Consider the following 46777-nt stretch of genomic DNA (forward strand, 5'->3'; position numbering starts at 1 on the left):
ATCATGCAGCTTCTGTCCGACCTGCAGGCCGAGTTCGGCATGGCGACCATGCTCATCACCCACGACCTCGGGGTCGTCGCTGGCTTCTGCGAGAAGGTCACCGTGATGTATGGCGGCCGGATCATGGAGCGTAGCGCCGCGGGCCCCCTGTTCGCCCGCCCGACCCATCCCTATACGAGCGGGCTGCTGGCCGCCGTGCCGCGCGTCGACCGCGGCACCTCGGCCATGCGCGCGATCCCCGGCAACCCGCCCAACATGGCCCGCCTGCCGGAGGGCTGCCCGTTCCGCCCGCGCTGCCCGCATGCGGGCGAGGATTGCGCCGTCATGCCACCGCTCGTGCCGGCGGCGGACGGGCGCGACCGCGCCTGCCACCGCCCCGCAGAGGAGATCGCCGCATGACCACGCCCCTCCTCTCCGCCCGCGACATCCATGTCCGCTTCGAGCTGTCGCGGCCGGGCGACATGCCGTGGACGCGCAAGCCCGTCCTGCATGCGGTCAACGGCGTCAGCTTCGACCTGATGCCGGGCCAGACGCTGGGCATCGTGGGGGAATCGGGCTGCGGCAAGTCCACGCTCGCCCGTGCGCTGATCCGCATGGTGCCGGCGACGGGCCAGGCGATCTGGCAGGGCGGCGACGACCTGATGGCGCTGTCGAACGCGCGGATGAAACGCTACCGCTCCGAGATCCAGATGATCTTCCAGGACCCGCTGGCATCGCTCAACCCGCGCATGACGCTCGGCCGGATCATCGCCGAGCCGCTTCTCACCCACCGGCCCGACCTGTCGCGGGCGGAGGTGCAGGCTCGGGTCCGCGCGATGATGGACCGGGTCGGGCTTCTGCCGCAGATGATCAACCGCTACCCGCACGAGTTCTCGGGCGGCCAGTGCCAGCGCATCGGCATCGCCCGCGCGCTGATCGTGGAACCGAAACTGCTGATCTGCGACGAACCCGTCTCGGCGCTCGACGTCTCGATCCAGGCGCAGGTGGTGAACCTGCTCGAGGAACTGCAGCGCGATCTCGGCCTCGCCATCCTCTTCATCGCCCACGACCTGAGCGTGGTGAAGCACATCTCGGACGAGGTGATGGTGCTCTATCTCGGTCGGATGATGGAAAAGGCGCCGGCCGACCGGCTCTATGCCGAACCGCAGCATCCCTACACGCAGGCGCTCCTGTCGGCGGTGCCGGTGCCCGACCCGGTGGTGGAGCGCGGCAAGAAGATCGTCGCGCTCAAGGGCGACCTGCCGAGCCCGCTCGCCCCGCCCTCGGGCTGCGTGTTCCGCACCCGCTGCCCCCGCGCGGTCGAGGCCTGCGCGGCCGAGGTGCCGCATCCGGGCACCGGCGCGCACCGCTGCGCCTGCCTCTTCCCGGGCCCGCCGCGGCACTCCGAGGTCGCCTGACCGGGCGGCCTCACTCGCCGAGGCGCGCGCCCTCGAACCAGTCGAGCGTCATCTCCGCCCAGCCGGGCGGGATGCCGTGCCCGCCGTAGAACAGCGCGAAATCGAGGCTGCCGCCCTCGCAGGCGTCCCAGGCCCGCCGCCAGTAGGGTCCGGTCTCGGCGAAGTGGCGCGGCTGCAGCCGGCAGCCATTCGTGCGGCGCCAGATCTCCATCGCCTGCCACACGTCGCCCTGCGCCACCGCGCCCATGTCCTCGAGGCTGTCGCCGCGCAAAAGCCGCCCCTCGAGCGGCACGGTGCCGTCCGTCCAGCCATGGGTGTGCAGGAGCCGCACAGGCCCCGCGCAGCGCGCCGGATGCGGACGCCAGAAGCTGCCCGACACCGGCGCGTAGGCGGCGAAGGCTTCGGGCGTGGCGCACGCGAGGTAGGTGGCCATCGATCCGCCGATGGAGAAGCCCGCAAGCAGCATGCGCCCGGTGTCGAGGCCGAAGCGCCGGCCGGCATCGTCGCGCACCGCCGCAAGGAAGGCGACCTCGTCCCGCGGCCCGCGCCGTTCCGGCTGGAAGCCCCAAGTGCGTCCGGGCCGGCCCTGCCGAGGCACGCCGTCGGGCGCGATCACCGCGTAGCCGCGGCCGAGCGCCGCCTCGACCATGCCGCGCATGCTGAGCGTGCCTTCACCCGACGCGCCCCAGCCGTGCACGAAGACGAGCGCGGGCGCGTCCTCGCCGCCGCCCGCGGGCAGCTCCACGTGGTAGGTACCGGTCTCGATCTCGCAGGGCGCCGGATCGTCGCCGCAGCCCGCCTGTGCCGTCCCGCCCAGCGCCCCCGCCAGCAGCAACGCCGCCGCCCCGGCCCATCGCGTCATGCCCATGCCTGTCCTCCTCAGCCCGGAACCGTCGTGACCGGCAGCCCCCGGGCGATCCATCCCGGCCCCGCGCCCGACCCCAGCATGCCCTCGGACACGTCCGCGACCGCGGGGATTCCCGCCGCGTGCAGCCGTCCCGCCATGCGCCGAGACCGCACGCCCCGCGCGCAGATCAGCGCGACCGGCCTCTCGGGAGCCGTGCGCGTCGCCTCTTCCAGCGCCGCGAGGAAATCGTCCCGCCGCATGTCGAGCGGGATCGCGTCCTCGGCCACGCCCGTCACCGCCCATTCGTCGGGCCTGCGGATGTCCACGAGCCAGATCGACCCGTTCCGGACCCGTTCCAGCGCCGCGTCCGCAGACAGCGCGACCACGCCATCGGGCAGGCCCGGTTCCGGCCAGAGCAGCGCGCCCGCGACGGCCAGCGCCGCGACGCCGCCCGCCAGAACGGTGCGCCGCCCCAGACCCATCCGCTATTCCGCCGCGATGGCCGCGGCCTCGGGCGTCTCGAGGGCCTTGGCGATCCGCGCGCGTTCGACCCGCGCGCAGCGCTCGACCCGCGGCGCGCGCAGCGACAGCGGCGTGTCGAGCCGGAACGGCCCCGGTGCTCCGGACACCTTGACCCCGGATAGCCGCGACAGGACCACGGCGCCCGCAAGGCTCGCCGCGACCGGCGTCAGCCATGCCGACAGGAGCCCCGCGAACATGCCGGCCAGCAGCACCGCGCCCAGCGCGGTCTCGAGCCAGTGGAAACGGACCAGGGTCATCCAGCCGTATTGCGCGGCGCCGCGCTGCTGCGGGGCCCAGGGGTTCGGCGCGCCCGCGAGCGCGCGGACCACCGCCACGGTCTGCTGCACCATCATGATCGGCGCGTAGAGGATGGCGAGCGCGATCTCGACCGCCGTTGTCGCGGCGAACCGCCCGGCCCCGCCATAGAGCGCCACCACGCCGCGCGACTGCGCCAGCAGCGCCGCCGCGACGATCTTGGGCAGCAGAAGCATGACGTAGATGAAGACGAGGAACCACACGCCGTCGATCCGGCTCATCTGCGGCCAGACCGGGTAGAGCGGGTTGGCCGGGTTGAAGTAGCTGACCGGCCCCTGCGCCATGGGCAGGAAGGCCGACCACACCACGAGAAGCGCGAACCACGCCGGCGACAAGAGGTACGCGACCGCGCCCTGCAGCAGGTGGAACCGCGTGATCGGGTGAAAGCCGCGCGCGGCGAGGATCCGCAGGTGCTGCAGGTTCCCCTGGCACCAGCGGCGGTCGCGCAGCACGTAGTCGACGAGCGTCGCCGGCGTCTCCTCGAACGACCCGCCCGGGCGCGCGAGGAACCGCACCGCCCAGCCCGCGCGCCGCAGCATCCCCGCCTCGACGAAATCGTGGCTCAGGATCAGCTCCGGCCGTCCGCCGCGGCCGCGCAGGTAGGGCAGCCGCGCGCTGTCGGCGAAGGCACGGGTGCGGATGATGGCGTTGTGGCCCCAATAATTGCCCTCGTTGCGCGACCAGAGCGCCAGCCCCTCGGCCAGAAGCCAACCGTAGACCGAGGTCGCGAACTGTTGCATCCGCCCGAACAGCGTCTCGGCCGAGATCAGCGCCGGGAAGGACTGGATGAGGCCCGCATCGGGGTCGCGGGCAAGCGCGTCCGCGAGCTGGCGGATCGCCGCGCCGGTCATCAGGCTGTCCGCGTCGAGGACGATCATCGCCTCCCAGTCGGCGCCCCAGCCCATGATCCAGTCGTTGATGTTGCCGATCTTCTTGTCGGTGTTGCGCGCGCGGCGGCGATAGTGCACCGGCACGTCGCCGTCGTCCTGCAGCAGCCGCACCGCGCGCAGCTCCGCCGCCGCGATGCTCGGATCCTGGGTGTCGCTCAGCACGAAGAAGGCGAAGCTGTCCTTGCGCGGCCCGCGCGCGAGTTCCGCGCGCATGGCGGCCACGTTGCCCAGCACCGCGGTCGGGTCCTCGTTGTAGATCGGCACCAGCAGCGCCACCCGCTGCGGCCCGCCCCGCGCGCGCGTCTCGCGCCCGCGGCCGAGCCAGAGCCGCACGATCGCCAGCACCACCGCCGAGACCGACAGCGACACCCAGATGAAGGTCATGCCGATCAGCAGCACGACGATGCCTTCCTGCAGGGTGAACCCGCCGGCATCGAACCAGCGGATCACGCCCGCGATCAGCGACAGCGTGATGAGAAGCGCGGGCCCGAAGGCGCCCACGCGCCACAGGAGGTCGCTCACCCGCCAGCGCGGCAGGGCGCCGCGCGCGGGTGCGCAGGCGTCGAAGCGCTGCTCGCGCATGTCGAGCGGCGCGCGCGGCGGCATCAGGTCGTCCGGTGCGGGACGGGCGGTCGGCATCATGCGGTCCATCTGTAGACCCAGGCCTCGCTCAGGGGCTTGTCCTCGAGCCGCAGTTGCGCGCGGAGCTCGACGAGGCCCGCATCGCGCGGGTGCAGGGTGAAGGCCAGCCGGGCGCCGCCGGTGGCCGGGTTGCGCTGGAGGATCGCGGGGCTGAGGTCGCCCGCGTTGGCGCGCACCAGCGTCTCGACGCGGCTGAGGTCCTCGGGCAGGTCCTCGCCCGCCTCGAAGTCGATGGCGAAGCGCAGCCCGCCGTCGCGCGCCGCCCCGGCCCGGGTGTTCAGCACGCGCAGGACGCCCGCGGGCGGCGGCTCCACCCCCCAGGTCATGTCGTAGGAAAAGGCCAGCGATCCGCCCGCCGGCACCGGCTCCTCCGGACGCCAGTAGGCCACGATGTTGTCGTAGACCTCGTCGTCGGTCGGGATCTCGACGAGCGTCACTGCCCCCTGCCCCCAGCCGTCTCGCGGCGCGATCCAGAGACCCGGCCGGCGGTGGTAGAGCGCCTGCAGGTCGCCGAAATCCTCGAACTCGCGCGCCCGCTGCAAGAGCCCGAACCCCTGCGGGTCGCGGTCCTGGAAGGCGCTGATCTGCAGCGCCTTGGGATTCGCGAGCGGCCGCCACAGCGTCTCGCCCCAGCCCGTGCGCATCAAGAGCCCGTCGCTGTCGTGGATGGCCGAGCGGAAATCCGAGAACCGGTCGCGGTTCGTCTCGTCGAACTGGAACATCGAGGTCAGCGCGCCGAGCCCCACGTGGTCGAGCTCCTCCCGGGCGAAAATCTCGGCCTCGACACCCATCTGCAGCGTCTCGCCCGGTGTCAGCACGAAGCGGTAGGCGCCGGTGCAGCGCGGCGAATCGAGCAGCGCGTGCAGGATGAGGTCGGAGGTGCCCGGCGCCGGCCGCTCGATCCAGAAATGCCGGAACTCGGGGAATTCCTCACCCTCGGGTTCGGCCACGTCGACGGCGAGCCCCCGCGCCGACAGCCCGTAGATCTGCCCGGCACCGATGCCGCGGAAATAGCTCGCGCCCTGGAAGACCGCGAACTCGGTGAAGATGCCGCGCTGTTCCAGCTCCGCCCGGAGCCGGATGCCGGAATAGCCGAGCGTGTCGTCCACCGGCACGTCGGGAAACTTGTCGGTCGTGTCGAATACGCCGAGATCGAACAGCAGCGGCCGCGTCTGCCCGGCCTCGACCACCTCGATGCGCACCGGGCGCGGGTAGTAGAGGCCCGGCGCGAACACGTCGACGCGGAAGGGCTCGACCCCGCTGTCGTTCCAGAGCGCGTTGCGCGGGTCGAACCAGATCTTGCGGTATTGGTCGTAGCTGAGCTCGGTCCATTCCGTCGGGATGGTCGGCAGGGGCGTGTAGGCCTCGCCCGCCATCCGCTCGGCCATGGCGCGCACGTCCGACGGGTGGAACGGGCGCGCCTCGCCCAGCTGCAGACCGGGCTCGCCGGCCACGCCTTCGGCCCGCGCCGCGCGCGGTGCCGCAACTGCCGCAGCAAGGGCCGCAAGGCCCCCCAGAACGTCTCGTCTCAACATGGAAATCACCCCTTGGTCCGGCGCCATGGCTGTGACTTGAACCAGCCCGCGCCGTAGGCCACCGCGGCGAGCACACAGAACCCCGCGAGGTTAACGACGAGCATCGTCAGATGGTTCCGCCCCGCGATGTCGAGCGCGAGCCCGAGGATCCGCGCGAGGTACATCGACGCGATGAACACCGCGAGCGATTGCTGCCCCACCTTCATGATGACCGCGAGAAGCGCCTCCCAGGCGCGGGCGATCGCGCCGTCCCCCTCGGGCGGGCGCAGCCGGTGCCCGCCCTCGCCCGCCGCCATCCACGCGAGATAGGCGAGCGCCAGGAAGTGCACGTAGCGCAGGATGCCGAAATCGGTCTTCTCGCGAAATTCGCGGATGTCGGCGTAGAACGCCATCGACCACTCCGCCGAGGCCGGCCAGACGACCTTCATGACCTCGAGCACGCGGGGCGAGGACACGGGCGTCGTCAGCACGACGAAGGCCAGCGCCACCCAGACGAGCCAGCGCGCCCGCGGCGGCGCCGGCAGCCAGCGCGCCATGAAGGCGAAGCCGGTGAAGAAGACGAGCTGCCAGCCGAACGGGTTGAAGAACCATTCGCGGTCCGACCAGGGCTCTGCCGACAGCGCCAGGAGGTCGACCTGCGCCGCCACCCAGATCCCCACCACCGCCGCCAGCGCGGCCCAGGGGCTCAGCCGGTAGAGCGCCACCATCACCGGCATCATCGCGAGGATGACGAGGTACATGGGCAGGATGTCGAAGTAGTTCGGCACGTAGGTCAGCGTCATCAGGCCGACGAGGTTCGCCGCGGTGTCCTCGAAGAACGGCACGAGGTTCAGCTCGCCCACGTAGATGCGCTCGAACGCCCCGGTCGCGTCCAGCGCCGCGACGGTGGCGGCAACGGCGAAGAACAGCCCGATATGCGCCCAGTAGACCTGCCAGCAGCGGAAGGCGACGCGCGCCGTGCCCATCCACAGGCCGCGGCGGGCGAAGACCGCGCCGAACGCGATCGCCGACGCCATGCCCGAGCAGAACACGAAGATCTCGGTCGCGTCGGAAAATCCGAACCGCGCCGGAATCCACGCGGTCAGCCAGTTGCCCGGCGTGTGCGAGACAAGGATGATGAACATGGCGATGCCGCGGAAGAAATCCAGGCGCGGATCGCGCATACGGGCTTCTGTCGCGGCACGCGCCGCAAGCTGTGACGGGCTCTCGGCCCGGAGTGGCGCAGTCAAGGCAGTCTCGGCCAGGCTCATGTGATTCGAGATTGTCTCATGATGCCTTTACTGTGCCGCGTAAAGGGCAGCGTCGCGTCGCGCCTCCGCAATGCGCGCCATTCGGCTCTCGGCGAAGGAATCCGCCCGCCCCGCACGCAATTGCGTGCGCTCCGCGAGGATCGCGGCGACCGCGTCGAGCTGCCCCGCGCGCAGGCCCGCATCGACCGTGATGCGCTCGAACACGTCGCGCTGCGCGTGGCTGCCGCCCATGGTGGGCATGTGCGCCCGCGCCGCCGACAGCCGCGCGAAGGCCCGCGCATAGAGCCCCTCGCCGAAATCGCAAAGCCCCTCGGCCGCGGCGCGTCCGGGATGCGCGGCGATGCGGCCGAGCTCGGTCGCGCCGCTGCCCGAGGCCGCGATGCGGCGGGCGAGCCGCGCGGCCGCCCCGGGGCGGCGGTCGCCCGCCAGCGCCAGCATGTAGTGCAGGTCGGCGAAGACGAGGCAGCCGTCCGACAGCCGCGCCTCGGCCAAGTCCGCAAGCTCCGCCCAGCGGTCGCCCACGTCCACCTCCTCGAGCTCGAGCCGCACGAGCAGAGAGGTCGCGTTCGAGATGTCGCGGTAATCGTCCGTCTTTTCGGCGCGGATCTTGGCGTCGTAGAGCGCCAGCACGACCTCGTGCTCGCCGCGGTCGAGATGCAGCAGCGCCTTGTGCCACCAGACGTGGAAGCGGAAGTTGTTGCAATGGTCCCAGGCCGCGCGGTTCTCCTCGATCAGCGCGATGCCGGCCTCCGGCCGGTGGGTCATGTCGTGCACGTGGGCGACCGCGTGCAGCCCCCACGCGTCGTCGCCCGCGCGCAGAAGACCCTCGCGACCCGCCCGCTCCGCCGCCTCGTAGGCGCCGGTCTCCTCGAGCGCGAAGGCATGGCAGCCCAGCGCGTAGCCCGACAGCGGGTGGTCGGCGCCGTGCGCCGGCAGCGCGCGTTCGACCGACCGCCGCATGCCGCCCGCGTCCCCGATCATGAAGCGCACGCCGTGGCTCGCCTTCATGGTCAGCGTGTCGCCCGGATCGCGCGCGAGGATGCCCTCGAGATGGAAGATCGCGCCGCCGGGGCTGCCCGAAAGCCACGCGCCCAGCGCATCGGCCCACGCCCGCGCGCGCAGGCCCGCCGCGCCGCCGGGCAGGCGCCCCAGTGCCGCCGCGTGGGCCGTCCGCGCCGTCTCGGTCATCTCGCGCCGGCCGAGCATCATGCAGAACATGCCGCGCGCCGCATGCGCCATCGCGCAATCGGGCGCGCGGTCCAGCACCCGCCCGAGATGCTCGGGGGTCGTCGCGCCGTGCGCGAGGAAGGCCCGCACCATGGCGTTCCACGCCGCGAGCGCCTCGGGGTCGTCAAGATCGACGGGCGAACGGCAGATGTCGAAAGTCGTCAAGGGCGTCGTCCCGCTGGTCCTGTTCGAGCGCGCGGCGTCGGAGGAGCGCCGCCCCGCACGGTCACAGGATAGCGTGCGACCGTAACGCGCAGGTCTCACATGCGTGGCAACCTGCGCATTTGTGATCGCCGCGGGCGCCTGTCAGGACCGCCCGGATGGCGTGGTCCTGAGCGCCCTCAGCCGGTCGAGGATGCCCGAACCGTCCTGTCCCACCCGTGGCGGCGGGCGTCGCACGGTCACCGGCGTTGCCGAGAATTTCAGAGGATTTCCAAGCAGCTGCACCTCTCCTCGCAAGGTGTCCGGATGCGGGACGGAGATCACCGCGCCCCGCGCGCGGGCCTGCTCAGACCCGAGCGCCTCGGCCACGGTGTGGATCGGGCCCGCCGGCACCTTCACCTCCGCGAGCCGCCCAAGGATGTCGCAGCGCGGCATCGCCGCCATCAGCTCTGTAACAATTTCCGTCAAAGCCACCCGGTTCTCGAGCCGCAGGGGATTGGTCATGAACCGCGGATCCTGTCCGAGCTCGGGCCGTCCCATGGCCGCGGCGAAGCGGCGGAACTGCCCGTCATTGCCCACGGCGAGGATCACGTGCCCGTCCGCGCAAGGGTAGACGTCGTAGGGTGCGATGTTGGGGTGCGCGTTGCCGCGCCGCTCGGGATCGCGGCCCGAGGCGAGGTAGTTGGTCCCCTCGTTGATGAGCCAGGCCATCTGCGCGTCCACGAGCGAGAGGTCGATGTGCTGGCCCTCGCCGGTCGAGTCGCGGTGCCGGAGCGCGGCGAGGATGCCCACGCAGGCATACATCCCGCACATCACGTCGGCGATGCCCACGCCCACCTTGTGCGGCGCACCGTTCGCGGGGCCCGTCAGCGACATGATCCCGCCATAGCCCTGCGCCATCAGGTCGTAACCCGGCAACTCCCGGTTGGGCCCGGTCTGGCCGAAGCCCGAGATCGAGCAGTAGACGAGCCGCGGATGTGCCGCCCGCAGCGTCTCGTGGTCGAGCCCGTATTTCACGAGCCCTCCCGGCTTGAAGTTCTCGATCACCACGTCTGCCTCGGCGGCGATCGCGCGCACCAGCGCCGCGCCCTCCTCCGTGGCGAGGTCGGCCGCGACCGACAGCTTGTTGCGATTGGCCGCCATGAAATAGGCCGAGAGGTCGCTCTGCCCGTCATGGGTCTCGGCATAGGGCGGCCCCCAGGCGCGGGTGTCGTCCCCGCCGGATCCCGGGTTCTCGATCTTCACCACCGTGGCGCCCAAGTCGCCCAGGAGCTGCGTCGCCGTCGGCCCCGCGAGGATGCGCGACAGGTCGCACACCACCAGTCCGTCGAGCGCGCCCCGCGCGCCGCCCGTCTCAGATCCGTCCGTCATAGGCCCTCCGGTCAATTTCCGCGGCGATCACGGTGAACGTCTCGGCCTCGAGCGCCGCCTCGAGCGCCGCGCGCAGCGCCTCGCGGGAGGTCACGACGTGCCCCGCGCCGCCCATGGCGCGGCCGAGCGCGGCAAAGTCCGTGCGCCCGAAATCGACGCCCGCATTGCGCATCTGCCGCTGCCGCTGCTTCAGCTCGATGAGCGCGAGCGAGCGGTCGACGAACACGACGAAGATGGTGCGCAGGCCCAGATCCGCCGCCGTCGCCAGCTCTCCCGCGACCATCAGGAAGCCCGCATCGCCCGAGAACGACACGCAGGGCCGGTCGGGTTCGGCCAGCTGCGCCCCCATGGCGAGCGGCACCGCGCATCCCATGGTGCAGAGGCCCGATGACTGGACCAGCGCCCGCGGGTAGGAACAGCGCCACATCTGCGACAGCAGGATCCGGTGCGCGCCGCTGTCGGCGCTGGCGCGCGTCTCGGGCGGCAGCACCTGCCGGCACGTCTCGATGACGGCGGCCGGGCCCCACGCCTCCTCCGGCGCGAAGGCCGCGTCGAGCGCCGCGCGCGTCTCGGCCACGCGCCCGCCCCAGCCGGCCGCGGGCGTCGCCCCCTCGGTCAGCGCGGCGAGGCTCGGGCCGATGGCGCCGACGACGTTCACGCTGCCCTGGTGCATGTAGTGCAGGTTCGGCTCGGCCGTGACGTCGACCACGGGGACCGCGTCCGGGTCCCACGGGTCCTGCCAGCCGGTGCGCATCTCGATCGGATCGTAGCCCGCCAGGAGGATCGCGTCCGCCGCGCGCACCAGCGGCAGCAGGATCGCGTCGGCCCGTGGCGACAGCCCCGCACCCCCGAGCGCCAGCGGATGGTCCTCGGGCAGGAGCCCCTTGGCCTTGTAGGTGGTCACGACCGGCGCCCCCAGCGCCTCGGCCGCGGCGCGCAAGGCCTCGGCCGCTCCGCCGTTCACAGCGTCGACGCCCGCCACGATCAGCGGCCGCTCGGCCCCCGCAAGCGCCGCCCGCGCCGCATCGAGCCCGGGCCCCCGCGCCGGCGCCACGGGCAGGGCCGGACGGCGCCGCAGGTCGGGCCGCGCCTCGGCCGGGGCATCGGCGACCGAGATCGGCACGTCGATATGCACCGGGCCCGGCCGGCCGTCCGTGGCGATCGCCAGCGCCTTGTCGATGGTGACCTCGGCCGCGCCCGCCGCCAGCGTGAAGCTCGCCTTCGCCACCGCGGCAAAGACCCGCCCCTGGTCCAGCACCTGGTGGGTGTAGCGCGCCGCGGTTTCGGGATCGACGCAGCCCGTGAGCACGATCATCGGCACCCGGTCCTGCCGCGCGTTTTCCACCGCGTTGATCGCGTTGAGCGCGCCCGGCCCCACCGTCGCCACCAGCACGGCAGGCGCGCCGGTCGCGTGGTGCATGCCCTCGGCCATGAACCCGCCGGAGTTCTCGTGCCGCACGAGCACGAAGCCGATGCCCGCCGCCTCGAGCGCGTCGACGAGCGTCAGCACCTCGCCCCCGGGCATCCCGAAGGCGCGGCGCACCCCCGCATCGTAGAGACGGCGCGCCAGCACGTCGGCGCTGCGCAGGACAGGTTCGGTCATCGCGGGATCTCGCTCTCCGGCAGGGGTCGGCCGCGAGCCAAGCGCGCGCCGCGCAAATTTGCAAGCCGGCTGCCCCCATTTCCCCCGCGCCCGCCAGCGTATAGGACGCGGGGGACACGGGGACTGCCGCCGCGAGAGGACGATCACGATGGACAACCTGCGCGGCATCGCCCTCATGGTCCTCGCCATGGCCGGCTTCGCCATCGAGGACGCCTTCATCAAGGGCGCGGCCGCAACCCTGCCCACCGGGCAGATCCTCCTGACCATCGGCGTCGTGGGCGGCGGCATCTTCGCGCTCGTGGCCAAGAGCCGCGGCGTGCGCCTGATCTCGCCCGTCCTGCTGACGCCCGCCCTGCTCTGCCGGACGGCGGCCGAGATGGTGGCAACGATCAGCTTCGTGACCGCGATCACGCTCATCCCGCTCGCCATGGCCTCGGCCATCATCCAGGCGGTGCCGCTGGCACTCGCCGCCGGCGCCTCGCTCATCTTCGGCGAGGTGGTGGGCTGGCGGCGCTGGTCGGCGATCCTGTCGGGCCTCGTCGGCGTGATCGTGATCCTGCGGCCGGGCCTCGAAGGCTTCGACGTGAACGCGCTCTGGGCAGTGCTGGCGGTGTTCGGCCTCGCCGCGCGCGACCTCGCGGTGCGGGCGGTGCCTGCGACCGTGGGCCATCTCCAGCTCGCGACCTACGGCCTTCTGACCTGCGTGCTCTCGGGCCTCGTGCTCATCCCCTTCACCGGCCTGCCGGTCCGGCCCGACCCCTACGCGGCGGCGATGCTCGCCGGAGCGAGCATCATGGGCGTCTTCGCCTACTACGCCATCACGGCGGCGGCCCGCACCGGCGCCGTCGCGGTGGTCACGCCCTTCCGCTACACGCGCATCCTCTTCGCCATCGTCGTGGGCCTCGTCGCCTTTTCCGAGGTTCCGGACGCGGCGACCCTCGCCGGCGCCGGGCTGGTGGTCGCCTCGGGCGTCTACACGCTCCTGCGCGAACGCAGCCTGGCCCGCGCCGCCGCGCGCCGCGACGCCGGCGCCGCATGACCCGTTCGCCGTTAACGCTAACAGCTGCGTTTACGAACCCCGTCCCCTGCGCTAGTCAGGGTGCGGAGCCACCGATCCGAGGGACCAGACCCAAATGAGCATGATCATCGACATCCACGCGCGCGAGATCCTCGATTCCCGCGGCAACCCGACCGTCGAGGTCGACGTGACGCTGGAGGACGGCACGATGGGCCGCGCGGCGGTGCCTTCGGGCGCCTCGACCGGCGCTTACGAGGCGGTCGAGCGCCGCGACGGCGACGCCGCCCGCTACAAGGGCAAGGGCGTGCTCGAGGCGGTCGCGGCCGTGAACGGCGAGATCGCCGAGGCGGTCGTCGGCATGGAGGCCACCGAACAGGTCGCCATCGACATGTCGATGATCGAGCTCGACGGCACCGACAACAAGGGCCGGCTCGGTGCCAACGCCATCCTCGGCGTGTCGCTCGCGGTCGCCAAGGCCGCCGCCAACTTCACCGCGCAGCCGCTCTTCCGCTACGTGGGCGGCACCTCGGCGCGCGTGCTGCCGGTGCCGATGATGAACATCATCAACGGCGGCGAACATGCCGACAACCCGATCGACATCCAGGAATTCATGATCATGCCGGTCTCGGCGCCGTCGATCCGCGACGCCGTCCGCATTGGCTCCGAGGTGTTCCACACCCTCAAGAAGGAGTTGTCCACTGCGGGCATGACCACCGGTCTCGGCGACGAGGGCGGCTTCGCGCCGGAACTGGGCTCTACCCGCGAGGCGCTCGATTTCATCCTGAAATCCATCGAGAAGGCCGGCTACACGCCCGGCGAGCACATCTGCCTCGCCCTCGACTGCGCCGCCACCGAGTACTTCAAGGACGGCAAGTACGAGATGACCGGCGAGGGCCGCTCCCTCACCCGCGAGGAGAACGTCACCTTCCTGTCGAAGCTCGTCGCGGACTACCCGATCATCTCGATCGAGGACGGCATGTCCGAGGACGACTGGGAGGGCTGGAAGGCGCTGACCGACGAGCTTGGCGGCCGCTGCCAGCTCGTGGGCGACGACCTCTTCGTGACCAACCCCACCCGCCTCGCCATGGGGATCGAGAAGGGCTGCGCCAATTCCATGCTCGTGAAGGTCAACCAGATCGGCACGCTGACCGAGACGCTGCGCGCCGTCGAGATGGCCCACCGCGCGCGCATGACCAACGTCATGTCCCACCGCTCGGGCGAGACCGAGGACGCCACCATCGCCGATCTCGCCGTCGCCACCAATTGCGGGCAGATCAAGACCGGCAGCCTCGCGCGCTCGGACCGGCTCGCCAAGTACAACCAGCTCATCCGCATCGAGGAAATGCTGGGCGAGACGGCGGAATACGCCGGCATCTCGATCCTGCGCGGCTGACGCGCGCACGGGTCCCGCAACTTCCCGGCGCGTTCGCGCGTTGGGGCCGAACACCTCACGGGACCCGACCGCCGCATGCCAAACTGGATCCTCGACTTCATGCAGCAGGGCGGCGCCGTCGCGGTGGCCGCCCTGATGTTCCTCGAGAACCTCTTCCCCCCGATCCCGTCCGAGGTGGTGATGCCGCTCGCCGGCTACATCGCCGAGCGCGACGGCACGAGCCTCGTGCTGATGATCGCGGGCGGCAGCATCGGGTCGCTCGCCGGCGCGTTCTTCTGGTACTGGGTCGGCCGCAGGATCGGCGTCGACCGGCTCAAGGACTTCTCGCGCGCCTATGGCCGCTGGCTGACGCTCACGCCGGGCGACATCGACGCCGCGGACCGCTGGTTCGACCGCTACGGCGGGCTCGCGGTGTTCTTCGGCCGCCTGATCCCGGGCGTGCGCACCTTCATCTCGGTGCCCGCCGGCATCTCGGGGATGGGTCTCGGCAAGTTCCTGGTCTTTTCCGCCGCGGGAACGGTCCTCTGGACCGCGTTCCTCGCGCTCGCGGGCTGGTATCTCGGCCAGAACTACGCCGCGGTCGAGGGCTGGCTCGGCCCGGTCTCGAACGTCATCATCGTGGGGCTCGTCGCGGGCTACCTCTACCGCGTCGCGACCTTCCGGCGGACCGTGCGCAAGCAGGACCGCAAGCGCGAGCGGCGCGAGCGCGGCTAGGCCGTCCGCGCCGTCAGCTGCCCGGCTCGGCCTCCTTGTAGACGCCCTGCTCCTTCAGCGCGTCCACGACCTCCTTCGGCATGTAGGTCTCGTCGTGCTTGGCGAGGATCTCCGTCGCCTCGAACGTGCCGTCCACGAAGCGGCCGGTCCCGACCATGCCCTGGTTCTCCTCGAAAAGGTCGGGCAGCACGCCGCGGTAGACCACCGGCACGCTTGCGCCGCCATCGGTCACGCGGAACGAGATCGCCTCGCCCTGCCCGCGCACCACGCTGCCCTCCTCGACCAATCCGCCGATGCGGAAGACCTCTGTCGCCATGGGCGGCTCCGCCATGACCTGGCTCGGGGAGCGGAAGAAGTTGATGCCGTCGCGCATGGCGTAGCCGATGAGCGCGGTCGACAGCACCAGCGCCACGGCGGCGAGCGCCACGACCTGGACGCGCCGCTTCTTCTTCAATGTGCCAAGCGCCATCCGCGATCCCCTCCGTCCGTTCAGTCGGGAATATACGGGATCGCGGGCAGTCGCAAAAGGACCCGGCGCCGCGGCGCCGGGTCACAGCATCGTCAGGCGGTCACTCCGCGGCCAGCGCGTGGTCGCGCACCGGGTCGGCGATCGGCGTCGCGCCGGTATCCGCAAGCGTGCTCATGTCGATCACGTGGCGGAAATGCCCCGCGCCGCCCTTCTCGAGCGTCGCCAGCACGTCGTTGATGTCGCGTGCCCCCACGGTCTCGATCGCGGGCTCGATGCCGTGCGCGGCGCAGAGGTCGAGCACCTCCTGCGTCTCGGCGATCCCGCCGATCAGCGAACCCGACAGCGTGATCCGGTTGAACACGAGCGGTCCGGGCGAGAACGCCTCGAGCTCGATCATGTTGCCCACGATGCAGAGATTGCCGTCGTGGCGCATCAGCGAGATGTAGGGGGCCACGTCGAAGGCGACCGGGATCGTGTTGATCATCATGTCGACGCTGCCCGCCAGCTCGGCCATCGCGTCGGGATCCTGCGACGACACCACGCGGTCCGCGCCGAAGCCGCGGATCTCCTCGGCCTTGTCGAGGCTGCGCGTCAGCGCGATCACCTCGGCGCCCAGCGCCTTGCCGATCTTGATCGCCATGTGGCCGAGCCCGCCGACACCGGCCACCGCCAGCCGCTGGCCCGTCTTCAGGCCGAAATGCTTCATCGGGTTGTAGACCGTGATGCCCGCGCAGAGGATCGGCGCCGCCGCCTCCGACCGCAGGCCCTCGGGGATGCGCAGCACGAATTCCTCGCGCACCACGATGCGGCTCGTGTAGCCGCCATAGGTGTTGATGCCCGACGGGATCTTGGTGCCGTTGTAGGTCATGGTGCAGCTGTGCGGACCGCTGCAATACTGCTCGTCGCCCGCGCGGCATTCCGGGCAGTCCTGGCAGCTGTCGACCATGCAGCCGACGCCCACACGGTCGCCCTCGGCGAACTTGGTGACGTCGCGGCCGGCCTTGCGCACCACGCCCACGATCTCGTGGCCCGGCACGCAGGGAAAGATCGTGTTGCCCCAGTCGTCGCGCACCTGGTGCAGGTCGGAATGGCACATGCCGCAATGGGTGATCTCGATCTCGACCTCGCCCGCGCGCGGCTCCGCGCGGTCGAAGGTGACGGGGACGAGATCGCGGTCGGCGGCGGTGGTTCCGTATCCGGTGACTTTCATGTCTGCCCTTTCGTTTCGGAATCTGCGTTCGGTTTCCGGAACGATGCACGGAACCGCCCGGTTCCGCGCTGCAGCATGGCTCACGCCGATCTCAACGCCTTGTGACGGCGTCAGGGGAAACAGGGCGCCAGCATCAGGCCCGCGGTCTCCTCGACACCGAGCATCAGGTTGGCGTTCTGCACCGCCTGGCCCGACGATCCCTTGGTCAGGTTGTCCAGCGCCGCGATCACGATGGTCCGCCCGCTCACCCGGTCGCCCGACACGCCGACATGGCAGAAGTTCGAGCCGCGCACGTGGTGCGTGGACGGCATCTCGCCCATGGGCAGGACCTGCAGGAACGGTTCGGCCGCATAGGCCTCGGACAAGGCCGCATGCACCGCGGCCGGGTCGCCCGAGACGTAGACCGTGGCGAGGATGCCGCGGTTCATGGGCAGGAGGTGCGGCGTGAACTGCACCCGCACCTCGCGGCCCGCAAGCTTCGAGAATTCCTGGTCGAACTCGCCGAGATGCCGGTGCGTGCCGCCCACCCCGTAGGCGTTCGTGCCCTCGCTCAGCTCCGCGTGCAGGAGGTTCTCCTTCAGCGACCGGCCCGCGCCCGACACGCCGCACTTGAGGTCGAGGATGATGTCGTCGAGCCCGATCACCCCGCCCGCGATCAGCGGGCGCAGCGCGAACTGCCCGGTCGCCGCGTTGCAGCCGGTTCCGGCGACCAGACGCGCCGCGCGGATCTCCTCGCGGTAGAACTCGGTCAGGCCGTAGACCGCTTCCTGCTGCATCTCGGCCGCCGCGTGCGGGTTGCCGTACCAGCGCTCGTAGGCACCGGTGTCCGTCAGACGGAAATCCGCCGACAGGTCCACGATCTTCAGCCCGCGCGGCAGCTTCGAGATGACCTCCTGGCTCGTCTTGTGCGGCAGCGCGCAGAAGCACAGGTCGATCCCGTCGAAGTCGATCTCCTCCCAGGTCACGAGCGGCGGCAGGTCCATGTGGCGCAGGTGCGGAAAGACCTGCGCCATCTGCTGGCCGACCTTGGAATTCGCGGCCAGCGCCGCGACCTCCATCTCGGGATGGGTGGCGATCAGCCGCAGAAGTTCGGCGCCGGTATAGCCGGACGCGCCGATGATGGCGATCCTGTGGGTCATGGTCTGTCTCCCTCGGGACGGGTCTTGTCTCTGGCGGGCGGCAGAAGCCGCCCGCGCCTCACGCGCTCTCGAACCGGATCTCGCGTCGGAGGAACTGGGTCGCCTGCCCGGACACCTTGCGCGGATCGCCCGTGGTCAGGAACCGCGCCGGCCGGTCCGCGCCGCGCATCTCCGGATGCCGCGCGAGATAGTCCGCAAGGCTCTCGGCCACCACCTCGGCCTGGCTGTAGACCTTGACCTCGGGGCCCAGCGCCGCGCGGAACTGGTCCTCGAGCAGCGGGTAATGCGTGCAGCCCAGCATCGCCGCGTCGGGATGCGGCATCTTGCGCTTCAGCGCCTCGACGTGGCTGCGCACCAGCGCCTCGGCGAGGATCATGTCGCCCTCCTCGATCGCGTCGACGAGCCCGCCGCAGGATTGCGCCTCGACGTCGACGCCCACCGCGCGAAAGCTCAGCTCGCGCTGGAACGCGCGGCTGCGCACCGTCGCCGGCGTGGCGAACAGCGCGACGCAGTTGACCGCCACCTCCCGCGGGGGCGAGTTGTCGCCCCAGCGCCGCTCGGTCAGCGCCTCGATCAGCGGCACGAAGACGCCCAGCACCCGCTTGCCCGGCGGCACCCAGCCTTCCTGCATGCGCCGCAGCGCCGCGGCGCTGGCGGTGTTGCACGCGAGGATGACGAGGTCGCAGCCCTCCTCGAACAGCCGCGACACGCCGGCCACGGTCAGGTCGTAGATGTCGTCGGCCTCGCGCACGCCGTATGGCGCGTTCGCGTTGTCGCCGAGATAGACGAAGGACACGTCGGGCAGCCGCCGCGCCACCCGGTCGAGCACGGTCAGTCCGCCGAGCCCCGAATCGAAGATCCCAACCGCCATGTCCCGTCCCCTCGGATGGGGCCGAGCGGCCCCTCAGACGCTCTGGTCGCGCCTGTGCTTCACCTCGAACTCGAAGCCCGCCTCGAGCGAGGCGAGCGGAGTCGGAGACAGTCCATACGTCGATTTCCGGAGGAACTCCATCAGGTCTCGCGCGTCGCGCGCCCGCGGGCCGATCTCGGCCGGCGGGATCGGCCGGCCGATCACCAGCCGCACCGGCTTGTCCACGCGCCGCCCGAACTCGCGGATCAGCAGCCCCATGCGCAGCGTGTAGTGCAGGTGGCTCGCCAGCTGGAACAGCCGCGAATTGTGGCCGTCGAAATAGATCGGCACCACGGTCGCGCCGGACTTCGCGATCATCCGGGCGGTGAAGCTGCGCCAGCCCGGGTCCATCGGCCGCGCGAAAGGGCGCAGCGCCGTCGAGACGGTGCCGCCCGGGAAGATCCCGATCGCCCCGCCCGCGCCGAGATAGCGCAGCGCCTCCTTGCGGGTCTCGAGGTTCTGCGCCACCGCTGCCTTGGTGTCGTCGAATGAGATCGGCAGGATCACCCGGTCGAGGTCCTGCGCCTTGCGGAACACGCTGTGGGCGAGGATGCGGAAATCGCCGCGGGCCACCGACATCAGGTGCCCCAGCATCAGCCCGTCGAGGATGCCGTAGGGATGGTTCGCCACCACCACGAGCGGCCCCTGCGCCGGGATGTCGGCCATGGCGCCGCCCACGACCTCGAGCCGGAGGCCGTAGCGCTCGACCATCACCTGCCAGAAATCCCGGCCCGCGCGCACCTCCTCCTCGTAGCCCTCCGCCCGCCGGATCAGGCCGATCCGCCCGGTGGCGTTCTCCATCAGCCGGATCAGGGCGCGGCCGCCCCGGGTCTGCGCGGAATAGGAATACGAGATGTCCCGGGCCACCTGACCTCGTTCGGGCATCGCGGCGGGCCTCCTCTGGCTCTTGCACGTCACGCAGGAATGCAACGGAAACATGACGGTATTGTAAAAATGGCCGCCCCGCGGCGTCCCGTCGCGCCGACGTTACTCCGCCGCCCGGGCGAGCGTCGCACCGCCGTCCCGCAGCGCCGCCAGAAGCTCTTCCCGGCGCTTCTCGGCCTTTGCGGCGTTCGCCATCTTCACCGGCCCGAAGCCCCGGATCGACAGCGGCAACTCGGCCAGCGCCACCAGCGCGTCCATGCGCGCCGGGTCCGCCTGCGGCAGCCATTCGCCCATGTCCGCCTCGTATTGCCGGATGAGCGCCCGCTCCATCCGCCGCTCCTCGGTGCGCCCGAAAGGGTCGAACCACGTCCCCCTGAGGGCCCTGAGCCGCGACAGCACCGCAAAGCCGCGCAGCATCCCCTCGCCGAAGCGCCGCTTGGCCGGCCGCCCGTCGGGCCCGGTCCGCGACAGCAGCGGTGGCGCGAGGTGAAAGGTCATGCGGAAATCGCCGCCGAACGCCTCTTCCGCCTTCCTTCGGGTCTCGAGATGCAGCCGCGCCACCTCGTATTCGTCCTTGTAGGACAGAAGCTTGTGGTAGCCCGTCGCGACCGCTTCGCGCAGCCGGGCATCCTCGACCCGGTCCACCAGCGCGCGGTAGCGCCGCGCCAGCCGGCGGCCCTGGTAGGCGGTCAGGTGTTCGGCGCGCCGCGCGATCCGCTCCTCGAGGCTCGCGGGTTTCGCCACCACGTTCGGAGCCGCGATCCGCCCCGCCTCGGCGGGATGGGTGACCGCCCAGCGGCCGATCTCGAAGGCGCGCTTGTTCGCCTCGACCGCTGCGCCGTTCAGGTCGATCGCCTGCATCAGCGCGTCGTGCGGCAGCGGCACGAGCCCCCGCTGCCACGCCGCGCCGAGGATCATGACGTTGGAGAAGATCGAATCGCCCATCGTCGCCCGCGCGAGCTCGGAGGCGTCGAAGAGGTCGAGCCGCTCCTGCATCCGCCGCTCGAGCGCCAGTCTCAGGCGGTCCGCCGGCAGCGCGAAATCGGGCTGACGGGTGAAGTCGCCGGTCACGATCTCGTGGCTGTTGACCACCGCGCCGGTCCGCCCCGGCCGCGTCAGCCCCAGCGTCTTGGCGCCCGCGCTCACCACGAGGTCGCCGCCGATCAGCGCGTCGGCCTCGCCGGTCGCCACGCGCACCGCGGTGATGTCCTCGGGCCGGCGGGCGAGCCGCAGGTGGATGTGCACCGCGCCGCCCTTCTGCGCGAGGCCCGCCATCTCCATCATGCCGGCCCCCATGCCCGCGATCTGCGCCGCCTGCGCCATCACCGCGCCCACGGTCACGACGCCGGTGCCGCCGACGCCGGTGACGACCACGTTCCACGTCCCCTCGATCCGGGGCAGGTCCGGCACCGGCAGGTCCGGCAGGTCGATCTCGGTCGTCGCGCCCGTGCGCACCCTGGCGCCCTCGAGGGTCACGAAGGACGGGCAGAACCCGTTCAGGCACGAGAAGTCCTTGTTGCACGCCGACTGGTCGATCGCGCGCTTGCGCCCGAACTCGGTCTCGGCGGGCACGATCGCCACGCAGTTCGACTGCACGCCGCAATCGCCGCACCCCTCGCAGACATCCGTGTTGATGAAGACCCGCGTGTCCGGGTCGGGAAACGCCCCGCGCTTGCGCCGGCGCCGCTTCTCGGCCGCGCAGGTCTGCACGTAGATGATGGCCGTCACGCCCGGGACCTCGCGCAGCGCCTTCTGGACATTGTCCAATTCGGCCCGTTCGTGCCAGCCCACGCCTTGCGGGAACAGCGACCGCTCGGGCTCCTCCTTGGCGTCGAAGACGACCTCGATCCGGCCCACGCCCATCGCCTGCAGCTCGCGGGCGATCCGGTCGGGGCTGAGGCCCCCCTCGTTCTTCTGCCCGCCGGTCATGGCGACCGCGTCGTTGTAGAGGATCTTGTAGGTGACGTTCGTGCCCGCCGCGAGCGCGGCCCGGATCGCCTGCACGCCCGAATGGTTGTAGGTCCCGTCGCCGAGGTTCTGGAACACGTGCGGGGTCTTCGAGAACGGCGCCTCGCCGATCCAGTTCGCGCCCTCGCCGCCCATGTGGGTGAAGCCGACGGTGTTGCGGTCCATCCACTGCACCATGTAGTGGCAGCCGATCCCCGCATAGCCGCGCGAGCCCTCGGGCACCTTGGTCGAGGTGTTGTGCGGGCAGCCCGCGCAGTAATAGGGCAGCCGCGCCGCGATCTCCTGCACTTTGTCCGCCTGCCGCGCCTCCGCGAGCCGCGCGAGCCCCGCCGTCACCCGGTCGGTGCCGCGCCCCTCCTCCACCAGGATGCCGCCCAGCTTTTCCGCGATCCACACGGGATCGAGCGCGCCGCGCGTCGGAAACAGCTCCTCGCGGTGCATGCCGCCCGCGCCGCCCTTGTACCAGCCGTAGACGCGCCGCCCCCGCCGGTCGTCGAAGATCGCCTCCTTGACCTGCACCTCGATCAGCTTGCGCTTTTCCTCGACGATCACGATGAGGTCGAGCCCCTCGGCCCAGTCGTGGAACCCCGTCATGTCCAGCGGAAACGTCTGCCCGATCTTGTAGGTGGTGATCCCGAGCCGCTCCGCCTCCGCCTCGTCGATGCCGAGAAGCGCCAGCGCGTGGCAGAGGTCGAGCCAGTTCTTGCCCGCCGCGACGAGACCGATCTGCGCCCCCGCCTTGCCCCAGACCCGCCGGTCCATGCCGTTCGCGTGGCTGAACGCCTCGGCCGCGTAGCGCTTGAAGTCGATCATGCGCGCTTCCTGCGCGTGCGGCGTGTCGCCCAGCCGGATGTTGAGCCCGCCCTCGGGCATCGCGAAATCGCCCGGCGCCACGAGCCGCAGGCGGTCCGGCCGTCCGTCAACCACCGCGGTCGCCTCGACCGTGTCCTTCATGGTCTTGAGGCCCACCCAGAGGCCCGAATAGCGCGACAGGGCGTAGCCGTAGATGCCGTAGTCGAGGATCTCCTGCACGCCCGCCGGGCTCACCACCGGCATGTAGGCATCGACCAGCGCCCATTCCGACTGGTGCAGCACGGTCGAGCTCTCGCCGGTGTGGTCGTCGCCCATGGCCATCAGCACCCCGCCATGGGGCGAGGTCCCGGCCATGTTGGCGTGCCGCATCACGTCGCCCGACCGGTCCACCCCCGGCCCCTTGCCGTACCAGAGCCCGAACACGCCGTCGTATTTCCCCGTCCCGCGCAGCTCGGCCTGCTGGCTGCCCCAGAGCTGGGTCGCCGCGAGATCCTCGTTCAGGCCCTCCCGGAACACCACGTCCGAGGCCGCGAGCAGCTTCTGCGCGCGCCGCATCTGCAGGTCGACCGCGCCCAGCGGCGATCCGCGATAGCCCGTCACGTAGCCGGCCGTGTTCAGCCCCGCGGCCACGTCCCGCGCCTTCTGCATCAGCATGAGGCGGACCAGCGCCTGCGTGCCGTTCAGCAGCACGCTGCCCTTGCCCAGGTCGAAACGGTCGTTCAGGGAAATGTCAGGCTTGCTCATCGTGCGCCTCCCGTCGCTCAATGACCCTGCAGGCGTTGTTGGCAAACCACGCCATGACGATCATTTTAGGTCAAATGCATTGACCCGCACAGACCAAATTCCCACCTTCGCTGCGCCGCAGCGCAAAACGACGCACACATGTTCATGATTCCCTGTAAGAAGGCCGGGGCCTCAGAAAGTTGATCCGATGGATTGGGACAAGCTCAGAATATTTCACGCCGTGGCGGATGCGGGGTCCCTGACCCATGCGGGCGACGCGCTGCACCTGTCGCAATCGGCGGTCTCCCGCCAGATCCGTGCGCTCGAGGAGAGCCTGAACACCACGCTGTTCCATCGCCACGCACGGGGACTGATTCTCACCGAGCAGGGCGAACTGCTGTTCGACGCCACCTCCGCCATGGTCAAGCGTATCGACGCCGCGACCGCGCGCATCCACGACAGCGAGGAGGAGGTGTTCGGCGAACTGCGCGTCACCACGACGACGGGTTTCGGCTCGCTCTGGCTCGCGCCGCGCCTCTCCAAGCTCTACGAGAAGTATCCCGAGCTCAACATCGAGCTCATGCTCGAGGAACGCGTGCTCGACCTGCCCATGCGCGAGGCCGACGTCGCCATCCGCATGAAGGAGCCGAGCCAGGCGGACCTCATCCGCAAGCGGCTCATGAACATCCGCATGCGGCTCTACGCCTCGCCGGGCTATCTGGAACGCTTCGGCACGCCCGAGCGGCTCGAGGATCTGAACAGCCACCGGCTGATCTGCCAGAACCCGCGCTCGGCGCAGGTGACGGCGGGCCTGCAGCTCGTGCAGCAGCTCATGACCCACGACATCCAGGCCATGCTCACGGTGAACAACTACTTCGGCGTGCTGCAGGCGGTGATCTCGAATCTCGGCATCGGCGTCCTGCCCGATTACATCATCGAGGACTTCCCCTCGGTCGTGCGCGTTCTTCCTGAGGTTGAATCGAACGAGGTTCCGGTCTTCCTCGCCTACCCCGAGGAACTGCGCCAGTCCAAGCGCATCGCCGCCTTCCGCGACTTTGTTCAGGAAGAGATCGTCGCGCACAGGATGCAGCGCAAGGCCATGGGCGCGGAATGACCGCCTGTGGCATGCACGTGACGCATAGCGGAAATGTGCCTGTGCGGGGCGGGATTTCCTTGATCGACTCGAAACCGCTGACTAATTGAACACATGAACGATGGGGCGCCCACCGGCGCATCATCTTCATACCTCCCTGTTGGACTTCGGCCGAGCTTTGTGCTCGGCCTTTTTTTTGGCACACCCGTTGCGGTTGCGCCGCTCCCGGCACGCGGGCGGCGCGTCAGCCCCGCTTCGGCGGCAGGGAATAGGTCAGGCTCGCCCGCGCCACCGGCTCCGGCATCCCCTCCGAGTAGAGCAGCACGTCGCATACAGACAGCGACCGGCCGAGCTTCAGCACGCGGCACTCCGCCAGCACGTCCGCGCCCGCCACGGGCTTGCGCATGAAGTCGATGGAGCAGTTCGTCGTCACCGCCAGCGCCTCGCGCCCGATCCGCGCCATGGTCGCCACGTAGGCCGCGACATCCGCCAGCCCGAACATCGCCGGCCCCGACACCGTGCTCCCCGGCCGCAGGTGCCGCTCGTGCGCGAAGAGCCGCATCACCAAGAGCTCCGCGTCCAGGCGGTCGATGCCGAACATCCCCTTCACCTGCGGGAACACCTCGTCGAGGAACCCCGCCATCTCCTCCGCACCGATCCGGATCGTCATCTCGCCCACCCTCGGCCCTTCCCCTCGCCGCCCTTTGGCGCCTAGGCTGGCCCGGCAAGGCGGGGAGGACAAGATGGCTCTGGTGGATGAGGCGCGCCGCGGCGCCGTGCTCGACCTGACGATGAACGCGCCCGAGCGGCTCAATGCGCTGTCGGACGAGATGATGGCGGCGCTGTCGGCCGCGCTCGACGCTGCCGCCGCCGACCCCTCTGTGAAGGTGGTGACGCTGGGCGGCGCCGGCCGCGCCTTCTGCGCGGGCCACGACCTGCGGCAGATGCAGGCGGCCCGGCAGGCCGAGGATGGCGGCGCCGCCGCCTTCGCCGACCTCTTCCGCCGCTGCACCGACCTCATGCTCAAGGTGCGCGATCTGCCCCAGCCGGTGATCGCCCGCGTGCACGGCATCGCCGCCGCCGCCGGCTGCCAGCTCGTCGCGACGTGCGACATGGCGGTCGCGGCAGAGGACACGCGCTTCGGCGTGAACGGGGTGAACATCGGCCTCTTCTGCTCGACCCCCATGGTGGCGCTCACCCGCAACGTCCCGCGCAAGCGCGCCTTCGAGATGCTCGTGACCGGCGCCTTCCTCGACGCGCCGCGCGCGGCCGAGATCGGCCTCGTCAACCGCGTCGTCCCCGCCGCGGCGCTCGCGGCCGAGACCGCCACCCTCGCCGACACCGTCGCCGAGAAGCTCGGCAGCGCCGTCCGCATCGGCAAGCGCGCCTTCTACGCCCAGGCCGAGTTGCCGCTCGAGGCCGCCTATGCCCATACCGGCGAGGTCATGGTGACCAACATGCTCGACGCCGACACCGCCGAGGGCATCGCCGCCTTCCTCGAGAAACGCGATCCCGACTGGCGGCAATGAGCCGCACCGGGCGCCATACCGGAGCCATACCCATGCCGGACGCACGCCGCCCCGTGACAACCGGGCCGCAAATGCCTATCTCGGCGCCATGACCGAAGAGCTTCACATCGTCGGCGGCGGCATGGCCGGTTCCGAGGCCGCGTGGCAGGCCGCCAATCGCGGCGTCCGCGTCGTGCTGCACGAGATGCGGCCGGGCCGCGGCACATTTGCGCACAAGACCGGCAACCTAGGCGAGATGGTGTGTTCCAACTCCTTCCGCTCGGACGACCACGAACAGAACGCCGTGGGCCTCCTGCACTGGGAGATGAAGGCAGCCGAAGGTCTCGTGATTTCAACCGCCTACAAGCGGAGATTGCCGGCCGGCGGCGCGCTGGCCGTCGATCGCGAGCCTTTCGCCGAAGACATCACCGCCGCGTTGACGTCGCACCCGAACATCCTGATATCGCACGAGGAAGTGACATCGCTGCCGGACCAGCACCAGTGGATTTTCGCCACCGGCCCGCTGACCTCCGACGCGCTGGGCCAGGCCATCGCGGCCGAGACCGGCACCGAGGCGCTCGCCTTCTTCGACGCCATCGCGCCCATCGTCCATGCCGACTCCATCGACATGTCGAAGGCGTGGATGCAGTCCCGCTACGACAAGGGCGAGACCGAGGAGGAACAGCGCGCCTACCTGAATTGTCCCATGGACAAAGACACTTACGAGGCGTTCATCGACGCGCTTCTGGCCGCCGACAAGACCGAGTTCCACGAAGGCGAGACCGCGGGCTACTTCGACGGCTGCCTGCCGATCGAGGTCATGGCCGAGCGCGGCCGCGAGACCCTGCGCCACGGGCCGATGAAGCCCGTGGGCCTCACGAACCCGCACCAGCCCGAGGTGAAAGCGCACGCTGTGGTTCAGCTCCGCCGGGACAACGCCTTGGGAACGCTCTACAATATCGTTGGCTTCCAGACCAAGATGAAGTACGGCGCGCAGACGCAGGTCCTGCGCATGATCCCCGGGCTCGAGAATGCCCGCTTCGCCCGGCTGGGTGGGATCCACCGCAACACCTTCCTCAACTCGCCCACGCTGCTCGACGCGTCCATGCGCCTGAAATCGCGGCCGAACATCCGCTTTGCCGGCCAGATCACCGGGGTCGAGGGCTATGTCGAATCTGCCGCCATGGGCCTCGTCGCGGGCCGCATGGCCGCGGCAGAGATCACCGGCGCGGCGTTGCCGCCCGTGCCGCAGGACAGCGCCCACGGCGCGCTCCACATCACCGGCGGCGCGGAGGCAAAGACGTTCCAGCCCATGAACGTCAATTTCGGCCTCTTCCGCCCGCTCGAGGAAAAGTTGCGCGGCGGCCGCCGCGGCCGGCGCGACCGCTACAAGGCCTATACCGACCGCGCCAAGGCGGCGTGGACGGATTGGCTTACCGACACCGCGCAAGCCGCGCAAGCAGCGGAGTAGGCTCATGAATTACGTCCTCGCCCTGTTCCTTCCGCCGCTGTCGATCCTGCTCACCGGCCGGATCCTGACGTCGATCGTGGTGTTCCTGATCTGGATTCCCGCGATCCTGTTCTCGGGCGGACTGACACATCCGATGTTCATCCTGCTGGCATGGATCCTGATCTACCAGGCGGGCGAGGAGCGCCGCGCGCGCCGGCTGCGCGACGACTGAAGCGCCCGTGCGCACCCGCTTCGCGCCCTCGCCGACCGGCCCCCTGCATCTCGGCCACGCGTTCTCCGCGCTGACCGCCTTCGACATGGCGGAAGCCGCAGGCGGAACGTTTCTTTTACGGATCGAGGATATCGATCGGTCGCGCGCCCGCCCGGAATGGGAAGCGCAGATCGAAACGGACCTCGCTTGGCTGGACATCCGCTGGCCCGGTCCCGTCCGGCGCCAGTCGGATCACCTGGACGCCTATCGCCGCGCCCTGCAGACCCTTTGGGATCGCGGGTTCCTCTACCCGTGTTCGTGCAGCCGGCGCGACATCCTGACCGCCCTCGACGCCCCGCAGGAGGGTGTGACCCACGGCCCCGACGGCCCCGTCTACCCGGGCACCTGCCGGCCTGCGGCGCCGCCCTCCGGCCCGCTGCCCGTCGACGCCGCCCTGCGGATCGACATGAGAAAAGCGGTGCAAGCCATTGATGGAAAATCGTTAGGCTTCACGGAGACCGGTCCTCGGCACGCGGGCACCGTGCACCTGTCGCCCGACCATCTGCTGACGCATGTGGGCGACGTCGTGCTGGCACGGCGCGACATGGGGACGTCCTACCACCTGTCCGTCTGCGTGGACGACGCCGCACAAGAGGTCACGCACGTGGTCCGCGGCGAGGACCTCTTCGACGCCACCGCGATTCACGTTCTGCTGCAAAGGCTTCTGGACCTTCCCTCACCCGTCTATCACCATCACCGCCTGATCCGCGACGCGGCCGGTCGCCGGCTCGCCAAGCGGGACGATGCACGCGCCATCGCCCGCTACCGGGAGGACGGCCTCACGTCCGGCGACCTGCGCGCGCGCCTCGGACTCAGCCGGGCTCCGGCGCCATGATCTCGACCTCGTGGCCGTCGCGCAACGCGGTGTAAAAGCAGCTGCGCCGGTTCGTGTGGCATGCGGGCCCGGTCTGCCGCACCAGCACGAGCAGCGCGTCGCGATCGCAGTCGACCCGCATCTCGACAAGCTCCTGCACGTGCCCCGAGCTTTCCCCCTTGACCCAGAAGCTCTGCCGCGAGCGCGACCAGTAGGTGACGCGGCCCGTCTCCAGCGTGCGCATCACCGCGTCCCGGGTCATCCACGCCATCATCAGCACGGTGCCGTCCGCGGCATCCTGCGCGATCGCCGGGATCAGCCCGTTCGCGTCATAGACCAAGGTCTGAGGATCGAACTGCATGGGCGATATTCCTTTTGCATCCGGAAAGCGGGTGCCTATCTAAGGGGGACCGGGCGAAAGGGAAAGCGATGTCGAGCGACAGCGACCTCATCAAACTCTATTCGCAGCGCATCCTCGCGCTTGCGGCGGACATCCCGAACACGGCGCGGCTCGACGCGCCGGACGCCACCGCACGCAAGCGCTCGCCGCTCTGCGGTTCGACGGTCACGGTCGACGTGCAGCTGCGCGACGGCCGCGTCTCGGCCTACGGCCAGGACGTGAAGGCCTGCGCGCTCGGCCAGGCGGCCGCGTCGGTGGTCGGGCGCAGCATCGTCGGCTGTCGCCCCGAGGAGGTTCGCGCGGCCCGCGATGCGCTGCGCGCGATGCTCAAGGACAACGGGCCGGTGCCGGCCGCGCCCTTCGACGGGCTCGAGGTGCTGCGCCCGGCGCAGGACTACAAGAACCGCCACGCGTCGATCCTGCTGGCGCTCGACGCCGCATCGGCCGCCCTCGACGAGGCCGAGGCGTCAGCGACGGCCTGACCGCAAGTCGTTGATCATGAAAAGAAAAAACCGCCGCGCTTCCAGTGGAAGGCGGCGGTGAGTGGCGCGTCTTGCGTGGGACCCGGAGCCCGAATGGGGAACGGGCGGGACAGGCATGTCGGCCGAAACGTGCATCCTTGGGGCGGAATGCGGTTCGCGGCTCCGGCGCAAGCGGCGCAGGCAGAAAGAGAAACCCTAGAGATGCAGTGCTGCGACCAGCAACACGGCCAGTGCGATCCCGCCGGCCGCATCCTGAGCGAGCGTGGCCTGCGGGCGGGACAATGCGGCCTTGATCTGGTCGAACATGGGAACCTCCATCGCTTCGGGTTGCCCTTTTGTTCTCACATGGAACGCGATTCGTAAAGAACTTTCTAGGAACATCCGCGAACGGAAGGGTCAGCCGACCCCGATCAGGCGGATCGCCTCGTCCTGTCGCATCAGCCACAGCAGCGTGCGCGCCGCACGCCCGCGCGCGGTCTCGAGCGTCGGATCGTCGGCAAGCAGCTTGCGCGCGTCGCTCTGTGCCACCGACATGAGGCCCGCCTGGTGCTCGAGGTCGGCGATGCGGAACCGCGGCAGGCCCGACTGAGCCGTGCCGATCAGGTCGCCGGCGCCGCGCATCTCCAGGTCGACCTCGGCGATGCGAAAGCCGTCCTCGGTCTCGCGCAGCGTGGTCAGGCGCTTTTCGCCGGTCTCGGTCAGCGGCGGCTGGTAGAGCAGCAGGCAGGTCGACGCGCCCTCGCCCCGGCCCACGCGGCCCCGCAGCTGGTGCAGCTGGGCAAGCCCGAACCAGTCCGCGCGTTCGATCACCATGATCGTCGCGTTGGGCACGTTCACTCCCACCTCGATCACCGTGGTGGCAACCAGCACCGCCGTGTCGCCGGCGACGAAGCGCGCCATCGCCGCGTCCTTCTCCGCCGGCGGCATCTGCCCGTGCACCAGCCCCACGCGCCCCTCCCCGAGCGAAGCGCGCAGCCGTTCGAACCGCTGGGTGGCGGCGGTCAGGTCCACCGCCTCGCTTTCCTCCACCAGCGGGCAGACCCAGTAGGCCTGCCGCCCGTCGGCGATGGCGCGCTCGAGGTGCGCGACGACCTCGTCCATGCGCTCGACGGACATGACCGCGGTCCGGATGGGCTTTCGCCCCGGCGGCTTCTCGTCGAGCAGGGACACGTCCATGTCGCCGTACTGCGCCAGCGCGAGGCTGCGGGGAATGGGCGTCGCGGTCATCACCAGCACGTCCGCGCCCGCCCCCTTGCGGCCGAGCTCCAGCCGCTGGCGCACGCCGAACCGGTGCTGTTCGTCCACCACCGCGAGCCGCAGGTCGCGGAATGCCACGTCCTTCTGGAACACCGCGTGGGTGCCGACCAGCACCTGGATGCGCCCCTCTGCCAGCGCGGCAAGCTTGGCGCGCCGCTCCGCACCCTTGTCGCGGCCGGTGAGGATGTCGAGCGTCACCCCCGCCTCCGCGGCGAGCGGTTGCAGGCCCTCGAGATGCTGGCGCGCGAGGATCTCCGTCGGCGCCATCATCACCCCCTGCCCGCCGGCCTCGACCGCGACGAGGAGCGCCATGAACGCGACGAGCGTCTTGCCCGCGCCCACGTCGCCCTGAAGGAGCCGGTTCATGCGTTCGGGCGCGGCCATGTCCGCGGCGATCTCGGCGATGGCGCGGGTCTGCGCTCCCGTCGGCGCGTAGGGAAGCGCCCCGAGCACCCGGGCCCGCAGGCGACCGTCGCCCTCGGTCACGAGACCCGCCCGACGCCGCCGCGCCGCGCGGGCGAGCGCCAGCGTCAGCTGGTGTGCGAGGAACTCGTCGTAGGCGAGCCGCGTGCGCGCGAACGCCCCGGGCGCGAGGTCCGCCACCCCGGTCGGCGCATGCGCCGCCGTCACCGCCGACCGCCAGTCCGGCCAGCCCTCGCGCGCCATGAGCCCGGGGTCGATCCATTCGGGAAGCTCGGGCGCGCGCGCGAGCGTCGCAGCCACCGCGCGGGTCATCACCTTCTGCGTGACGCCCGCGGTCAGGGGATAGACCGGCTCGTAGGCCGGCAGCGTGCCCGCCTCCTCGGGCGGCAGGACATGATCGGGATGCACCATCTGCGCCATCCCGTCGAACAGCTCGACCCGTCCCGACACCACCCGCCGCTGCCCCTGCGGCAGGATCCTGGTGATGTAGTCGCCGCGGCCGCGGAAGAACACGATCTGGAACGCGGTCGCGTCGTCCTCGACCGTCACGCGGTAGGCGCCACCCTTGGACCGGGGTGCCCGGTGCGCACCGACCGTCACCTCGACCGTCAGCACCGCCGGCAGGTCGGCGCCCCGGATGGTCGGCCGCGGCGCGCGGTCGATCCCCGATTGCGGCAGCGTGAAGAGGAGGTCGCGCGGCGCCTCGATGGCGAGCTGCCCCAGCGCCTCGGCGGTCTTGGGCCCGATGCCGTCGAGCCCCGTCAACGCGCCGAAGAGCGGAAAGAGGATCTCGGGTCGGCCGCTCATGCGCCGCCGACGAGGTCGATCCAGCCGTCCTCGTCGATCACCTCGACGCCGAGATCGCGCGCCTTCTTCTCCTTCGACCCGGCGCCCGGGCCCGCGATCACGAGATCGGTCTTGGCCGACACCGATCCCGACACCCGCGCGCCCAGCGCCTCGGCGCGAGCCTTGGCCTCGGCGCGGGTCATGCGCTCGAGCGTCCCGGTGAAGACCAGCGTCTTGCCGGCGACCGGGCTGTCCGCCGTCACGGGCCGCGCGGCCTCCTCGACCTCGAGGGCGCCGAGCAGGCGGTCGATGGATTTCCGCTCTGCCTCCTGCGCGAAGGTCGACACCAGCGACAGCGCCACGGTCACGCCGATCCCGTCGATGCCCACGAGGTCGTCCCACGCCGCGCGGGCGCCCTCGGGCAGGTCCGCCTCGGCCCAGACGCGCGCGCGCGTGCCCGACACCTCGGCGCGGCGGCCCTGAGCGGCGGCGGCGCCACGTTCCTCGCGCACCGCCTCCTCTGCCGCGCCGTGCGCCCGTGCCGCCGGGCGCGCGGCGTCCACCGCCGCGACGAGCGCGTCCCACGTTCCGTAATGGCGCGCGAGATCCGAGGCCGCCACCTCGCCCACGTGCCGGATCCCGAGGGCAAAGATCAGCCGGTTGAGCGCGATCCGCCGCCGCTCCTCGATCGCGGCGAAGAGGTTCTTCGCGCTCTTCTCCCCCCAGCCCTCGCGGTTCTTCAGCTGCGTGAGCCCGCTGCCGTAGCGCCGCTCGAGCGTGAAGATGTCGGCGGGCTCGGCGATCCAGCCGTCGCGGTGGAACTGCTCGACCTGCTTCGCGCCGAGCCCCTCGATATCGAAGGCCGCGCGCGACACGAAATGCTTGAGCTTCTCGACCGCCTGCGCCGGGCAGACGAGCCCGCCCGAGCAGCGCCGCACCGCGTCGCCCTCCTCGCGGATCGCCTCGGACCCGCATTCGGGGCAGAGCACGGGGAATGCATAGGGCGCCGCCTCCTTGGGCCGGCGCGACAGGTCGACATCGGCGATCTTGGGGATCACGTCGCCCGCGCGGTAGACCTGCACCCAGTCGCCGACGCGGATGTCCTTGCCGTCGCGGATCGGCTGGCCAGAGGCGTCGCGCCCGGCGATGTAGTCCTCGTTGTGCAGCGTCGCGTTCGACACGACCACGCCGCCGACCGTCACCGGCGCGAGCCGCGCCACCGGCGACAGGGCACCGGTGCGGCCCACCTGGATCTCGATGTTCTCGAGCCGCGTCCAGGCGAGTTCCGCGGGAAACTTGTGCGCGATGGCCCAGCGCGGGGTGGTGGAGCGGAACCCGAGCCGGGCCTGCAGGTCGAGCTCGTCGACCTTGTAGACCACGCCGTCGATGTCGTAGCCGAGCGTCGCCCGCTGCGCCTCGATCGCGGCATAGTGGGCGAGCATCTCGTCGGGACCGTCGCAGAGCGCGGTCAGCGGATTGGTCTCGAAGCCCAGCGCGCGCAGCCGGTCGATCGCGCCCTTCTGCGTCGCGGCGAGCGGCTCGGACAGCTCTCCCCAGCCATAGGCGAAGTAGCGCAGGGGCCGTGCCCTGGTCACCGCCGGGTCGAGCTGGCGCAGGCTGCCGGCGGCGGCGTTGCGCGGGTTGGCGAAGGTGCGCGCCCCGGCCTCCTCCTGCCGGGCGTTCAGCGCGGCGAAATCCGCGTGGCTCATGTAGACCTCGCCGCGCACCTCGAGCACGTCCGGCGCGCCGTTCAGCGTCCTGGGGATGTCGTCGATGGTACGCGCGTTCGCCGTGACGTTCTCGCCCATCGCCCCGTCGCCCCGCGTCGCCGCCTGCACGAGCCGCCCGCCCTCGTAGCGCAGGCTGAGCGACAGCCCGTCGATCTTGGGCTCCGCGGTAAAGGCGAGCCCCGCGTCGGTCCCGAGCCCGAGGAACCGCCGGATGCTGCGGTCGAACTCCACGATCTCGTCGCGGTCGAAGGCGTTGGCAAGCGACAGCATCCGCTGACTGTGCGTGACCTTGTCGAAGGCCTCGGCCGGAGCGGCGCCGACCTGGTCCGACGGGCTGTCCGACCGCTTGAGGTCCGGAAAGCGGGCCTCGATCTCGGCATTGCGCCGCTTCAGCCGGTCATAGTCCGCGTCCGACAGGCGCGGCGCATCGCGCATGTGGTAGTCGTCGTTCGCCTGCGCGATGAGCTCGGCCAGCCGTTCGAGCTCCGCGCGGGCGGCATCCTCGGTCAGATCCTCGACCGCGATCTCGCTTCCGGACATGCCCCGCTCCGCCTTGCCGTTCCGGCCAAGTGATAGGCGGGGCCGGCGCCGCGGTCCAGAGCGTGCGGGCGCCTCAGGCGGTGGCGGCCATCTGCCGGCCGTTGCGGTCGCCGGTGTCGGGATCGCGCAGCACGTAGCCGCGGCCCCACACGGTCTCGATGTAGCTCGGATCCCCCGTCGCCTCGCTCAGCTTCTTGCGCAGCTTGCAGATGAAGACGTCGATGATCTTGAGCTCGGGCTCGTCCATGCCGCCATAGAGATGGTTGAGGAACATCTCCTTGGTGAGCGTCGTGCCCTTGCGCAGGCTCAGCAGCTCGAGCATCTGGTATTCCTTGCCGGTCAGGTGCACCGGCGCGCCCGAGACGTCGACGGTCTTGGCATCGAGGTTCACGCTGATCTTGCCGGTGCGGATGATCGACTGCGCGTGGCCCTTGGAACGGCGGATGATCGCATGGAGCCGCGCCACCAGCTCGTCCGCGTGAAAGGGCTTCGTCAGGTAGTCGTCCGCGCCGAAGCCGAAGCTCTTGAGCTTGCTTTCGGTGTCGTCGGCGCCCGACAGGATCAGGACCGGCGTCGACACCCGCGCCGTGCGCAGGCGCCGCATCACCTCGTGCCCGGTGATGTCCGGCAGGTTGATGTCGAGCAGGATCAGGTCGTAGTCGTAGAGCTTCGCGAGGTCGACGCCCTCCTCCCCGGTGTTTGTCGCGTAGACGTTGAGGTTGGAATGCGTCAGCATCAGTTCGATGCTCTTGGAAGTCATGGGATCGTCTTCGACGAGCAGGATTCGCATCGTGCACCTCCGGGGAACTGGTAACGTTCACAAGCCGTTGTTGCGGCCAATTGGTTAACTTCGCCTTACCGTGCCTGCCTGGAATGAGTATATTGTATAATTTTTACGAGACAACCTAAAGCTGTCCGAATTTCTAAAGGTGTCTGAATTTTTGAACGCAGGTTGCCTTCAGCGCGGCCTCGCCGTGCGCGTCCACCGCCCGCATCCAGCCGTCCAGTTCCTCCGCGCTCAACGCGTAGCGTTCCTGCGCCTGCGCCGCGGTCAGCAGCCCGTGGCGCACCGCGCGCACCACCGCGGCCTTGCGCGAGACCACCCAGCGCTTGGTGGTCGCCGGCGGCAGGTCCGCACGCGTCATGATCGTGCCGTCGGGCAGCGTCACCGCGCGCGGCCCGTCCACTTTTCGCAGGTACATCTCTCGGGTCCGTGTCCGTTTGTGAGGATATCTGCGCCGGCGCGGCTTAACGTCGCCTGAAACGGGGGATTGAGAGTGTGTGCGATTTTCCTATATTCCGCCCCGATACACCGGAGCCCGATCACCGGAGATCGTCATGCCTCTCGACACAACGCCGCTCAACTCGCTGGGCCTGGCCAAGAAGCCCTCTGAGACCCGCGTCGTCGTCGCCATGTCCGGCGGCGTCGACAGCTCGGTCGTGGCCGCGCGCCTCGCCGAGGAAGGCTACGACGTCGTGGGCGTCACGCTCCAGCTCTACGACCACGGTGCCGCGCTCGCGAAGAAGGGCGCGTGCTGCGCCGGCCGCGACATCCACGACGCCCGCCGGGTCGCCGAGACCATGGGCTTCCCGCATTACGTGCTCGACTACGAGAACACGTTCCGCGAGGCGGTGATCGACGAGTTCGCCGACAGCTATCTGGCGGGCGCGACGCCAGTGCCCTGCATCCGCTGCAACGAGCGGGTCAAGTTCCGCGACCTGCTCGAGACCGCGCGCGACCTCGACGCCGACTGCATGGCGACGGGCCATTACATCCAGCGCCAGGCGGGCCCGCACGGGGCCGAGCTGCACCGCGCCGCCGATCCGCGCCGCGACCAGTCGTATTTCCTGTTCTCGACCACCCAGGAACAGCTCGACTTCCTGCGCTTCCCGCTCGGCCACCTTGAATCCAAGGCCGAGACCCGCGCGCTCGCCGAGCGCTACGGGCTGTCGGTCGCCGACAAGCCCGACAGCCAGGACATCTGCTTCGTGCCGAACGGCGATTATGCCAGCGTGATCGAGAAGCTGCGCCCGGGCGCAGCCGACCCGGGCGAGATCGTGCATGCGGACGGCCGCGTGCTCGGCCGCCACGAGGGCGTCCTGCACTACACGATCGGCCAGCGCCGCGGGCTCGGCATCGGCGGCCTCGCCGAGCCGCTCTACGTGGTCAAGCTCGATGTCCCCGAGCGCCGCGTGATCGTCGGCCCCAAGGAGATGCTCGCGACCCGCCGCGTGCCGGTGGCCGAGATCAACTGGCTGGGCGACGCGCCCTTCACCTCGCGCGCGGAATGGCACCTCGCGGTCAAGGTCCGCTCGACCCGTCCCCCGCGCGAGGCGGTGATCCGCCCGCTCTCGGACACCGAGGCCGAGGTCGAACTCGTGACACCCGAGGAAGGCGTCTCGCCCGGGCAGGCCTGCGTGTTCTACGACCCCGACAGCACCCGAATCTTCGGCGGTGGCTGGATCCGGCGCTCCTGAGGCCCGCGGGTCGCTAGAGCACGAAGACCGATCCGAGCCCGATCACCGCGACCGTCGCGAGAAGCGGGATCGCCACCGCCACCACGAAGATGTCGCCATAGCTCTGGCGGTGCGTCAGCCCCGTGATCGCGAGGAGCGTGATGACGGCGCCGTTGTGCGGCAGCGCGTCGAGCCCGCCCGAGGACAGCGCCGTGACCCGGTGCATAAGCTCGAGGCTGATGTCCGACTGCTCGGCCATCTCGCGCAGCCGGTCGCCCAGCGTCTCGAGCGCGATGGACATGCCCCCCGAGGCCGAGCCGGTGATGCCCGCCAGCACGTTGGTCGCGACCGCCGTCGAGATGAGCGGGTTCGACGACACGCCCAGCACCGCGTCCCGCACCGCGGCAAAGGCCGGCAGCGACGCGATCGTGGCGCCGTAGCCCACTTCGGACGCCGTGTTGAACACCGGAAGAAGCGATCCGAACGTGCCCTTGTTCACGCTCTCCTTCAGGTCGCCGAACCGCTTGAGGTTCAGCGCGATGACCAGCGCGATCGCCAGCACCAGCGCGGCGATGATCGACCAGATGCCGCGCACGTCGTCCTTGGTCACGCCGCCATATTGCTCGGTCTCGAGGTAGCTCGTGTCGAGCGACGGGATGACGACATAGGTGAAGGCCGCGTTCAGCACGATGACCGCGACGACCGGAACGATGGCCACCGCGATGGACGGCAGACCGGCCTCGGGCGCGTCGGCATCGGCGTCGGTGGCGGGATGCTCGCCGTACCCCTCGCCCCTGCCCTGCGCCCGCGCCTTGCGGGTGTTCAGCCAGACGACGCCGCCCAGCATCATCATCAGCCCCGCCACCGTCCCTAGGAAAGGAGCGGCAAAGGGCGTGGTGCCGAAATACGGCGACGGGATCGCGTTCTGGATCGCCGGCGTGCCCGGAAAGGCCGTCATGGTGAAGGTGAACGAGCCGAGCGCCAGGGCCGCGGGGATGAACCGCTTGGGGATGTCCGCGCGGCGAAAGAGCGCGTTGGCGATGGGGTAGACCGCGAAGGCCACGACGAAGAGCGACACGCCCCCATAGGTCAGGACGCCGCAGGACAGGACCACAGCGGCGATCGCCTGGGACGGCCCCATGCGCCCGACGAACCATTCCGCGATGGTCCGCGCCGACCCGCTGTCGGCCATGAGCTTGCCGAAGATCGCGCCCAGCAGGAACAGCGGAAAGAAGCTGATGAGGTATCCGCCCAGTTCCTGCATGAAGATCTGCGTGTAGGTCGCGAGAAGCGGCCCGTTCCCCGACAGCAGCACCGCGAGCAGCGACAGGATGGGCGCCAGCACCAGCACGTTGATCCCGCGATAGGCGAGAAACATGAGCAGCCCGAGCGACAGCAGAATTCCGAACAATCCCACGCCGTTTCACCTCCCTGAATTGACCGTCCTCCGGCCCGACATGGGCCGCGGCGCGCCGGCGACCACGACGTTGGCACGGTTCCGCCGGCCGCACACGTCAAAGGCGCAGTTACGCACGCTCAACGCAACCCACAGTTTCTCCGTGCGTTCGTCGGATTGCCTGACCGCGATGCGGGGGTCCTGCCCGGGCTCGGGTCTCAGACCGCCTTCAGCGCCAGGACGGCGTTGAGCCCTCCGAAGGCAAAGGCGTTCGACAGCGCGACGCCCACCTTCGCCTCGCGCGCCTCGTTCGGCACCACGTCGAGGGCGCATTCGGGATCGGGTTCCTCGTAGCCGATCGTCGGCGCGATGATCCCGTCGCGCAGCGCCATGATGCAGGCCAGTAGCTCCACCGCCCCGGTGCCGCCGATCAGGTGGCCGTGCATGGACTTCGTCGAGGACAGCATCAGGTCGTCCGCATGGGTGCCGAAGACGTCCGCGACGGCGGCGCATTCGGTCTTGTCGTTCGCGGTCGTGCCGGTGCCGTGGGCGTTGATGTAGCCGACCGCGCGGCGGTCGATGCGGGCATCCGCGAGCGCCCCCGCGATGGCGCGCGCCGCGCCCTGCTTCGACGGCATCACGATGTCGGCCGCGTCCGAGGACATGGCAAAGCCCGCGACTTCCGCGAGGATCTCGGCGCCCCGGGCCCGCGCGTGCTCGTATTCCTCGAAGACGAAGATGCCCGCGCCCTCGCCCTGAACCATGCCGTTGCGCGTGGCCGAGAACGGCCGGCAGCCGTCCTTCGACATCACCCGCAGGCCTTCCCAGGCCTTGATGCCGCCGAAGCACAGCATGCTCTCGGACCCGCCCGTGACCATCACCGGCGCGATGCCCGACCGCACGAACCAGAATGCCTGCCCCATCGCGTGGTTCGACGACGCGCAGGCCGAGGCGACGGTAAAGCTCGGGCCCTTGATGTTGTACTGCATCGAGACGTGGGAACAGGCGGCGTTGTTCATCAGCTTCGGCACGATGAACGGGTGCACCCGGTTCTTCCCTTCCTCGTAGACCGCGCGGTAGTTCTCGTCCTGCGTCGTGAGCCCCCCGCCAGAGGTCCCGAGCACCACGCCGGACCGCGCCGCCATCTCGCCCTCGAAGGTCAGGCCGGACTGGCGGATCGCCTCCTCGGCGGCGATCAGGGTGAACTGGGTGTAGCGGTCGTACAGCGCGATCTGCTGGCGGTTGAACACCTCTTCCGGGTCGAAGCCGCGCACCTGCCCGCCGATGCGGATCGCCAGCCTGTCGGCGTCGCGGATGTCCAGCGGACCGATCCCGCAGCGCCCCTCGCGCATGGCGGCGAGCGTCTCGGGCACCGTCCGTCCCAGCGCGTTGATCGTTCCCGCACCGGTGATGACGACGCGCTTCACGTCTTCTGGTCCGCCACCAGGGCCTCGACGCCCGCGACGATGCGCTCCACCGACGAGATGTCGAAATCGCTCGCGCCGGGGTCGTTCGCGTTGAACGGCACCGAGATGTCGAACGCCTCCTCGATGGCGAAGATCGATTCGACCAGTCCGAGCGAATCGATGCCAAGGTCCTCGAGCGTCATGTCCATCTTCACGTCGGAGGGCTCCAGCACCGCCTGTTCGGCTATGATGGCGATCACCTTGTCCTTCACGTCCATGACACGTGCCCCTTCCCGGTCGCGCGATGCGCCGCGAGCCTTAGCGGCTCTCACCGGCCTTGGAAACCGCTTTCCGAAGCTCCTCGACCTGGCGGATCAGCCGCGGCAGGCGGCGCAGGTTCTTGTAGCCCTCGATGTGGCTTTCCATCTTCATCGCCGGGTACCCCAGCATGACGCGGCCCGCGGGGATCGAGGACAGGACCACCGTGGCGCCGCCGCAGATCACGTTGTCGCCGATCCGCACGTTGTCCGAGACGCCGACCTGGCCCGCCAGCACCACGAAGGATCCGATCGACACCGACCCCGCGATCCCCACCTGCCCGCAGAGCAGCGTGTGCTCGCCGACCACCGTATTGTGGCCCACCTGCACGAGGTTGTCGATCTTGGTGCCGTTGCCGATGCGGGTGTCGCGCACGGTGCCGCGGTCGATGGCCGTGTTCACGCCGACCTCGACGTCGTCGCCGATGGTGACGCCCCCCAGCGAATGGATGCGCGCCCAGGGCTGCCCCTTGGCCTCGCCCTGGTCGCCGAGCGACGCGCGCGCCTTCTCCACCCCCGAGGGCTCCGGCGTCACGAAGGAAAAGCCGTCCGAGCCGATGACCGCGCCATGGTGGCCGATGAACCGCGCGCCGATGCTGACCCGCGCGCCGATCTTGACCCCGGCATGCAGGAGCGCGTCCGGCCCGATCCGCGTGTCCCAGCCCACGTGCACCTGCGGGCCGACGACCGACCCCGCGCCGATCTCGACGTTCGCGCCGATGACCGCGAAGGGGCCCACCGACACGCCCGGCCCGAGCGTCGCCGAGGGGTCCACGTAGGCCATGGGATGGATGCCCGACGGGTAGCCCTGCCCGGGGTCCATGGCCGCCGACAGCGCCGAGAGCGCGTAGCGCGGCCGCGGCGCGAGGATCGCCGCGTCGAGGCCCATCGCCTGCCAGTCCGCCCCGTCCCACAGCATGGCCGCGCGCGCCTGCCCCTGCGACAGGCCTTCCGCGTATTCCGGCTTCATCGCCATGGCCAGCCGGTCGGGCGGGCAGTCGGCGGGCTCGGCCACGCCTTCGACCACGATCGACGTGTCGCCCACGGCCTCGAGGCCCAGGGTCTCGGCGATCTCTGCGACGGTATGGGTCATGGTCGTCCTCCGGCGGCGTTTCTCAGCCGGAGACTTAACTTTCCCCGACGCCCAAAACCACCCCCGCATCCTCGAGCGCAGCCCAGATCCGCCCGTCCCGTCCGTAGATATCGGCGCGGTACTGCACGTTGCCCTTCGCCTGCGTGTAGGCGGTGCGGTAGATCAGGTGCACCGGCACCGGCGTCTCCAGGTTCACCCGCGCCTCGGCACCGGTGCGCAGCCGCGCGTGAAAGAAGCCCTCGGGATCGGCTTCCTGCGCGGCAAGCAGCGTGTAGGCGAACTCGAAGGGCTCGTTTAGCCGGATGCAGCCATGCGAATAGGCGCGCACGTCGTGGGCAAAGAGGTGCTTCGCCGGCGTGTCGTGCAGGTAGATGTTGTACTTGTTGGGGAACATGAACTTCACCTTCCCCAGCGCGTTGTTCGGCCCCGGCGGCTGGCGCATGGAATAGGGAAAGTTCGACCCGAACCCGCGCGCGCGGTTTACCACGCGGCCGCGGCTGTCGATGATCTGCAGGTGGCTCACCGCGTAGGGATTGCGCTGCAATTGCGGCAGGTACTCGTTGCGGATGATCGAGCGCGGCACGTACCAGCTCGGGTTGATGACCATGTGGTCCATCTCGTCCGAGAACTCGGGAGTGCGCCGGTCGGGTGACGTCGCGCCGATCACCGCGCGGGTCTCGAACGTCACCTTCTCGTCGTCGTAGATGCGCGCGCTGAACTCGGTCAGGTTCACCTTGATGTGGCGCGCGCCCATGTCACCCGCGCTCGACAGCCACCGCTCGCGCTCCATGGCGACCACAACCGACTGCAGCCGCGCCTCGGCCGACACGTTCAGCGCGTCGAGCGTCGACTGCCCCGCGACGCCGTCCGCCTCGAGCCCGTGGTCGGCCTGGAAGAGCCGCACCGCCGTTCCCACCCGATCGTCGTAGGTGGCACGCGCGGTGCGCTCGAGATACCCCATCGCGATCAGCCGGTTGCGCAGCGCGACGACCCGCTCGCCGCTGTCGCCGGGCGACAGCGTGCCGCCGCCCACCTCGGCGCCCCAGCCGCCGCGCGCAAGCGCGCGCTCGAGCTCCATCTTGGCGCGCATGAGCCGCGCATATTCCTGCGTCCGGGGCGCGAGGCCGCGCAGCACCGCGCGCGGTGCGCCGGTCTCGAGCGCCGAGAGCAGCTCCGCCGCGTGCCGCCGCACCGGTTCGCGCTTGATGTCGCCGAGCACCCGTCCGGGTGTCAGCACGCCGCTCTCGAGGTCGTGGGCGAACTGCACGAAGACGCGGCTCAGCTCGACGTCGAGCGCGCCGCGGGCCTGGTCGGACCGGGCCGCGCGCATGCCGGCGATGAGCTTCGGAATGTCGTAGCGCCCGGCCGGCAGGCCGTGGGTCCGCGCCGTGCCGATCGCCTCGAGCAGCGCCTCGCGCCGCGCGAGGTGTTCGGGCCCGGCACCCGTCCACAGCGGCTCGAAGTTGCGCGCGCGGTAGAAGGTGGCGATCTCGTCGTGTTCGGCCACCGATTCGGCCACCGCCACGCGGAAGGCGGTCACCTGCCCCGTCTGCGCCTGCGCCATGCTGGCCGGCACCCCGCCCGCCAGGAATGTGGCCACGACGATCCCGTTCAGCCACCGTCTTGCGCGCACGCCGCTACCCATCGCGTTCTCCAATACTCGAATGAAAACCGTCCCTTGTCAGGGAAGCGGCGATTCCTGCAGCTGTCTATTCACAAACAGTCCAGAAGCTGAATATGCCGGTTGCCTGGTGCAGGAACGCAGCGCGGGGATCATGCCGCACTGCGGCGATCCGGTCACGGTGCCCACCGGATGAGCAAGTTCCCGCCGAAGCGCCCTGTCAATTGGCGCTTTTCCAGACCCCCGCTTTTTCGCGCTGGCCGGGTGTGGCATAAATGATAACACATCCGGAAAAGGATGGCGTGGCCGGCGCAACGACGCCGGCATCGGCAGCAGGACAACCACGGGACAGCACCTCATCATGACACAGGCACCATCAGGCGGTTTCACCCGCCGCGGGCTGTTGCAGGCAGCATTCGCCGCGACTGCAGTCGCTGCGGCTCCCACCTACGCCAATGCCGCGGGCTTCCTGCGCGGCGGCGGCGACATCCGGCGCATCCGGATGTATTCCGGCCGCACCGGCGAACGCATCGACATGATCTACTGGGTCGAAGGTGACTACATCGCGGACGCGGTGAACGAGATCACCTACTTCATGCGCGACTGGCGCAACAACGAGGCGCGCAACATCGACCTGCGCACGATCGACATCATGGCGGCGGCCCACAACCTGATGGAAGCGTCCGAACCCTACATGCTGATCTCGGGCTACCGCAGCCCCGCGACCAACGCGATGCTGCGCTCGCGCTCCTCGGGCGTGGCCAAGAACTCGCGCCACCTCGTCGGGCAGGCGGCGGACCTCCGCCTCACCTCGCGCTCGGTCAACCAGATGGCCCGCGCGGCCTCGGCCTGCCGCGGCGGCGGCGTCGGCCGCTACAGCGGGTCGAACTTCGTGCACATGGATTGCGGCCCGGTGCGCAGCTGGGGCAGCTGACCGCACGCGCGTCGCTTCTCGTCCCGACGCGACGCGCGACCGCCTTGCCGCCCCGCGCGGCAGGGCACGGCGTGGGGCGATCCTCCCGGCCATCGCGGCCCCGCAGACCTTCGCCAGCCGGGCGCCCTCGGGCGCCTTTTTCCGTTTCGCGTCCATGGGTTGCAAACGCCTGACCCGGCAGGCGGTTCCCCGCCGTGCGGCGCGCCTGCCGCAACGTCATCCGGTTTTTCCGGGAACGTGGGGAAGAAGAGTGGCGCGGTTGACGGGGCTCGAACCCGCGACCCCCGGCGTGACAGGCCGGTACTCTAACCAACTGAGCTACAACCGCGCATACGCTTCGGCGAGGATCGTGTCGGACGGGCAGTGGCGCGGTTGACGGGGCTCGAACCCGCGACCCCCGGCGTGACAGGCCGGTACTCTAACCAACTGAGCTACAACCGCATGTGCCGTCCGCCCGTTCCTCCGGGCGTGGGGCGCGTTCTAGGCGGGCGTCCGGCCGCCGTCAAGCGGATTTGCACCCTCTTTCCGCAAGGACCGCGCGCATCCGCCGGACCGCGCCCGTCGCGCCTCAGCGGGGCGGCAGCGGGATGAACTCCGCGTCGTCCCCCGGAGGCAGGCTGAAGCGCCCGTGCGACCAGTCCTCGCGGCGCCAGGCCTCCTTGGCCTCCTCGATCCGTTCCTTCGACGAGGCGACGAAATTCCACCAGATGTAGCGCGGCCCCTCGAGCGTCTCGCCCCCGAGCAGCATCAGCCGCGCGCCGGCAGGGCCCGCGGTCAGCGACACCCGGTCACCCGGGCGGAAGACCATCATCCGCCCGGCCTCGAAGGTGTCGCCCGCCACGTCGACCGCTCCCTCCGTGACGTAGACGCCGCGGTCCTCGTGGTCGTCGGGCATGGGCAGCTTCGCCCCGGGCGCGAGCACCGCGTCGGCGTAGAACATCTCGGACGCGGTGGTGACCGGCGCGCGCGCCCCCCAGGCGTGGCCGAGGATCAGCCGCACCTCCTTGCCTTCGCCCTCGAGGACCGGCAGCGCGGCCGCCTCCGCGTGCTGGAACTCCGGCGGGCGATCCTCGTGGTCCTTGGGCAGCGCCACCCAGGTCTGGATGCCGAAGAACGGCATCGGGTCGGTCTGCGTCGCGTCGTCGGTCCGCTCCGAATGGGTGATGCCGTACCCCGCCACCATCCAGTTCACCGCGCCCGGCTCGATCCACGCGTCGGTCCCGAGCGAATCGCGGTGATGCATCCGCCCGCGATAGAGGTACGAGATGGTCGCGAGGCCGATATGCGGATGCGGCCGCACGTCGAGCCCGCGGGTCGGCAGGAACTCCGCCGGCCCCATCTGGTCGAAGAAGATGAACGGCCCCACCATCTGCCGCCGCGGCGCGGGCAGCGCGCGGCGCACCTCGAACCCGCCAAGGTCGCGGGCGCGCGGCACGATGACCACGTCGATGGCATCGACGTCGTCGCCGGTGGGGCAATGCGGATCGAGCGCAGGATTCCAGCTCATGGCGTTCTCCTCTGGTGGGGTCCGCGCTCAGGATACCCCGTTGGCGTGCGCACGATAGCCCGCTCCGCCCGCACAAATGGTGCGCAATCGCACAATGCGACCCGAACGCGCGGCAAAGCGTGCGGGGCTGTCCGGACCCGGCCGCGCTGCTACGTCACGCCCCGCAGGTCGCCCGACGAGAAGGAAGATGCCATGCTGTCCGCCACGGCGCTGGAAAAGAGCTACCCGACCGGCGACGGGCCGTTGCGCGTCCTGCGCGGCGTGTCGCTTCACATCGCCGCCGGCGAGAGCGTGGCGCTGACCGGGGAAAGCGGCTCGGGCAAGTCGACGCTCCTGCACATCCTGGGCTGCCTCGACAGCCCGGACGCGGGCAGCCTCACCCTCGACGGCGCCCCGCTCGACGGGCTCGACGAGGCCGGCCGCGCGGCCGTCCGCCGCGACCGCATCGGCGTGGTCTTCCAGCAGCTGAACCTGATTCCCTCGCTGAGCGTCGGTGCCAACCTGTCCTTCCAGGCCCGCCTCGCCGACCGTCTCGATCCTGCCTGGCAGGAGACGCTGACCCGGCGGCTCGGCCTGTCGTCGCTCCTCGACCGCTACCCGGAGGAGCTGTCGGGCGGCCAGCAGCAGCGCGTGGCCATCGGCCGCGCCATCGCCGCGCGTCCGCGCATGGTGCTCGCCGACGAGCCGACCGGCAATCTCGACGAGGACACGGCACGCGAGGTCCTGGCCCTGCTCCTCGACCTCGTGGCCGAGACCGGCGCGGGGCTGCTCATCGTCACCCATTCGCTGTCGCTCGCCGACCGGCTCGACCGCCGCCTGCACCTGCGCGCGGGGCAACTCGCGTGACCCGCACGGTGCTCTCCGCCCTCCTGTCGCACTGGACGCGCCGGCCGGGGCAGCTCGCGGCGCTCCTTCTCGGCCTCGCGCTCGCCACCGCGCTCTGGTCCGGCGTGCAGGCGATCAATTCCGAGGCCAAGCGCAGCTATGCCGAGGCCGCGGCGACCGTGGGCCAGCAGGAACTCGACCGCCTGACCGCCCCCGAGGGCGTGACGCTCGACCAGTTCGTGGCGCTGCGCCGCGCGGGCTGGCGCGTCTCGCCGGTGGTCGAGGGCACCGTGCGCCGCGGCGATCTCGACCTCGCGCTGACCGGGATCGACCCGCTCACCGCGCCGCCGCGCCCGGGGCTCGGGACGCTCGTGGGCGACGGCGCGGCGCTCGAGGCCTTCCTGTCCGAGGCGGGGCTCCTTCTCGCCGCGCCCGAGACCGCGGGCGCGATCGGGGCCGCGGGCGACCTGCCCGCCGTGCGCATCGCCCCGGACGTGGCCCCCGGCACCGCCCTCACCGACTACGCGACCGCCCTGAGGCTCCTTGCCCGCGACCGCCTCTCCTACCTCGTCGTCGCCGCGGACCAGCCGCTCGGCATCCCGCCCCTCGACACGCTGACCGACCTCGACCGGGTGGCACCCGAGGACGGCACCGATCTCGGCGAGCTGACGGCAAGCTTCCATCTCAACCTCACCGCCTTCGGGCTCCTGTCCTTCGCGGTCGGTCTCTTCATCGTGCAATCCTCCATCGGTCTCGCCTTCGAGGAACGCCGCGGGACCTTCCGCACCCTGCGCGCCCTCGGCGTCGGGCTGAACCGCCTCGTCGTGCTGCTCGCCGTCGAGCTCGCGGGCTTCGCGCTCGTCGCGGGCGCGGTCGGGCTGGCGCTCGGCTACGCCATCGCCGCCGCGCTCCTGCCCGGGGTCGCGGGCACGCTGCGCGGTCTCTACGGCGCGCAGATCTCGGGCACGCTCGGCTTCGACCCGGTCTGGGCACTGGCGGCGCTCGGCATGACGCTCGCGGGGACCGCGCTCGCCGGCGCCCGCGCGCTGTGGCAGGTGGGCCGCATGCCGCTCCTCGCCCCGGCCCGCCCGCGCGCCTGGGCCATGGCCTCGGCCCGCACGCTGCGGGCGCAGGCCGGCGCGTCGCTCGCGCTCCTCGCCGCCAGCGCCGCGCTCGCCGTCTCGGGCGACGGGCTCGTGGCGGGCTTCGCCTGCCTCGCGGCGCTCATGCTCGGCGCGGCGCTGGCGCTGCCGCCGCTCCTGATCGTGGCGCTCCGGCTGGCGCGCCCGCTCGCCCGCGGGCCGGTTGCCGCCTGGCTCCTCGCCGATGCGCGCCAGCAGGTGCCGGCGCTGTCCCTGCCGCTCATGGCGCTGCTCCTCGCGCTCGCGGCGAATATCGGCGTCGGCACCATGGTCGGATCGTTCCGCACCACCTTCACCGGCTGGCTCGACCAGCGGCTCCCCG

At 70.5% G+C, this 46777-nt stretch carries 41 protein-coding genes and 2 tRNA genes (1 of these 43 only partly in view); 15 read left to right on the forward strand and 28 right to left on the reverse strand.

Features of this window, described 5'->3' with window-relative positions:
- Both RISW2_RS06395 and RISW2_RS06400 read left to right on the forward strand, forming a co-directional pair.
- Positions 1-399, forward strand: the 3' portion of a protein-coding gene (locus RISW2_RS06395) for an oligopeptide/dipeptide ABC transporter ATP-binding protein (protein WP_043768170.1). The gene continues 570 nt to the left of window position 1, outside the view; only the last 399 of its 969 coding nucleotides appear in the window; its start codon lies beyond the left edge, outside the window; it ends in the stop codon at positions 397-399.
- A complete protein-coding gene (locus tag RISW2_RS06400) occupies positions 396-1397 on the forward strand; it encodes an ABC transporter ATP-binding protein (RefSeq protein WP_043768172.1) in 1002 nt (333 codons plus the stop codon). Before RISW2_RS06395 ends, RISW2_RS06400 begins: the two co-directional genes overlap by 4 nt.
- Before the next feature lie 10 nt (positions 1398-1407).
- Here RISW2_RS06400 and RISW2_RS06405 read toward each other — a convergent pair whose 3' ends face one another.
- From RISW2_RS06405 to RISW2_RS06440, 8 genes are all read right to left on the reverse strand, one after another.
- The gene (locus RISW2_RS06405; RefSeq protein ID WP_043768173.1) at positions 1408-2265 is read right to left on the reverse strand and encodes a CE1 family esterase; all 858 of its coding nucleotides are present in this window, start codon (positions 2263-2265) and stop codon (positions 1408-1410) included.
- An 11-nt stretch (positions 2266-2276) separates the two neighbouring features.
- On the reverse strand, positions 2277-2726 hold the full coding sequence (locus RISW2_RS06410) for a rhodanese-like domain-containing protein (RefSeq protein WP_043768175.1): 450 nt from the start codon (positions 2724-2726) through the stop codon (positions 2277-2279).
- 3 nt (positions 2727-2729) lie between these two features.
- Positions 2730-4613, reverse strand: coding sequence for a glucans biosynthesis glucosyltransferase MdoH (gene mdoH, locus RISW2_RS06415; RefSeq protein ID WP_043768259.1), 1884 nt, complete (start codon positions 4611-4613; stop codon positions 2730-2732).
- A complete protein-coding gene (locus RISW2_RS06420) occupies positions 4610-6148 on the reverse strand; it encodes an OpgD/OpgG family glucan biosynthesis protein (RefSeq protein ID WP_043768177.1) in 1539 nt (512 codons plus the stop codon). Before RISW2_RS06420 ends, mdoH begins: the two co-directional genes overlap by 4 nt.
- Positions 6149-6153: 5 nt before the next feature.
- Positions 6154-7398 (reverse strand): OpgC family protein, encoded by a 1245-nt coding sequence (locus RISW2_RS06425; RefSeq protein ID WP_043768178.1) that lies wholly within the window; start codon positions 7396-7398, stop codon positions 6154-6156.
- A 27-nt stretch (positions 7399-7425) separates the two neighbouring features.
- The gene (locus tag RISW2_RS06430) at positions 7426-8718 is read right to left on the reverse strand and encodes a tetratricopeptide repeat protein (RefSeq protein ID WP_244437517.1); all 1293 of its coding nucleotides are present in this window, start codon (positions 8716-8718) and stop codon (positions 7426-7428) included.
- Positions 8719-8931: 213 nt separating this feature from the next.
- Positions 8932-10158, reverse strand: coding sequence for a CaiB/BaiF CoA transferase family protein (locus tag RISW2_RS06435; protein ID WP_043768180.1), 1227 nt, complete (start codon positions 10156-10158; stop codon positions 8932-8934).
- Positions 10142-11761: a thiamine pyrophosphate-binding protein gene (locus tag RISW2_RS06440; RefSeq protein ID WP_043768182.1), complete on the reverse strand. Its 1620-nt coding sequence runs from the start codon at positions 11759-11761 to the stop codon at positions 10142-10144. Before RISW2_RS06440 ends, RISW2_RS06435 begins: the two co-directional genes overlap by 17 nt.
- Before the next feature lie 148 nt (positions 11762-11909).
- Here RISW2_RS06440 and RISW2_RS06445 point away from each other — a divergent pair, with 148 nt between their 5' ends.
- From RISW2_RS06445 to RISW2_RS06455, 3 genes are all read left to right on the forward strand, one after another.
- On the forward strand, positions 11910-12800 hold the full coding sequence (locus RISW2_RS06445; RefSeq protein WP_043768184.1) for a DMT family transporter: 891 nt from the start codon (positions 11910-11912) through the stop codon (positions 12798-12800).
- Between the two features lie 94 nt (positions 12801-12894).
- Positions 12895-14172: a phosphopyruvate hydratase gene (gene eno, locus RISW2_RS06450; protein ID WP_043768186.1), complete on the forward strand. Its 1278-nt coding sequence runs from the start codon at positions 12895-12897 to the stop codon at positions 14170-14172.
- 75 nt (positions 14173-14247) lie between these two features.
- Entirely contained in the window at positions 14248-14886 is a 639-nt protein-coding gene (locus RISW2_RS06455; RefSeq protein WP_043768188.1) for a DedA family protein, read from the forward strand.
- A 13-nt stretch (positions 14887-14899) separates the two neighbouring features.
- Here RISW2_RS06455 and ccmE read toward each other — a convergent pair whose 3' ends face one another.
- The 6 genes from ccmE to RISW2_RS06485 all read right to left on the reverse strand — a co-directional run bounded on the left by ccmE (position 14900) and on the right by RISW2_RS06485 (position 23024).
- The gene (gene ccmE / locus RISW2_RS06460; RefSeq protein ID WP_043768191.1) at positions 14900-15355 is read right to left on the reverse strand and encodes a cytochrome c maturation protein CcmE; all 456 of its coding nucleotides are present in this window, start codon (positions 15353-15355) and stop codon (positions 14900-14902) included.
- Positions 15356-15455: 100 nt separating this feature from the next.
- The gene (locus RISW2_RS06465) at positions 15456-16565 is read right to left on the reverse strand and encodes an NAD(P)-dependent alcohol dehydrogenase (protein WP_043768193.1); all 1110 of its coding nucleotides are present in this window, start codon (positions 16563-16565) and stop codon (positions 15456-15458) included.
- Between the two features lie 110 nt (positions 16566-16675).
- Complete coding sequence (gene argC, locus RISW2_RS06470) at positions 16676-17704, reverse strand: N-acetyl-gamma-glutamyl-phosphate reductase (RefSeq protein ID WP_043768196.1); 1029 nt, start codon at positions 17702-17704, stop codon at positions 16676-16678.
- A gap of 58 nt (positions 17705-17762) precedes the next feature.
- Positions 17763-18575 carry a glutamate racemase gene (locus RISW2_RS06475; protein WP_043768198.1) on the reverse strand — a complete coding sequence of 271 codons (813 nt, stop codon included), beginning with the start codon at positions 18573-18575 and terminating at the stop codon, positions 17763-17765.
- Positions 18576-18608: 33 nt separating this feature from the next.
- Positions 18609-19499: a lysophospholipid acyltransferase family protein gene (locus RISW2_RS06480; RefSeq protein WP_043768200.1), complete on the reverse strand. Its 891-nt coding sequence runs from the start codon at positions 19497-19499 to the stop codon at positions 18609-18611.
- Positions 19500-19601: 102 nt separating this feature from the next.
- Positions 19602-23024 carry an indolepyruvate ferredoxin oxidoreductase family protein gene (locus tag RISW2_RS06485; RefSeq protein ID WP_043768201.1) on the reverse strand — a complete coding sequence of 1141 codons (3423 nt, stop codon included), beginning with the start codon at positions 23022-23024 and terminating at the stop codon, positions 19602-19604.
- Positions 23025-23211: 187 nt separating this feature from the next.
- Here RISW2_RS06485 and RISW2_RS06490 point away from each other — a divergent pair, with 187 nt between their 5' ends.
- Positions 23212-24117 carry a LysR family transcriptional regulator gene (locus RISW2_RS06490; protein WP_043768203.1) on the forward strand — a complete coding sequence of 302 codons (906 nt, stop codon included), beginning with the start codon at positions 23212-23214 and terminating at the stop codon, positions 24115-24117.
- Between the two features lie 223 nt (positions 24118-24340).
- On the opposite strand, the gene RISW2_RS06495 is transcribed toward RISW2_RS06490, so the two are convergent.
- Positions 24341-24766 carry a PaaI family thioesterase gene (locus tag RISW2_RS06495; RefSeq protein ID WP_043768265.1) on the reverse strand — a complete coding sequence of 142 codons (426 nt, stop codon included), beginning with the start codon at positions 24764-24766 and terminating at the stop codon, positions 24341-24343.
- A 73-nt stretch (positions 24767-24839) separates the two neighbouring features.
- Here RISW2_RS06495 and RISW2_RS06500 point away from each other — a divergent pair, with 73 nt between their 5' ends.
- From RISW2_RS06500 to gluQRS, 4 genes are all read left to right on the forward strand, one after another.
- Positions 24840-25625 (forward strand): enoyl-CoA hydratase, encoded by a 786-nt coding sequence (locus RISW2_RS06500; protein WP_043768204.1) that lies wholly within the window; start codon positions 24840-24842, stop codon positions 25623-25625.
- Positions 25626-25713: 88 nt separating this feature from the next.
- Complete coding sequence (trmFO, locus tag RISW2_RS06505; RefSeq protein WP_043768206.1) at positions 25714-27075, forward strand: methylenetetrahydrofolate--tRNA-(uracil(54)-C(5))-methyltransferase (FADH(2)-oxidizing) TrmFO; 1362 nt, start codon at positions 25714-25716, stop codon at positions 27073-27075.
- Positions 27076-27079: 4 nt separating this feature from the next.
- Complete coding sequence (locus RISW2_RS06510; RefSeq protein ID WP_043768208.1) at positions 27080-27286, forward strand: hypothetical protein; 207 nt, start codon at positions 27080-27082, stop codon at positions 27284-27286.
- A 7-nt stretch (positions 27287-27293) separates the two neighbouring features.
- Positions 27294-28160, forward strand: a complete 867-nt coding sequence (gluQRS, locus tag RISW2_RS06515) for a tRNA glutamyl-Q(34) synthetase GluQRS (protein WP_043768210.1) — start codon at positions 27294-27296, stop codon at positions 28158-28160.
- Here gluQRS and hisI read toward each other — a convergent pair.
- Positions 28138-28500 (reverse strand): phosphoribosyl-AMP cyclohydrolase, encoded by a 363-nt coding sequence (hisI, locus tag RISW2_RS06520; RefSeq protein WP_043768211.1) that lies wholly within the window; start codon positions 28498-28500, stop codon positions 28138-28140. The genes gluQRS and hisI overlap by 23 nt on opposite strands.
- Before the next feature lie 68 nt (positions 28501-28568).
- On the opposite strand from hisI, the gene RISW2_RS06525 reads away from it, so the two are divergent.
- A complete protein-coding gene (locus RISW2_RS06525) occupies positions 28569-29021 on the forward strand; it encodes an iron-sulfur cluster assembly scaffold protein (RefSeq protein WP_043768213.1) in 453 nt (150 codons plus the stop codon).
- Between the two features lie 396 nt (positions 29022-29417).
- On the opposite strand, the gene recG is transcribed toward RISW2_RS06525, so the two are convergent.
- The 4 genes from recG to sciP form a co-directional block, all read right to left on the reverse strand.
- A complete protein-coding gene (gene recG / locus RISW2_RS06530) occupies positions 29418-31508 on the reverse strand; it encodes an ATP-dependent DNA helicase RecG (protein ID WP_043768214.1) in 2091 nt (696 codons plus the stop codon).
- Positions 31505-33757 carry an NAD-dependent DNA ligase LigA gene (gene ligA, locus RISW2_RS06535; RefSeq protein WP_043768216.1) on the reverse strand — a complete coding sequence of 751 codons (2253 nt, stop codon included), beginning with the start codon at positions 33755-33757 and terminating at the stop codon, positions 31505-31507. Before ligA ends, recG begins: the two co-directional genes overlap by 4 nt.
- A gap of 73 nt (positions 33758-33830) precedes the next feature.
- Complete coding sequence (ctrA, locus tag RISW2_RS06540) at positions 33831-34547, reverse strand: response regulator transcription factor CtrA (protein WP_043768217.1); 717 nt, start codon at positions 34545-34547, stop codon at positions 33831-33833.
- Between the two features lie 133 nt (positions 34548-34680).
- Positions 34681-34959 carry a CtrA inhibitor SciP gene (gene sciP, locus RISW2_RS06545; RefSeq protein ID WP_043768219.1) on the reverse strand — a complete coding sequence of 93 codons (279 nt, stop codon included), beginning with the start codon at positions 34957-34959 and terminating at the stop codon, positions 34681-34683.
- 136 nt (positions 34960-35095) lie between these two features.
- Here sciP and mnmA point away from each other — a divergent pair, with 136 nt between their 5' ends.
- Positions 35096-36235 (forward strand): tRNA 2-thiouridine(34) synthase MnmA, encoded by a 1140-nt coding sequence (mnmA, locus tag RISW2_RS06550; RefSeq protein WP_043768221.1) that lies wholly within the window; start codon positions 35096-35098, stop codon positions 36233-36235.
- Positions 36236-36248: 13 nt separating this feature from the next.
- Here mnmA and RISW2_RS06555 read toward each other — a convergent pair whose 3' ends face one another.
- The 5 genes from RISW2_RS06555 to RISW2_RS06575 all read right to left on the reverse strand — a co-directional run bounded on the left by RISW2_RS06555 (position 36249) and on the right by RISW2_RS06575 (position 42071).
- Complete coding sequence (locus tag RISW2_RS06555) at positions 36249-37631, reverse strand: GntP family permease (protein WP_043768223.1); 1383 nt, start codon at positions 37629-37631, stop codon at positions 36249-36251.
- A 197-nt stretch (positions 37632-37828) separates the two neighbouring features.
- The gene (locus RISW2_RS06560) at positions 37829-39037 is read right to left on the reverse strand and encodes a beta-ketoacyl-[acyl-carrier-protein] synthase family protein (RefSeq protein WP_043768224.1); all 1209 of its coding nucleotides are present in this window, start codon (positions 39035-39037) and stop codon (positions 37829-37831) included.
- Positions 39034-39294, reverse strand: a complete 261-nt coding sequence (locus tag RISW2_RS06565) for an acyl carrier protein (protein ID WP_043768226.1) — start codon at positions 39292-39294, stop codon at positions 39034-39036. Before RISW2_RS06565 ends, RISW2_RS06560 begins: the two co-directional genes overlap by 4 nt.
- 40 nt (positions 39295-39334) lie before the next feature.
- Positions 39335-40426: a UDP-3-O-(3-hydroxymyristoyl)glucosamine N-acyltransferase gene (lpxD, locus tag RISW2_RS06570; protein ID WP_043768227.1), complete on the reverse strand. Its 1092-nt coding sequence runs from the start codon at positions 40424-40426 to the stop codon at positions 39335-39337.
- Between the two features lie 34 nt (positions 40427-40460).
- Positions 40461-42071, reverse strand: coding sequence for a L,D-transpeptidase family protein (locus tag RISW2_RS06575; protein WP_051491830.1), 1611 nt, complete (start codon positions 42069-42071; stop codon positions 40461-40463).
- Between the two features lie 337 nt (positions 42072-42408).
- Between RISW2_RS06575 and mepK the strand changes: the two genes are divergently transcribed.
- Complete coding sequence (gene mepK / locus RISW2_RS06580; RefSeq protein ID WP_043768229.1) at positions 42409-42981, forward strand: peptidoglycan L,D-endopeptidase MepK; 573 nt, start codon at positions 42409-42411, stop codon at positions 42979-42981.
- 251 nt (positions 42982-43232) lie between these two features.
- On the opposite strand, the gene RISW2_RS06585 is transcribed toward mepK, so the two are convergent.
- The 3 genes from RISW2_RS06585 to RISW2_RS06595 all read right to left on the reverse strand — a co-directional run bounded on the left by RISW2_RS06585 (position 43233) and on the right by RISW2_RS06595 (position 44488).
- Positions 43233-43309 (reverse strand) — tRNA-Asp (locus RISW2_RS06585).
- Between the two features lie 36 nt (positions 43310-43345).
- Positions 43346-43422: transfer RNA gene (locus RISW2_RS06590), tRNA-Asp, on the reverse strand.
- A 127-nt stretch (positions 43423-43549) separates the two neighbouring features.
- Positions 43550-44488 (reverse strand): pirin family protein, encoded by a 939-nt coding sequence (locus RISW2_RS06595; protein WP_043768232.1) that lies wholly within the window; start codon positions 44486-44488, stop codon positions 43550-43552.
- A 192-nt stretch (positions 44489-44680) separates the two neighbouring features.
- On the opposite strand from RISW2_RS06595, the gene RISW2_RS06600 reads away from it, so the two are divergent.
- Complete coding sequence (locus tag RISW2_RS06600; protein WP_043768234.1) at positions 44681-45334, forward strand: ABC transporter ATP-binding protein; 654 nt, start codon at positions 44681-44683, stop codon at positions 45332-45334.
- Positions 45331-46777, forward strand: a 1447-nt coding sequence (locus tag RISW2_RS06605) for an FtsX-like permease family protein (protein ID WP_043768237.1), incomplete at its 3' end; no start/stop codon positions are given. The genes RISW2_RS06600 and RISW2_RS06605, both read left to right, overlap by 4 nt.

Source organism: Roseivivax isoporae LMG 25204 (assembly GCF_000521865.1).
In the GTDB taxonomy this organism is placed as follows: domain Bacteria; phylum Pseudomonadota; class Alphaproteobacteria; order Rhodobacterales; family Rhodobacteraceae; genus Roseivivax; species Roseivivax isoporae.

Coding starts and splice junctions, on each gene's coding strand:
- RISW2_RS06400 (WP_043768172.1), top strand. CDS start 396: ATGACCACGCCCCTCCTCTCCGCCCGCGACATCCATGTCCGCTTCGAG.
- RISW2_RS06405 (WP_043768173.1), bottom strand. CDS start 2,265: ATGGGCATGACGCGATGGGCCGGGGCGGCGGCGTTGCTGCTGGCGGGG.
- RISW2_RS06410 (WP_043768175.1), bottom strand. CDS start 2,726: ATGGGTCTGGGGCGGCGCACCGTTCTGGCGGGCGGCGTCGCGGCGCTG.
- mdoH (WP_043768259.1), bottom strand. CDS start 4,613: ATGATGCCGACCGCCCGTCCCGCACCGGACGACCTGATGCCGCCGCGC.
- RISW2_RS06420 (WP_043768177.1), bottom strand. CDS start 6,148: ATGTTGAGACGAGACGTTCTGGGGGGCCTTGCGGCCCTTGCTGCGGCA.
- RISW2_RS06425 (WP_043768178.1), bottom strand. CDS start 7,398: ATGAGCCTGGCCGAGACTGCCTTGACTGCGCCACTCCGGGCCGAGAGC.
- RISW2_RS06430 (WP_244437517.1), bottom strand. CDS start 8,718: ATGGTGCGGGCCTTCCTCGCGCACGGCGCGACGACCCCCGAGCATCTC.
- RISW2_RS06435 (WP_043768180.1), bottom strand. CDS start 10,158: ATGACGGACGGATCTGAGACGGGCGGCGCGCGGGGCGCGCTCGACGGA.
- RISW2_RS06440 (WP_043768182.1), bottom strand. CDS start 11,761: ATGACCGAACCTGTCCTGCGCAGCGCCGACGTGCTGGCGCGCCGTCTC.
- RISW2_RS06445 (WP_043768184.1), top strand. CDS start 11,910: ATGGACAACCTGCGCGGCATCGCCCTCATGGTCCTCGCCATGGCCGGC.
- eno (WP_043768186.1), top strand. CDS start 12,895: ATGAGCATGATCATCGACATCCACGCGCGCGAGATCCTCGATTCCCGC.
- RISW2_RS06455 (WP_043768188.1), top strand. CDS start 14,248: ATGCCAAACTGGATCCTCGACTTCATGCAGCAGGGCGGCGCCGTCGCG.
- ccmE (WP_043768191.1), bottom strand. CDS start 15,355: ATGGCGCTTGGCACATTGAAGAAGAAGCGGCGCGTCCAGGTCGTGGCG.
- RISW2_RS06465 (WP_043768193.1), bottom strand. CDS start 16,565: ATGAAAGTCACCGGATACGGAACCACCGCCGCCGACCGCGATCTCGTC.
- argC (WP_043768196.1), bottom strand. CDS start 17,704: ATGACCCACAGGATCGCCATCATCGGCGCGTCCGGCTATACCGGCGCC.
- RISW2_RS06475 (WP_043768198.1), bottom strand. CDS start 18,575: ATGGCGGTTGGGATCTTCGATTCGGGGCTCGGCGGACTGACCGTGCTC.
- RISW2_RS06480 (WP_043768200.1), bottom strand. CDS start 19,499: ATGCCCGAACGAGGTCAGGTGGCCCGGGACATCTCGTATTCCTATTCC.
- RISW2_RS06485 (WP_043768201.1), bottom strand. CDS start 23,024: ATGAGCAAGCCTGACATTTCCCTGAACGACCGTTTCGACCTGGGCAAG.
- RISW2_RS06490 (WP_043768203.1), top strand. CDS start 23,212: ATGGATTGGGACAAGCTCAGAATATTTCACGCCGTGGCGGATGCGGGG.
- RISW2_RS06495 (WP_043768265.1), bottom strand. CDS start 24,766: ATGACGATCCGGATCGGTGCGGAGGAGATGGCGGGGTTCCTCGACGAG.
- RISW2_RS06500 (WP_043768204.1), top strand. CDS start 24,840: ATGGCTCTGGTGGATGAGGCGCGCCGCGGCGCCGTGCTCGACCTGACG.
- trmFO (WP_043768206.1), top strand. CDS start 25,714: ATGACCGAAGAGCTTCACATCGTCGGCGGCGGCATGGCCGGTTCCGAG.
- RISW2_RS06510 (WP_043768208.1), top strand. CDS start 27,080: ATGAATTACGTCCTCGCCCTGTTCCTTCCGCCGCTGTCGATCCTGCTC.
- hisI (WP_043768211.1), bottom strand. CDS start 28,500: ATGCAGTTCGATCCTCAGACCTTGGTCTATGACGCGAACGGGCTGATC.
- RISW2_RS06525 (WP_043768213.1), top strand. CDS start 28,569: ATGTCGAGCGACAGCGACCTCATCAAACTCTATTCGCAGCGCATCCTC.
- recG (WP_043768214.1), bottom strand. CDS start 31,508: ATGAGCGGCCGACCCGAGATCCTCTTTCCGCTCTTCGGCGCGTTGACG.
- ligA (WP_043768216.1), bottom strand. CDS start 33,757: ATGTCCGGAAGCGAGATCGCGGTCGAGGATCTGACCGAGGATGCCGCC.
- ctrA (WP_043768217.1), bottom strand. CDS start 34,547: ATGCGAATCCTGCTCGTCGAAGACGATCCCATGACTTCCAAGAGCATC.
- sciP (WP_043768219.1), bottom strand. CDS start 34,959: ATGTACCTGCGAAAAGTGGACGGGCCGCGCGCGGTGACGCTGCCCGAC.
- mnmA (WP_043768221.1), top strand. CDS start 35,096: ATGCCTCTCGACACAACGCCGCTCAACTCGCTGGGCCTGGCCAAGAAG.
- RISW2_RS06565 (WP_043768226.1), bottom strand. CDS start 39,294: ATGGACGTGAAGGACAAGGTGATCGCCATCATAGCCGAACAGGCGGTG.
- lpxD (WP_043768227.1), bottom strand. CDS start 40,426: ATGACCCATACCGTCGCAGAGATCGCCGAGACCCTGGGCCTCGAGGCC.
- RISW2_RS06575 (WP_051491830.1), bottom strand. CDS start 42,071: ATGGGTAGCGGCGTGCGCGCAAGACGGTGGCTGAACGGGATCGTCGTG.
- mepK (WP_043768229.1), top strand. CDS start 42,409: ATGACACAGGCACCATCAGGCGGTTTCACCCGCCGCGGGCTGTTGCAG.
- RISW2_RS06595 (WP_043768232.1), bottom strand. CDS start 44,488: ATGAGCTGGAATCCTGCGCTCGATCCGCATTGCCCCACCGGCGACGAC.
- RISW2_RS06600 (WP_043768234.1), top strand. CDS start 44,681: ATGCTGTCCGCCACGGCGCTGGAAAAGAGCTACCCGACCGGCGACGGG.